A 43,256-nucleotide genomic window follows, 5' to 3' on the forward strand; every position below is an offset into this window, starting at 1 on the left:
CCATAGCCCATGGCCTGGTCCTGCAGGTCGCACTCGCCGCCCTGGTCGCAGATCGGGCAGTCCAGCGGGTGGTTGATGAGCAGGAACTCCATCACCCCTTCGCGGGCCTTCTTCACCATCGGCGTGTCGGTGAAGATTTCCTGTCCCTCGGCGGCCGGCAGGGCGCACGAAGCCTGCGGCTTCGGCGGTCCGGGCTTCACCTCGACCAGGCACATCCGGCAGTTGCCGGCGATCGAGAGCCGCTCATGATAGCAGAAGCGCGGAATCTCCTGTCCGGCGCGCTCGGCGACCTGAAGCACGGTCATCCCGGGCTCGAACTCGACTTCTACGCCGTTGACCTTGGCGACGGGCATCAGCGGGCCTCTTGTTTGGCGGCATCGGCCGCCGTCGGTACATTGACGGTCACGGACCGGCCATCGCGGAACAGATCCGCACCGGCTTCGCCCATCCGGCATTCGAAACTCAACACACCACCATCCACGGGCGCCGCCCAGGACACGGTCGCGCGCGCTGGACCCTGCGCTTCATAAGTGACGGATGTCCCCGTCTGGCCGAACTGCTCGGTCACGCGATCAAGACAGGCCTGCTCAAGAACCGCCGCCGGCCGGACCAGGGGCCCGGGCATGGGCTCAGCCGGCGCAGAGGCCGCCGCCTCCGGCCCCGACACCGGACCCTCGGCAGACCCGGACGCGGCGGGTGCCCCGCAGGCCCCCAGCGTCAGGATCATGAACAGGGCAGGATAAACACGCATCCCCTACTCCGCCGCGATCGCATGGCCGGCGAAATTCGCGCGGCGGCTGCGGTAGGAGGCGATACGTTCCTCGATTTCATGACGGAAATGCCGGATCAGCCCCTGTACCGGCCAGGCGGCGGCGTCGCCGAGCGCGCAGATGGTGTGGCCCTCGATCTGGGTCGAGACTTCCAGCAGCAGGTCGATCTCGGACGGGTCCGCTTCACCGACCGCCATCCGCTCCAGCACCCGCCACATCCAGCCCGTGCCCTCGCGGCACGGCGTGCACTGGCCGCAGCTCTCATGCTTGTAGAAATAGCTGATGCGGGCGATGGCGCGGACCAGATCGGTCGACTGGTCCATGACGATCACCGCCGCCGTGCCGAGGCCCGAGCGCATTTCGCGCAGGCTGTCGAAATCCATCAGCGCGACTTCGGACATTTCGCGCGTGATCAGCGGCACCGAGGAACCGCCGGGGATGACGGCCTTCAGATTGTCCCAGCCGCCGCGCACGCCACCGCAATGGTCTTCCAGCAGCTGACGCAGCGGGATCGACATCGCCTCTTCGACATTGCACGGCCGGTTCACATGGCCGCTGATCGACATGATCTTGGTGCCGGTGTTGTTCGGTCGGCCGAAGCCCGCGAACCACTCGGCCCCGCGACGCAGGATGGTGCCCACCACCGCGATCGACTCGACATTGTTCACCGTGGTCGGGCAGCCATACAGGCCGGCCCCTGCCGGGAACGGCGGCTTCAGGCGCGGCTGGCCCTTCTTGCCTTCCAGCGACTCCAGCAGGGCCGTCTCCTCGCCGCAGATGTAGGCCCCTGCACCGTGGTGGATGTAGACGTCGAAATCCCAGCCATGGACGTTGTTCTTGCCGATCAGCTTGGCCTCATAGGCCTGCTTGACCGCCGCCTCCATGCGCTCGCGTTCCAGCACATATTCGCCGCGCAGATAGATGTAGCAAGCGTGCGCCTGCATCGCGAAGCTGGCGATCAGACAGCCTTCGATCAGCAGGTGCGGATCGTGGCGCATGATCTCCCGGTCCTTGCAGGTCCCGGGTTCGGATTCATCGGCGTTGACGACCAGATAGTGCGGCCGGTCCTTCACCTCTTTCGGCATGAAGGACCACTTCAGACCGGTCGAGAAGCCCGCACCGCCGCGTCCGCGCAGGCCCGAGTTCTTGACGTTGGTGATGATCCAGTCGCGCCCGAGGTCGAGCATGTCCTTGGTCGCGTTCCACGCGCCGCGCTTCTTCGCCCCCTCCAGCGTCCAGTCCTGGAAACCGTAGAGGTTGGTGAAGATGCGGTCCTTGTCTTCGAGGATGCCGACCATGGTTCAGTTCGTCTCCCGCATGCGTTGGCGGTGATAGCGGGTGCGCAGGAAGATGGCGGCCAGCATCAGGGCCCAGCCGAGCGCCAAGGCCGCATAGCCGACCCACTGCACCATCGGGCCGGCAGGTCCGGCAGAAGCGGCAGCCCACACGGCAATGGCCCCGAAGATGACCAGGCCGAAGCCGCCCAGACGCTGGTTGCGGCCGACAGCCCTCAGTTCGGCGCGGTACTGCGCGACCTTGGCGGCGTCTGACAGATCAGGGCGCGTCATGCGGTCACCGGATCCGAGTTCGGCAGCTTCTTGATCTTCTTGCCCGCCGAGCCGTCATAGATCTTGGGATCAGTCAGGGTCAGGGCCCCGCCTTCCGGCTCCGAACTGGTGCGGCCGACACGGCTGCCCGGCTTCGGCTTCTTGCCGGCGGCGAAGTCGTCGATGATCTTCGCCATGCTGTCGGCGGTCAGATCCTCGAAATAGTAGTCGTTGATCTGGGCCATGGGCGCATTGGCGCAGGCACCCAGACATTCAACTTCCTGCCAGGTGAAGCGGCCGTCAGCGCTCAGCGTGTCCTTGGGGCCGATCTTCTTCTTGCAGACGTCCATCAGCTCGCCCGCGCCGCGCAGCATGCAGGGCGTGGTGCCGCAGACCTGTATCAGGGCGGCCGAGCCGACCGGCTCCAGCATGAACATGGTGTAGAAGGTCGCGACCTCCAGCACCCGGATGTAGGGCATGCCCAGCAGCGCGGCGATGGCGCGGATGGCGGGCTCGGAGACCCAGCCTTCCTGCTTCTGCACCAGCCACAGGACCGGGATCACCGCCGACTGACCGCGGTCCGCGGGATATTTGGCGATCCACCAGTCGCATTTGGCCTTCGTCGCCTTGGAGAAGGCGAACGATGCCGGCTGTTCCTTGGCGAGACGACGAACGCTCATCGGTCCACTTCTCCGAAAACGATGTCGAGCGAGCCGAGGATGGCGCTCACATCGGCCAGCATGTGGCCGCGGTTCATCCAGTCCATGGCCTGCAGCGAGCGGAAGCCCGGGGCCGAGATCTTGACGCGCCAGGGTTTGTTGGTGCCGTCCGAGACCAGATAGATGCCGAACTCACCCTTGGGTGCCTCCACCGAGGCATAGACCTCGCCCTCGGGCGTGCGGAAGCCCTCGGTGTAGAGTTTGAAGTGGTGGATCAGGGCTTCCATCGACCGCTTCATCTCACCGCGCCGCGGCGGAACGATCTTGTTGTCCTCGACCATCACCGGCTCGCCGGGGCAGTTGCGCAGCAGGTGGATGCACTGCTCCATGATGCGCACCGACTGCTTCATCTCCTCGATGCGGCAGAGGTAGCGGTCCCAGCAGTCGCCGTTCTTGCCGACGGGAACGTCGAACTCGAGGTCGGCATAGCATTCATAGGGCTGTGACTTGCGCAGGTCCCAGGCGATGTCCGAGCCGCGCAGCATCACCCCGGTGAAGCCCCAGTCCAGCGCCTGCTGTTTCGACACCACCCCGATGTCCACGTTGCGCTGTTTGAAGATGCGGTTCTCGGTGACCAGCGACTCAATGTCTTTCAGCGCCGCCGGGAATTCGGCGCACCAGCGACCGATGTCGTCGATCAGGGCATTGGGCAGGTCCTGATGGACGCCGCCCGGACGGAAATAGTTGGCGTGCAGCCGGGCTCCCGAGGCGCGCTCGTAGAAGACCATCAGCTTCTCGCGCTCCTCGAAGCCCCAGAGCGGCGGCGTCAGGGCCCCGACGTCCATGGCCTGGGTGGTCACGTTCAGCAGATGGGAGAGAATGCGGCCGATCTCGGAATAGAGCACCCGGATCAGCTGGGCCCGGTAGGGCACGTCGACGCCGAGCAGCTTTTCGATAGCCAGGCAGAAGGCGTGCTCCTGGTTCATCGGCGCGACATAGTCGAGGCGATCCAGATAAGGCACGTTCTGGAGGTAGGTGCGGGCCTCCATCAGCTTTTCAGTGCCGCGGTGCAGCAGGCCGATGTGCGGATCGACGCGGGTGACCAGCTCACCGTCCAGCTCCAGCACCAGACGCAGCACGCCGTGCGCAGCCGGGTGCTGAGGGCCGAAATTGATCGTGAACTTTCGGTCGTCCAGCGCGCGGGCGTGGTCGGTCAGACCGTCATCAAAGATGTCGGTGGCACCGAGCGGAAGTGGGGTATTGTGACCGTCAGCCATCAGGCCTTGCTCCCCGCCTTTTCATCGCCCGGCAGGACGGTATCGGCATATTCCGCGCCCTCCCAGGGCGACAGGAAGTCGAAGTTCCGGAACTCCTGGGTCAGTTTGACGGGTTCATAGACAACCCGCTTCTGCTCTTCGTCATACCGGACCTCGACATAGCCGGTCATGGGGAAGTCCTTGCGCAGCGGATGCCCCTGGAAGCCATAGTCGGTCAGCAGCCGGCGCAGGTCGGGGTGACCCGAGAACAACACGCCGAACATGTCGAAGGCCTCGCGCTCGAACCAGTCAGCGCAGGGAAAGACGCCCACGGCACTGGGCACCGGCTGGACCTCATCCGTGGTCAGCTTGACCCGAACCCGCGCATTCCGGGTCAGGGACAGCAGGTGATAGACCACCTCGAACCGCTCCGCCCGGTCGGGGAAGTCGACGCCGCAGAGGTCCAGCAACTGCTGGAAACCGAACCGCTCCTTCAGCGCCGTCAGCACCTCAAGAATACTGTCCCGGCTGGTGATCAGTGTCAGTTCGCCGAACGCAACCTGCGCCTCGACGCCCAGTGCCCCGACCATCTCGGCACCGAGCGGCGTCAGGGCGGTTTCCATCTCCCGGATACGAGCCAGCGCGTTCATCGGTCGATCGTCCCGGTGCGGCGGATTTTCTTCTGCAACTGCAGCAGCCCGTAAAGCAGCGCCTCCGCCGTCGGCGGGCATCCCGGCACATAGACGTCGACCGGCACGATCCGGTCACAGCCGCGCACGACGCTGTAACTGTAGTGGTAGTACCCGCCGCCGTTGGCGCAGCTGCCCATCGACAGGACATAGCGGGGGTCCGGCATCTGGTCGTAGACCTTGCGCAGGGCCGGGGCCATCTTGTTGGTCAGGGTACCGGCCACGATCATCAGGTCCGACTGACGCGGGCTGGCGCGCGGGGCCATGCCGAACCGCTCCATGTCGAAGCGCGGCATAGAGGCCTGCATCATCTCCACGGCGCAGCAGGCCAGGCCGAAGGTCATCCACATCAGCGACCCGGTTCGGGCCCAGTTGATGACGTCATCCAGCGAGGTGGTGATGAAGCCCCGTTCACCCAGCTCGGCATTCACGGCCTCGAAGAATTTGTCGTGGATGGCTGGATCATAGCCCTCCACCGACGAACGGGCACCGGTGTTGAACATGGTCGTGCTCATGGGTGCGGCAAGGCGCGACGACGCGGCCCCGGCCTGCGAGCCGCCCGGATTGCCAACCCCGATCAGCGGGACATTGTTGGTCGTCACTCCCATTCGAGCGCGCCCTTCTTCCATTCGTAGATGAAGCCGACAGTGAGCACGCCGAGGAAGACCATCATCGACCAGAAGGCGAACACCATACCCGCCTGCGAGAGGTCAAACATCGACACTGCCCAGGGAAACAGGAAGGCCACTTCCAGGTCGAAGATGATGAACAGGATGGAGACCAGATAGAAGCGAACATCGAACTTCATGCGCGCGTCGTCGAAGGCGTTGAAGCCGCACTCATAGGCCGACAGCTTCTCGCTGTCCGGGTTCTTCGGGGCCAGAACCCAGGCGGCGAGCATGAAGCCGAGGCCGAGGACCGCCGCGATCCCGAGAAAAATCACGATCGGCAGATATTCGAGCAGGAATGCATTCATCCGGAAGGGACCTTGTCCGCCGTCAGAGGGAGGAGCGGATTCGGCGCTTTCTAGCCTTGGAACCGCGCCCGTTCAAACCCATGTGATGAAAGGTTTTTGTTGAGAATGGTTCGCAGACTTTGGGACAGGATGTCGCAGGCCTGCTGCCTTGCCTCGCGCGCTCCGCTCCCGCCCTACTGTCCACTGATCTGATCACCGCCCGGGAGCGAAGCATGTCCATCGGAAGCCGGGTGCTGAACGGCATCGAACGCATCGGCAACAAGCTGCCGGATCCCGTCTTCCTGTTTCTCTGGTTCATACTGGCTCTTGTCATCCTGAGCCTGGTCGGCGCAGGCCTTGGCTGGCAAAGCGTCAATCCGGTGACGGGTGATCTGCTCCAGGCAAGAAGCCTTTTGGCACCAGAGAATCTGGAAAAACTGTTCATCGAGATGCCGAAGACCCTGGCGGCATTTCCGCCCCTGGGGATCGTGTTGACCGTCGTCTATGGCGCAGCGATCGCTGAGCGGGCAGGACTGTTCACAACGGCGTTCCGGGGCATGCTGCTGAATGCGCCGCGCTTCATTCTGACACCGGTCGTGGCCGTGACCGGCATGGTGTCGCACCATGCCTCGGATGCGTCATACGTCGTGGTGATTCCCCTGGCAGCCGTGATCTTCGCGGCGGCAGGCCGTCATCCTCTCGCCGGACTGGCAGCAGGCTTTGCGGCCGTGTCCGGCGGATTTGCGGGCAATCTGTTCCCGGGTGCATCCGATGCCCTGATCCTGGGCATTACAGAGCCGGCCGCGCGCCTGATTGACCCGAACTATAGCGTGACCATTGCCGGCAACTGGTTCTTTTCCATCGGCATGGTGGTCGTCTTCACCCCGATCATTTGGTTCCTGACCGACGCCGTGATCGAGCCGCGCCTGAAGAAGCGGTCGCCCATCGAGATCGAGGGACCGAAGGCCGACGAAAAAGTACCGCTGACGCCGGCAGAGAAGCGCGGCCTGGGCTTTGCCGGCTTGACCCTCCTCGGAATGGTCGCGCTCTGGACCTTGATCCTGCTGATCCCTGGCTCGCCCTTCATCGACACGGAAGCCGACGCCAACACGCGGTTGAACCCGCTCTACCAGTCCCTGGTCGCTTTCTTCGCCATCCTGTTCTTCCTCGCAGGTGCCGCCTATGGGGTCGGTGCCGGTACGGTAAAGAGCCATCGCGACCTGGTCGTCATGATGCGCGATGGCATCGCCCAGATGGCCCCCTATATCGTGCTGGCCTTCTTCGCAGCCCATTTCGTGGCCATGTTCAACTGGTCGGGCCTGGGGCCGATTCTGGCGGTCAGCGGAGCGGAGTATCTGAAGGGCGTGGCCCTGCCGACGCCGGCCCTGCTGGTCGCGGTCGTTCTGGTGTCCTGCTTTTTCGACCTGTTCATCGGCTCAGCCTCGGCCAAGTGGTCGGCGTTGGCACCCATCGTCGTGCCGATGTTCATGCTTCTGGGCATCAGCCCGGAGATGACGACCGCAGCCTACCGGATGGGCGATTCGGTGACCAACATCGCCACCCCGCTGATGAGCTACTTCCCCCTTATCCTGACCTTCGCCCAGCGATGGGACCCGCGCTTCGGTCTCGGGTCGTTGCTTTCGACCATGCTGCCCTATGCCGGTGTCTTCCTGATCGCGGGTCTGACTATGGTAGGAACCTGGGTCGCGCTGGACCTGCCGCTGGGACCCGGCGTCGGCGTCCATTATGAGCCGCCGCCGATCCAGACCGCCCCGGTGGCGACCCCGGCACCCTGAACTGACAAACTGTCATTCCCGCGCTTGACAGTGGAAGCCGCGCCCGCCTAAACGACGCCCCTCGCCGCGAAGCACTGCTTCGCGGCGGGAATACGCGGGTGTAGCTCAGTTGGTTAGAGTGCCGGCCTGTCACGCCGGAGGTCGCGGGTTCGAGCCCCGTCACTCGCGCCATTCCCTTTGAAATCGAAAACAGGGAATGGCGCGGCCCCGCCGGGGCAATGCGTCACAGCTCACCGCCCCGTCAGCACCGCATACTTCGTCACCAGCGCCTTTTCGCTTCCGTCCGGCACAGCCATGATCCGGGTCAAGGTGCAGGCCTGCAATGACGGCTCTTTCGGCAAGTCCGTCATGGCAGCGTTCAGCTGCGGTCCGGGTCCCATAAAGGGTTCAGCAAGCCGCCGCGGTTTTCCTCCGCCGCGTTCGGCGCAAGCACGCGACGGATGGCTATGTAGCCCCTTAGGGATTCCGGCCCGCGACCAGGACGTTCTGGACCCGGCGGCCCAGCGGATCGCGAGATTGCCAGGTCTCGCCGACCTCGGCCTCGACCATCCGGGTACAGAACCGCGGGATCAGCATATTGGGCCGCATGTTGCTCAGGCAGATCTGCTCGCCGGCGACGGACCACCGCGCCGCCAGCCGACGCCCATCCGAAAACTGGGCTGCATAGGAACCGTCGGGGTTAAACCAGTGCCGGACCCAGCCGCCGTCGGGGTAGCGCGAGACAACCGTATTGCCGAAAACGGAACTCATTTCGGTCCGGCCCGGACTCGCGACCAGCGATGCGACAATCAGTGTCGCGACGGCGAGCGTTCGCAGCATTCCAGCCCCCTCTTTGGCCCTTCCTTTGTGAAACTATTAACAAATGGTTAGGAAAAGCCAAGCCCCGACGCCGTCTATGCGAATAGTTGACTCTGACGTAGGGGCTTCTATACGCGGGGCACGTTCGGGACAGGACTGGCGAATCCGCGCCGCCCGCTCGCCCAGAGACAGGGCGGTTCCGCGACATCGCACGACGGCCCGATGCGCGGGACGTCCTTCACCCGTCCCAAGGACCCATGACCGAATTTTCCCAGCTCGGCCTCTCGGCCACGACTCTCAAGGCCGTCGCTGACACCGGCTATACAACCGCCACCCCTATCCAGGCCTCAGCTATCCCGGTCGCCCTTGCCGGACGCGACGTTCTCGGTATCGCCCAGACCGGTACGGGCAAGACCGCCGCCTTCACCCTGCCGATGATCGACCGGCTCGCGTCGGGCCGCGCCAAGGCGCGCATGCCGCGCGCCCTCGTCCTCGCCCCGACCCGGGAATTGGCGGACCAGGTTGCCTCGTCCTTCGAGAAATACGCCAAGGGTACCAAGCTCAGCTGGGCCCTGCTGATCGGTGGTGTATCGATGGGCGACCAGGTGGCCCTGCTGAACAAGGGCGTCGACGTCCTGATCGCGACTCCCGGCAGGCTTCTGGATCTGTTCGAACGCGGCAAGGTGATGCTCAACGGCGTCGAGATCATGGTCATCGACGAAGCCGACCGCATGCTCGACATGGGCTTCATCCCCGATATTGAGCGCATCTTCAAACTGACGCCGCCACGCCGCCAGACCCTGTTCTTCTCAGCGACGATGCCGCCCGAAATCACCCGGCTGACGACCCAGTTCCTCAAGGACCCGACGCGGCTGGAAGCCTCGCGCCCGGCCCAGACCGCCGACACCATCACCCAGTATCTGGTCCGCATCCCGACCAGCGACCCCAAGGCAAAGCGCGCCGCCCTGCGGGCCCTGATCGGCCGCGCCGATGTGCGCAACGGCATCGTGTTCTGCAACCGCAAGACCGAGGTCGACGTCGTCGCCAAGTCGCTGAAGCAGCACGGTTTCGATGCTGCGCCAATCCACGGCGACCTCGATCAATCGCTGCGTATGAAGACCCTGGCGGCCTTTCGCTCGGGCGAGCTGAAGCTGCTGGTGGCCTCCGACGTCGCCGCGCGGGGCCTGGATATTCCGGATGTCAGCCACGTCTTCAACTACGATGTGTCCCACCACGCCGACGACTATGTGCACCGGATCGGCCGTACGGGTCGTGCGGGCAAGCTGGGCCAGACCTTCATGATCGTGACTCCGGCGGACGACCGGTCGCTGGACAAGGTCCTGAAGCTGATCAAGATGGACCCGGAAGAACTGGTTCTCGACGGCGCAGACTTTTCGCCCGGGAAGCCGCAGCCGCATCGGGATGCGGAACGGCCCGAGCGTGCAAAGGCCGGCGGGCGGGGCAGAGGTTCCCGGGCAGCGCTTCAGGACCCGGCCGGGCCGTCGGAAAGCCTCGGCCCGGTTCCGACCGGCGACCCGATCATGAAGCCAGCGGCAATGGAGGCGTCCACGGCGGACGCGCCGGCATCGGAACCGGCCAAACCGCGCCGGACCCGCAGTCGCCGCGGCTCGCGGTCCACCCCAGACGGGGCAACCGGGAGCGTCGAAATCCAGACCGCCGCACCCGTCGCTGAAGTGGCCCCGACACGGGCGGCTCCCTCCCCGGATCGGCCGGTGCAGGAGACTCACCTGCGGCAGTCAGACCGTCGAGGCGACCGCGCGAGCGCTGAGCCCAAACAGTCAAACGGACGGCCATTCGGAGAGGGCGACATCCCTGCCTTCCTGCGCCGACCAGCTTCCAGCAAAAGCTGAAAACACTCCCAATTCAGCGGTCATCGAACCAGATTTAACCAGTCGTTACGGAACCGCGGATAGGCTGTTTTTCTAGGTCGGTCGCGTCGGGCGGTCAGGCGAGGACTCGGTATGGCGGACAAGCTGGAAACCACGCTTCGGGGACCGGAAGCCTACGGTCTGGCCCGCCGGGTCATCGAAGCGATGGAGTCGGCGAGCGTCTGGCCTACGCCACTGAATTTCGAGATCTGGGTCCATTATCTGGGCACCCCGGAAAGTCCACTGGGCCGGGAGATCAATCGCATTCTGGCTGCCTCGGAACCCTTCACCGAGGCTACAGCCGAGATTCTCGCGGCTGAGTATCTGCCGCGCGGGCGATTGAGCGAAGAGATACGCGATGCCGGCCAGGTGCTGGATCGAGAGCTGTCCAGCGTCTCCGACGCCATCTCAAAGGCCCACAAATCGCAGGCCACCTTCGGACAGACCCTGGACCAGGCCGCGACAAGCATCGCGACCGCAAGCGGTGATGCCGGCCTCAAGGCCATCGTCTCAGGTCTGTCGTCGGCGACCCGCGAGGTCCGACGCGAGAGCGAAACGCTGGAGAACCGCCTCGAGGCGTCGACCCGCGAGATCGCCCGTTTGCGTGATCACCTTGAACAGTTCCGCCGCGACGCGATGACCGACGCCCTGACAAATCTGGCCAATCGCAAGGCGTTTGACGAACAACTGGATGCCGCCTGTAGCCAGGCCGAAGCCGAGCATGGGGCCCTGACCCTGGCCGTGCTCGATATCGATCACTTCAAGCGATTCAACGATACCTGGGGGCACCAGACCGGCGATCAGGTGCTGCGCTATGTCGCCAGCGTAATGGGTCGGATGGCCAAGGCCCCCCGTGTTGCGGCCCGGTTTGGCGGCGAGGAATTCGCCATAATTTTCCCCGGAGAGAGCCCCGGCGAGGTCCATCAAGTGCTCGAAGCCATCTGCAAGGAAATCGCATCCCGGTCGCTCCGGCGCCGGTCGACAGATGACGAGCTGGGTGCCGTGACCCTGTCCGCCGGCTTCGCGCACCGACGCCCGGGCGAGACAGCCTCCTCACTTCTGGAGCGGGCGGACACCGCCCTCTACGCTTCCAAACATGCCGGCCGGAATCGTGTCACGAGCGCCGACGCTATGGACCAGGCCGCCTGACGCCTTCCGCTTCTGTCGTTTCACGTCATAGTGGACTGATGCGCAGCCTCGCCTTCAACGTCGCCTACTGGCTTTTGTCGATCCTCTACGCTTCCGCTGCGGCCTTTGCCGCCCTTGCCCCCGGACGCGAGGCAACCAGTTGGATCATCCGCCGATATGTGAAGCGTATGGTGCAGGCCATGCGCCTGCTGGCCGGGATCCGCCTTGAGATCCGGGGTCGCGAACGTCTGCCGGCCGGTGCCTTCATCATCGCCTCGAAACACCAGAGCTGGGGCGACGGCTTTGCGACCTACGACCAGTTCGACGACCTCGCCTTCGTCACCGGCGACCATCTGGAAAAATTTCCGCTACTCGGCACGGTCCTGCGCAAGCTGGGAGCCATCGTCGTCAACAACTGCGGGGGCCGCGAAGCGCGCGAGGCGCTGAAGCATCGCTCGGCCGACGCCCATGCCGCCGGCAGGAAGATACTGATCTATCCCGAGGGCAATCTGGCCAAGGTGGGAGAGAAGTTCCGCTATCGCTCCGGCGTCTGGCACATGTATCGCGACTTCGACATGCCGGTCGTACCCCTGGCCACCAACCTCGGCCTGTTCTGGCCACAGGAAGAGTTCCGCAAGAACCCCGGCACGGCAACGCTGGAGTTCCTCGATCCGATTCCGACAGGGCTGGGCAAGGAAGAGTTCCTCGCAAGGCTGGAGGCCTCGGTAGAGGGCAAGACCGCCGAACTCGTGGCCGAGGCCACCGGTCAGCCAGTCATCGCGGCGGTGCGGGTGCTCGCACCCGATGAGGCGGCAAGGGCCGCCAAGCTGGCGACAGCGGTCTAGGCCGCCGGGATCACGGCCCCATCGTATTTCTGGGCGATAAAGTCCTTGACCGCCTGGCTGCGCAGCATGGCCGCCAGGGCGACGATGCGGGGGTCCGCCCGGTTTTCCGGCCGCGCCACCAGATAGTTCACATAGGGGCTGTCTGACCCTTCCAGCGTCAGCGCATCCGTGCGCGGCTTCAGACCGGCGTCGAGAGCATAGTTGGTGTTGATCACCGCCATATCGACCTGATCCAGCACCCGCGGCAGGGTCGCGGACTCAAGCTCGCGGAAACGCAGGTTCTTCGGATTTTCCACAATATCGCGCAGGGTCTGCAGCGGATTGACCGGGTCCTTGAGCCGGATCAGCCCGGCCTTCTGCAGCAGGATCAGCGACCGACCGATCGAGGAGGCGTCGTTGGGAACGGCGACCTCGGCACGGTCCGGAAGTTCGGCGAGCGTCCGGAAACGGCGCGAATACGCCCCCAGCGGCTCGACATGGACACCCGCCACAGTGACGAGGTCCGAACCGCGCGAGGCGTTGAACTCATCGAGATAGGGCTTTGTCTGGAAATAGTTGGCGTCCAGCCGCCCCTCGGCCAACTGGGTGTTGGGCTGGACGTAGTCGTTGAACACCTTGATCTCGATCTGGATGCCCTCGGCCGCCAGCAGCGGCTTGATGTGTTCCAGAATTTCAGCGTGCGGGACGGCCGTCGCACCGACGATCAGCGGCGCGTCGGCATCGACCTTCGTCGCAGCACCCCGCCCGCAGGCGGCGAGCACCAGCGAAGCGGCAGCGAGGGTCAGGAGCGAACGGCGGATCATGGGCGAGCCTTTCGGGGAAGCGATCAGCGATGGGAAACGGCGGCGACCAGCCGGTCACCGAGCATCTGGAGAAGCTGCACCAGCAGGAGCAGGAGAACGACGGTCACGACCATGACATCGGTCTGGAACCGCTGATAGCCGAAGCGGATGGCAAGGTCGCCCAGTCCGCCTGCGCCGACGACGCCGGCCATGGCGGTGTAGCTGACCAGGGCGATGGCCGTGACGGTGGCCCCGGCGAGGATGCCGGGCATGGCCTCGGGCAGCAGGGCGCGGGTGACGATCTGGAAGGTCGAGCCGCCCATGGCCTGGGTCGCCTCGACCACACCCTTGTCGACCTCGCGAAGAGCCGTCTCGACCAGCCGCGCATAGAAGGGCGCGGCCCCGACGACCAGCGGCGGAATGGCTCCAGCCACGCCCAGGGAGGTCCCGACCAGCAGCACCGTCACCGGCAGCATGACGATCAGCAGGATGATGAAGGGCACCGACCGCAGGATGTTGACGATCAGCGAAAGCAGCGCGTTCACCACGGGATTGGCAGCCAGCCTTCCCTTGCCGGACAGGTACAACAGCACCCCCAGAGGGATGCCGAACACCACGGTAAGGACCATTGATCCGCCGAGCATCAGCAGGGTGTCGCGCGATGCCCGCGCGATCTCCGGCCAGTCGATATTGACGAAGAAGGCCTCCATCACGCTGCCTCCACCGTCACGCCGCGGGCCGTCAGCTGTGCCACCGCCGCCTCGGCGTCGCCGCCCGTGAAGGCCACCACCAGCTGGCCATAGGGCTCACCCCGGATGCGGCTGATACGACCCGACAGGATCGAATAGTCCACACCCACCGAGCGCGCGACACGGCTCAGTTCGGGCTCATAGGTCGAGCCGCCCCGGAAGGTCAGTCTGGCCAGCCGTCCACCCGGCGGCACGTCGGCGGCCTCGAAACCCTCCTCACCCTCGGCCAGCATGGCGCGGGTCGCGGCGTGCTGCGGATGCAGGAAGACATCGGCAGTCGCCCCCTCCTCCACCACCCGGCCGTCCTTGAGCACCGCCACCCGGTCGCAGACGCGGCGCACCACCTCCATCTGATGGGTGATCAGGACGATGGTCAGTTTCAGATCGCGGTTCAGCTGGTCGAGCAGCGACAGGATTTCGTCCGTCGTCTCGGGATCCAGGGCGCTGGTCGCCTCGTCGCACAGCAGGACGCCGGGTTCGCAGGCGAGAGCCCGGGCGATGCCGACCCGCTGCTTCTGCCCGCCGGACAGCTGCGCAGGATGCTTTTTCGCATGGTCCGAGAGGCCCAGCTGCGCCAGCAGATCCGCCACACGCCGGTCGATCTGCGGCTCTGCCCGGCCCTCCAGTCGCAGCGGAAAAGCCACATTCTCTGCGACAGTTTTTGCGTTCAACAGATTGAAATGCTGGAAGATCATGCCGATTCGTCGCCGCGCAGCGCGCAACGCCGCCGGCGTCAGGGTTGTCATCTCGCGCCCGTCGACGGTCACTCGTCCCGCGTCCGGCCGTTCCAGCAGATTGATCGTCCGGATCAACGTTGATTTTCCGGCACCCGACCGCCCGACCACACCGAACACCTGGCCCGCCTCGACGGTCAGATCGACCGAGTCCAGCGCCACGCGCTCGCCTGCCGCGCTCCGGAAGCGTTTGGTGACCCCTTCCAGCCGGATCATCAGTCGGCGTCCAATGCCTTTGCGGGAATGATGGTGACGCTCTCACCACAGCCGCAGGCGTCGGTCTGGTTCGGGTTCCGGAACACGAATTTCGAGGCCAGCTTCGTGACCTCATAGTCGAGCTCCGATCCGATCAGGAACAGGATCGACTTGGGATCGACAACCACGGTCGCACCCTTGTCGACCACCACCTCGTCCAGCGGCCCGAGTTCGTCAGCGAAGGCGAAGGTGTATTCCTGTCCCGCACAGCCCGCATTCTTCAGCCCGACGCGCAACGCCTTGTGTCCACCGGCTTCGGTAAGGGCGCGCACCCGTTCTGCTGCCGCCTCGGTCAGGGTGACGACAGCGGGCCGAGGGCGGCGGGCACGGGGTGTGGTCTGAAGCTCGGTCATCGGACGGTCCATCAGAACATGTTCAGGGCCAACTTGGCCTCGTCGCTCATTTTCGAGGGGTCCCACGGCGGATCAAAGGTCAGTTCCGCGCGCGCCGACTTCACGCCCTCGACCTTCTTCACCGCCTCCTCGACCCAGATCGGCATCTCGCCGGCCACGGGGCAGCCCGGCGCTGTCAGCGTCATCTCGACCACCACATCGCGGTCGTCGGACAGGTCGACCTTGTAGATCAGGCCCAGCTCATAGATGTCGACCGGAATTTCCGGGTCGAACACCGACTTCAGGGCCTCAATGATGTCGTCTGTCATCCGGTCTATCTCGGCCTGGGCCAGGGCGCTCTTCTGGGGCGCGTCCCAGGCTTCGGCAAAGGCAGCGCTGTCGGTCTTGGGGGTCGTCGGATCGCTCATGCGAAGAACTCACGGGCCTTGATCAGGGCGTCGGCGAAGGCGTCGGCGTCCTCGAGGGTGTTGTAGAGGGCGAAGCTCGCGCGGGCGCTCGAGGTGATGCCGAACCGGCGCGACAGCGGCTCGGCGCAGTGCAGGCCGGCACGCACGGCGACGCCGTAGCGGTCCATCACCTGGGCAATGTCATGGGCATGGGCTCCTTCGACGGTAAAGGTGAAGATGGCCCCCTTCCCCTTCGCCGTTCCGATCTCGGTCAGCCAGTTCCGGCCGTCCAGTCGCTCGCGCACCCGATCCATCAGCGCCTGTTCGTGGGCCCGCACCGCATTCGGGTCGAACTTCTGCATCCAGGAGATCGCTGCCCCGAGGCCGATGGCCTCCAGGATCGGCGGCGTGCCGGCCTCGAACCGGTGCGGCAGGCCCGCATAGGAGACCGCATCCTCGGTCACCGTGGCGATCATCTCGCCCCCGCCCTGATATGGCGGCAGGGCCTCCAGCGCGGCGCGCTTGCCGTACAGCCCGCCAATGCCGGTAGGACCGAACAGCTTGTGCCCGGTGAAGACATAGAAGTCGGCGTCCAGCGCCTGGACATCCGGGCTGCAGTGCACCGCCCCCTGACAGCCGTCGACCAGAACCAGCGCCCCGGCCGCGTGGGCCAGGTCGGCGATGGCGCGGACATCGTTCACCGTGCCCAGAACATTCGACATATGGGTCACCGCCACCAGCCGCGTCCTCGGCCCGATCAGCGCCGCCAGCGCCGCCATGTCCAGCGACCCGTCATCCAGCACCGGGGCCCATTTCAGCACCGCCCCGAAACGCTCACGCAGCATGTGCCAGGGCACGATATTGGCGTGATGCTCCATCTGGGTCACGACGATCTCGTCGCCCGGCTGGATCGACTGACCCAGCCCCGCCGCGACCAGATTGATCGCCTCGGTCCCGCCCTTGGTCCAGACGATCTGATCCGGGCTTTCGGCATTCAGGAACCGCGCCATGGTCTCGCGCGCCGCCTCGAACGCCTCGGTCGTCTCATTGGCCAGCGTATGCAGCCCGCGATGCACATTGGCATAGGAGTGTTCCATCGCCGCCGTCAGGGCGTCGATCACCGCCCGCGGCTTCTGCGCCGAGGCAGCCGAGTCCAGATAGACCAGCGGCTTGCCGTTCACCGCCCGCGACAGGATCGGAAAGTGGGCGCGGGCGGCATAGGGGTCAAAGAGGGTCACAGGCGAGCCGTCAGCCATTCCCGCACCACCTCTCTCGCGCCCTCATGCTCGATCCGGTCGACCACCTCGATCAGGAAGGCCTGCGTCAGCAGGGCCCGCGCCTCGTCGACGGGGATGCCGCGCTGCTGCATGTAGAACAGGGCGCTCTCGTCCAGATTCCCGACCGTATTGCCGTGCGCGCACTGCACGTCGTCCGCATAGATCTCCAGCTCCGGCTTGGCGTCGATCTCGGCGCGTTCGCCGAGGATCAGGGCATGATGCCCCATCCGCGCATCAGTGCCGTCCGCCCCGCGCTCGACGATGATCTTGCCCTGGAAGACGCCGCGCGCCGTGTCGCGGACGACGCCCTTGGTGAGTTGGGAGGTGAGGCCGTTCAGGCCGCCGTGGGACACCACGCTGGTCAGGTCCGAATGTCGCGCGCCGTCGAGCAGATACAGGCCGTCGATCCGCACCTCGGCACCTTCGCCGGGATGAGCCAGTCGTGTCTCGTGCCTTTGCAGTTTCGCGCCGGTGGTCAGCACGGTCTGGGCAAAGTGGGCACCCTCGCCCAGCGATACTTCGGCCGTCGCGATCGACACCGCGTCTTCGGCATCGTCCTCGATGACGACCCGGGACAGCCGCGCGCCCTCGCCGAGGCTGATATCCAGCGCGACATTGGACACATAGCCCGCCGCCCGGCCTTCATAGCTCTCCAGCAGGAGCAGCGACGACCCTGCCCTGACCTCCACCGACACCTTCGTCTGATGCCCTGTCCCGTCTGCCGTCGAGACGAACCGGAGGCGCGCGACATGGTCACCCGGCCCCTCGGCGATCAGGCCGGAACGGCCGTTGCCGTGGCCGTTGACCACTGCCAGTTCATCCCCGCCCAGGGCCGCAAACGGCCCGCCCGGCGCGACATCGGCATGGGGCGACACCGGCGGTGTCTCGCGCAGAGCGCGGCTCAGGTCGGAGTATCTCCACGCCTCGACGCGGCGGGTCGGGAAGGAGGATGGGTCGCGGAGGTCTATAGCCAGACTCATGCCCTTCTCCCCTTGCGGGAGAAGGTGGCAGCCGAAGGCTGACGGATGAGGGGTCGCACGGACCCGTCCGATATGCCCTCGACGTGCGCACCTGTACCGCTGATGCGACCCCTCATCCGACCCGCTGCGCGGGCCACCTTCTCCCGCAAGGGGAGAAGGGTAATCACGCCGCGGCCGGCAGGTATTTGTCATACCCTTCCGCCTCCAGTTGCAGCGCCAGTTCCGGTCCACCCGACGCGACGATCCGCCCGGCGGCCAGCACGTGCACCCGGTCCGGTTTGATGTAGTCCAGCAGCCGCTGATAGTGGGTGATCACCAGCATGGCACGGTCGGGACTGCGCAGGGCGTTGACGCCTTCCGACACGATCCGCAGGGCGTCGATGTCGAGGCCGGAATCCGTCTCGTCGAGGATCAGCAGCGACGGTTCCAGCAGGGCCATCTGCAGGATCTCCATCCGCTTCTTCTCGCCGCCCGAGAAGCCGACGTTGAGCGGCCGCTTGAGCATGTCGAAATCCATCTTCAGCGCCGCCGACGCCGCCTTGACCAGCTTCAGGAAGGCGGGGGCCGAGACCTCCTCCTCGCCCCGCGCGCGCTTCTGAGCGTTCAGCGCCGTACGCACGAAGGTCAGGGCCGGGACGCCGGGAATCTCGATCGGATACTGGAACGACAGGAAGACGCCCTTCGCCGCGCGCTCGGCGGGCTCCAGACCCAGCAGGTCCTCGCCCTTCCACGATACGGACCCTTCGGTCGCCTCATAGCCGGGCCGCCCGGCCACGGCATAGCCCAGCGTCGACTTGCCGGCCCCGTTCGGCCCCATGATGGCGTGCACCTCGCCCGCCGGAACGTCGAGCGTCAGCCCCTTGAGGATCGGCTTGTCGCCGACGGAGACGTGGAGGTTGGAGATGGAGAGCATTGAATTCACAGGTCTGACCGCGTCGAAACGAAGCCGTTGTAGATGAGGATGAAGACGACGAGAGCGCCGAGAACGATCTGACCAGCCAGCCACTGGCCCGAACTCAGAAGGATCAGTCCAAGGCCGCCGAGAACGAGGAAACCCACCAGCCCGGCAAGCGCATAACGCCGAGCCTTCGGACCACTGGGATAGAAGTGGCCAAACCGGTTCTTCCGGAAGAAGCGTTCGTGGAAACTGCTCACCCCACGCTCCCTTCCAGACTGATCGCCACCAGCTTCTGCGCCTCGACGGCGAACTCCATCGGCAGCTTCTGCATCACGTCGCGGACGAAGCCGTTGACAAGCAGGGCCACCGCCTCCTCCTGCGACAGGCCGCGCTGCTGGGCGTAGAACAGCTGGTCGTCGGACAGGCGCGTCGTCGTCGCCTCATGCTCCAGCTGGGCCGAGCCGTTGCGGGCCTCGATATAGGGCACGGTGTGGGAGCCGCAGTCCTTGCCGATGAGCAGGCTGTCGCACTGGGTGAAGTTGCGCACGCCCGTCGCCTTCGGGTGCACAGACACCAGGCCGCGATAGGTCGAGTCCGACTTCCCAGCCGACACCGCCTTGGCGATGATCCGGCTCTTCGAATTCTTGCCCAGATGGATCATCTTGGTGCCGGTGTCGGCCTGCTGATGTCCGTTGGTGATAGCGATCGAATAGAATTCGCCCGAGCTCTCCTCACCGCGCAGGACGCAGGACGGATATTTCCAGGTCACGGCCGAGCCGGTCTCGACCTGGGTCCACGACACCTTCGACCGGTCGCCCCGGCAGTCCGCCCGCTTGGTGACGAAATTGTAGATGCCGCCCTTGCCCTCGGCGTCGCCGGGGTACCAGTTCTGGACCGTCGAATATTTGATCTCGGCGTCGTCCAGGGCGACCAGTTCGACCACCGCCGCATGCAGCTGGTTCTCGTCGCGCATCGGGGCCGTGCAGCCCTCCAGATAGGAGCAGTAGCTGCCCTTGTCGGCGATGATCAGCGTCCGCTCGAACTGGCCCGTCTGGCTCGCATTGATGCGGAAATAGGTCGACAGCTCCATCGGGCATTTCACGCCCGGGGGGATGTAGACGAACGATCCGTCCGAAAAGACCGCGCTGTTCAGGGCCGCGAAATAGTTGTCCGAGACCGGCACCACCGACCCCAGATATTTGCGCACCAGCTCAGGATGTTCGCGCAAGGCCTCGGAAATCGGCATGAAAATCACGCCAACCTTTGCCAGCTCGGCCTTGAAGGTGGTGACCACGCTGACGCTGTCGAACACCGCGTCCACGGCATAGCGCGCCGCGCCCTCGACGCCCGCCAGCACCTCCTGCTCCTTCAGCGGGATGCCCAGCTTCTTGTAGATCTCGAGGATTTCCGGATCGACCTCGTCCAGCGACTTCGGCCCGTCCTTCTTCTTCGGCGCGGCGTAGTAGAACAGGTCCTGATAGTCGACCGGCGTGTATTTCACCGACGCCCAGGTCGGCTCCTCCATCGCCAGCCAGCGCTCATAGGCGGCCAGGCGCCATTCCAGCATCCACTCCGGCTCGCCCTTCTTCTCCGAGATGAAGCGGACGATGTCGGCGTTCAGCCCGCGCGGGGCGTATTCCGTCTCGATGTCCGAGGTGAAGCCGTGCTCGTACTTCTCCAGCGCGGCGACGGCGTCGATGGTCTTCTGGACGGCGGCCATCAGGCGTCGGCTTTCTGGCGTTCGGCGGTGCGGGCGCGATGTTTCGCATAGGCCTCGACCCAGGCGGCGGCGAACCGCTCCCAGTCGTCCCGGGTCGTGCCCCAGCCGCCCGAGACGCGCACGCCGCCGGTGGCCAGATGGTCCAGCCCCATGGCCACGATGGTCTTGGAGGGCTTGGTCTTGCCCGAGGAACAGGCGCTGCCGGCCGAGACCATGACGCCCTGCAGGTCCAGCGTGATCAGCTGCTGCGGGCTTTCCCAGCCCTCGACGGCCATGAACAGGGTGTTGGGCAGGCGCTCGGCGGCCCCGCCGATGATGATCGCCCCGGCGGCCTTGACGGTGTCAGCGGCCGCGTCGCGCCAGGCCGCATGGGCCATGGCCTCGGACAGATCGCGCGCCGCGCAATCGGCCGAGACGCCGAAGCCGGCGATGCCGGGCACATTCTCGGTGCCGGCGCGCAGCCCCCGCTCCTGCCCTGCGCCATGCAGGGTCCGGATGATCGGCGCACCGTCTTTCGAGATCAACGCGCCCACGCCCTGCGGTCCACCCAGCTTGTGGGCCGACAGGGTCAGGGTGTCGGCGCCCAGTGCCCGCATGTCGACCGGGATCTTGCCGGCCGTCTGGATGGCGTCGACGTGCAGCCAGCCGCCGGCGGCCTGCACCATCCGCGCCGCCTCGGCGATCGGCTGGATCACGCCGCTCTCATTGTTGGCATGATGGATGGCGACCAGCGCCCGGCCGCCCGGCCGCGCCAGCGCCTCGGCCAGCCAGGCCAGATCGACGACCCCGTTCACATCGACCGGCAGGATCTCGACCGGCACGCCGCTGGCGTTCGCCGCCTCGGCCACGCACGGATGCTCGGTGGCGCTGACAATCAGCCGCTCGCAGCCCGCCGCGATGGCGCTGGCCACGGCCTGGGCATTCGATTCCGTGCCGCCGCTGGAGAATACCACCGCGGTCGGATCAGCCCCGACCAGATCGGCCACCCGCGCCCGCGCCGTCTCGACCCTTGCCCGCGCCCGTCGGCCGGCCGCATGAACCGCATTGGGGTTGCCGCCGTCCGCGAGGGCCTCGGCCATCACAGCCTGCACCTCGGGGCGCACCAGCCCGGAGGCGTTGTAGTCCAGATACACGCCGCTCACGCCGCCACTCCCACTTCGGCCTCGGTCGCCCGGCGCCGCGCGCCGGTGCGGTTCATCACCACATCTTCCAGGGACACCCCGGCCAGATAGCGATGGATCTCGTCGCCGAGGTCCTCCCACAGATTGTGGGTGATGCAGCGCTCGCCGGCCATCATACAGCCCTTGGGCGAGGAATGGCCGATGCAGCGGGTGGCGCGGATCGGCTCATCGACGGCCAGCACGATCTCGGCCACCACCGTCTCTCGCGCACCCTTGGCCAACCGGTAACCGCCGCCAGGCCCGCGCACGCTCTGCACCAGACCGCTCTTCCGCAGCCGCGCGAACAGCTGTTCCAGATAGCTCAGCGAAATCTCCTGACGCGCGGCAATTTCGGCCAACGAAACGGCCCGGGCACCACCCTCGCCCTGCCCGTTGCGGGCCAGATCAGCCATCGCCATTACGGCGTATCGTCCCTTGGTCGACAGGCGCATCGTCCACCTTCAAAAATCGCGCGCTTTTCGGGGGTCCTGTGCTAGAACCCGCGCCTTCGCAAAGGCGTCGGCGCGCACGGGGGACTTAGAAAGTCCTACCCCTGCAGTCAAGTATTACGCAGTTGCGAAATGACAGTTGAACACGGAATTCGACGCATATGCCTGAAGTCATCCTGCCCGGCGCCTCTGGCCGTATCGAAGGCCGCTATTCGCCCGGCAAACGCCCGAACGCGCCGATCGCCCTGATCCTGCATCCGCACCCCAAGGCGAACGGGCATATGAACAACCCGGTCACCGTGACCCTGTACCAGCTGTTCCAGAAGCGCGGCTTCGCGACGCTGCGCTACAACAGCCGCGGCGTCGGCAAGTCGCAGGGCGAGTTCGACTCCGGCATCGGCGAACTGGCCGACGCGGCCACCGCCCTCGACTGGCTCCAGTCCAACAATCCCGGGGCCTCCCAGACCTGGGTCGCCGGCTATCAGTTCGGGGCCTATATCGGTATGCAGCTGCTGATGCGCCGCCCGGAGACCGACGGCTTCATCTCGGTGTCGCCCCCATCGAACATGTACGACTTCAGCTTCCTGGCCCCCTGCCCGGCCTCGGGCCTGTTCCTGCACGGCACCAATGACACCGTCGTCCCGCCGGTCGAGGTCGAGCGCGTGGTCAACAAGCTGCGCACCCAGAAGGGCATCATCATCGACTATGAGCTGGAAGAGGGCGCGACCCATTTCTGGCAGGACCACATCGGTGCCGTGGACACCCGCGTCGGGGCCTATCTGGACAAGCGGCTGACGGAAAAGCCGGCGTAAGGCTCCCCCTGTTCCGCTCATCCCCGCGAAAGCGGGGACCCAGTTCTTGGGGTGATAAAGCGGGGCGTAGGATCCGCCTACCTTCAGTCCTGAAACACCGGCGTCACGCTGGACAGGACTAGGTCCCCGCTTTCGCGGGGATGAGCGGGATTATGGGCTCAATACAGCAGGTATGGCTTCCGCAGCTCCACCCACGCCGCCTCGTCAGGCCCCGCCAGCGCCTCCAGATCGGCCGGCGTCGCCGCCGGATCATCGACCCATTCGCGCAGCCCCGGCCCGCCGTTGATCACATCTATGGCCAGCTTGTCGAAGACGTATTCGTACGGAAAATCCCGCCACAGGGCGTAGTCCGGATACAGCCGCCGGATCGCCTTGAACCCCAGCGCCTGCAGCCGCCAGGGCAGGAACGCGGCATGCTCATAGGCCGGGTCGTCGACATGGATCTGCACGCCGTTGCACAGCTGGTGCAAGTGTTTGTGGAAGGTCGGCTCGAACCAGCAGTCGCGCAGCACGCAGCCCTTCAGCCACTGCGGCGCGAAGGCCTGCATCTCCGCGATCACCGCCCGGGCGTCGATGTCCGGCGCCCCGAACAGCTCCAGCGGCCGCGTCGTGCCCCGGCCCTCGGACAGGGTCGTCCCCTCCAGCATCACCGTCCCGGCATAGGCCCGCGCCATCCACAGGTTGGCGGCGTTGGGGCTGGGGTTGATCCAGCTGCGCTCGCCGATAGGCCAGCCGAAGCCCGGCCCCTGATCCGGTGCCCAGCCCTGCATCTCGATGACCCGGTATTCCACATCCAGCTTGAAGTGGTCGATGAACCAGCGGCCCATCTCACCCAGGGTCATGCCGTGCCGCATCGGCATCGGCCCGGCCCCGACGAAACTCTCCCAGCCCGGCAGCAGGGTCGTGCCCTCCACGGGCCGCCCGGCGGGGTTGGGCCGGTCCAGCACCCAGACCGCCTTGCCGTGCTTCGCCGACTCTTCCAGCACATAGAGCAGCGTCGTCACGAAGGTGTAGATCCGGCAGCCCAGGTCCTGCATGTCGACCAGCAGGACGTCGAACGTCCCCATCGCCTGGCCGGTGGGCCGCCGCACCTCGCCATAGAGGCTGAAGACCGGAATGCCGTGCCGCGGATCGGTGAAGTCCGGGCTCTCCATCATATTGTCCTGCAGGTCGCCGCGCATGCCATGCTGCGGTCCGAACGCCGCCGTGACGTTCAGGTCGGGACAGGCCTTCAGGGCGTCGAGCGAATGCGTCAGGTCCGCCGTCACCGAGGCCGGATGGCCCAGCAGGGCGACGCGCCTTCCCTTCAGCGCGTCCCGCAGCTCGGGCTCGGACAGCAGGCGGTCGATGCCGAATTTCATGGCTTCCCCAGCACAGGCGACTTCAGGGCGAACGATTCAGGATGGTGGAAGTCCGGCTTATCCGATGGATGATTGAGCGCCCACCAGGATTTCGCTCCGCCGACGGTTTCGATCACCGCTGAAAGCCCGATGGCGTCCAGATGCGGCCACTCGTTCCAGAAGAGGATGGCCGTGAGCTCGAATCCTCCTTCGCTCTTCTCAAAGGTGATCCGGGGTTCGCCCACATTGAGATCGGCCATGTCGGCCCGGTAGCCGGAGAAACCGTAGGCGGCCCATGCCATCGAGGGCGACAGGTTAAACTCGGCGTAGCTCCGGTCCTGGCGTCGGCCGAAGACCTCGCAACAGGTGTGTTTCCAGAGCTCGTCGCGGCGCCCGCCGCCCGCTGCGGGAAGGACAATGCCGTCGCTGAACCCTGACGCACGAAACACCACATGGATCCACGAGCGTCCTTCCCAATCGACCTCGACGTCGATCCGCCCCGCGAGCGGCTCAGTCGTGTCGGGGTATGGAACAAGGGCCCGCTCGAATTGCATATCCTCTCGATAGCGCGGGTCGCTTCCGGGTCAAACGTCGAAACTCTCTCGCCCGTCTGAGCCTTGACCGCTGCGCCGCCCAGGTCCTATCCAAACCACATGATCGCCGCCCGCGCCCTTTCCGGCCTGTATTACCGCCCCTCGATCTGACGAGCGGCCAGCGAACACACGCGCCGCCCACACCGGCGCGCAAACTCCCATGACGCCCGCCGGCATCCCTGCTAACGGAGCCGCCATGAGCGACCAGATTTTCAAGTCCGACTTCCTGCAAACCCTCCAGGCGCGCGGCTACATCCATCAGATCACCCACCCGGCGGAGCTGGATGCCGCGGCGGCGACGGGCGTTGTGACGGGCTACATCGGCTTCGACGCCACGGCGCCGTCGCTGCATGTCGGCAGCCTGATCCAGATCATGATGCTGCGCCGGCTCCAGCAGGCCGGTGGCAAGCCTATCGTCCTGATGGGCGGCGGCACGACCAAGGTCGGCGATCCGACCGGCAAGGACGCCTCGCGGCCCCAGCTGACCGACGAAACCATCCAGGCCAACATCGCCTCCATCAAGACGGTGTTCGAGAAATTCCTGACCTTCGGCGACGGCCCGACCGATGCGGTCATGGTCGACAATGACGCCTGGCTGTCGACCTACGGCTATGTCGAATTCCTGCGAGAGTACGGCACGCATTTCACCATCAACCGGATGCTGGCCTTCGACTCGGTCAAGCTGCGGCTGGAACGCGAACAGCCGATGACCTTCCTCGAGTTCAACTACATGCTGATGCAATCGGTGGACTTCCTCGAGCTGAACCGCGCCCGCGGCTGCACCCTGCAGATGGGCGGGTCGGACCAGTGGGGCAACATCGTCTCGGGCGTCGACCTGGTACGCCGCGTGGACCAGAAGGCCGCCTTCGGCCTGACAACGCCGCTGCTGACGACAGCCTCGGGCGGCAAGATGGGCAAGACAGCCCAGGGCGCAGTGTGGCTGAACGCCGAACAGCTCAGCCCGTACGACTACTGGCAGTTCTGGCGCAACGCCGACGACGCCGACGTGGGCAGATTCCTGCGATTGTTCACCGACCTGCCGCTCGACGAGATCGCCCGACTGGAGGCGCTGGAAGGGGCCGGCATAAACGACGCCAAGAAGACCCTGGCCGACGCCGCCACGACCATGCTGCACGGCGCTGACGCAGCCGCCACGGCCCGCGCCGCTGCAGAGGGGGCCTTCGAGCGCGGCACCCTGTCCGCCGACCTGCCCACCGTCGAACTGCCGCATGACGAAGTGATCGGCGCCATGATCGCCGCCGTGACCACAAGGGCCGGGCTGACCGCCTCCAACGGCGAGGCCCGCCGGCTCGCCCAGGGCGGCGGCCTGCGCCTGAACGATGCAGCCATCGCCGACGGTGCCCGGCTGATCGAGGCGTCCGACGTCAATGCCGACGGTGTGCTGAAACTGGCCGCCGGCAAGAAGAAGATCGTCCTGGTCAAACCCATCCAGTCCTAGAGAGACCTGAAATGCCTGATGTTACTGAGGGTTCGAAGGCCCCCGCCTTCGACATGGCGACCGCCGATGGCGGACGGGTCTCGCTGGATGCCCTGAAAGGCCGCAAGGTCGTGCTCTATTTCTACCCCAAGGCCGATACGCCGGGCTGTACGACCGAAAGCCAGGACTTCTCGGCCCTGATTGCGGACTTCGAGCAGATCGGCACGACCGTCATCGGTGTGTCCCGTGATCCGGTGAAGAAGCTCGACCGCTTCAAGGCCAAACACGATCTCAAGGTCGTCCTCGCCTCTGATGAACCGGAGGACGTGACGGAGGCCTTCGGCGTCTGGGTCGAGAAAACGCTTTACGGTCGCGCCTATATGGGCATCGAGCGAGCCACATTCCTGATCGACGGTACGGGCGTCGTTCGGCGGGTCTGGCGCAAGGTGTCAGTCAAGAACCACGCGGCGGAAGTCTTGGCGGCCACAAGATCGCTCTGATCACGGGACGATCCGGCCCCCGGCAACGGGTTAACTGTCGTTACGTAGATTCGCGAACTCGCCTGTCAAGCGAGTCTGGGAGGCGAATACCCACGTTATTCGCGCTTGGGCAGTTCAGGATGGTTAACAAGTTGTGAACAGACTTGTCCCGGGACTGCAGCATGGCGCATAACCCTTCGTCCTACGTTCTGGGGGCGTTGCGTAATGACCGTGCAAGAGCCGTCTGTCCGGCCGTCTCTGATCGGAACCTGGTTTCCGACCCGATATCTGTATCTGCGCGATGGCGACTCCGTCCGCGCCTGGGCACTCACGCCCGGCAAGCAGGCGGTGGGGGCCTTGGCCGCTGTCCTGCTGGGTGGCTGGACCCTCCTGGCCTCCGGCAGCATGATCTTCGACATGGTGGCGCAGAGCAGGGCGGACCGCACCGTCGCCAGCGCTCGCGCCGCCTCGGAACGGATGAACGCCGACCTGCAGGCCCGGCTGGACAGCGCCGTGGTGCGCATGACCGCCACGACCGGCTCGCTCGACGAAATGGCCCAGATGGTCGAACGCCGCCATGCGGCCCTGACCCAGGTGATGGGCATGTTCCGCGGCGTCGAGGGTGCCGAACAGGCCCTGCGGCCTGCGCCGGCCCTCAATCCCGACCGCTCGTCGCCAGTCCAGCGCATGATCGCCGTGCGGATGGATCAGGAGCGACTGATCGCCCGGGCCGAAACCGAGGCCCAGACCCGCGCTGAACGACTGCGTCTGGCTTTCCGACTGGCTGGACTGAACCCGGCGGCCTACACGCCTCATGATACGGCCCTTGGTGGACCACTGGTTGAGGCCCGCGACCCACGGGCCCTGGCGGCTGTGCTGGACGTGGATGAAGCCTTCGCCGTGCGCATTCGCCACGCCGCTGACAACCTCTCCGACATGCGGTCCCTGGCCAGCGCCGCCGAGGGTATGCCCTTCCACCGCCCGACCCAGGCCCGCACGACTTCGGGCTTCGGTGTTCGCTTCGACCCGTTCAACGGCCGCCCTGCCCTGCATCAGGGTCAGGACTTCGCCGCGCCGCTCAACACGCCGATCTACGCCCCGGCTCCGGGAACCGTGTCTTTTGTCGGAGTTCGTTCAGGGTATGGCAACACCGTTGAGATAGACCATGGTCGCGGTTTCAAGACGCGCTACGCCCACCTGAATGCCACTGCTGTCCGAGCCGGGCAGCGGATCAAACTCGGTCAGCCTGTCGGCGCCATGGGAACCACCGGACGCTCCACGGGCGTGCATCTGCATTATGAAGTGTGGATGAACGGCCGACCTCAAAACCCCGCCCGCTTCATGAGAGCCGGAGACCAACTTGTTCAACAAGACTAAATCCCCCGCCCCGTCGCCCCAGCCCCGCGCTGACAACGGTTCTTCGATCCCGCCGCTCCCCGACCTGCCGTCACCGGGCGGTTCGCCGTCTGCCCCGGTGCGTGCCGCAGCGTCCCCGGCACCCGGCGCGCGCGGTCTGTCGACCCTGTCATCGGATCTCCAGTTCGACGGCAGTATCTCGGGCGGCGGCGATCTTCAGATTGACGGCGCGGTCAAGGGCGACGTCCGTGTCGGCCGGCTGATCGTCGGTGAGACCGGTGCGGTCGAGGGCAATGTCTCGGCCGACTATGTCGAGGTCCGCGGCCGCGTCGTCGGCGGCATCTCGGGCAAACAGGTCAAGCTGATCGCTACGGCCTATGTCGACGGCGACATCACCGCTGAACAGATGTCGATCGATATCGGTGCCTATTTCCAGGGCCGCGTCCTGCAGGGCCGCCGTGAAGCTCCGGCTCCCGCACCGGCCCCGCGCCCGGTTGCGCAAGAGCCCGCGCCGCAGATCATCGACATGAAGGGTCCTTCGGCCTGATCCATCAGGTCTGAAAGACAAAAGGCCCCGGATCGCTCCGGGGCCTTTTTTCTAGTCGACGGTCGATCCGCGCGTCTCGCCGACCCGCGCAGCCAGCGCGGCCCCCATGAACAGGTCCAGATCGCCGTCCAGCACGCCCTGGGTGTCCGAGGTCTCGACGTTGGTCCGCAGGTCCTTGACCATCTGATAGGGCTGCAGGACGTAGGACCGGATCTGGTGACCCCAGCCGATATCGGTCTTGGCGTCGGCTACGGCCTGGGCCGCGGCCTCACGCCGTTGCAGTTCCAGTTCATAAAGGCGCGCCCGCAGCATCTTCCACGCCTGTTCGCGGTTCTGGTGCTGCGACCGGCCCGCCTGACAGGCCACCACGGTATTGGTCGGAATGTGCGTCAGGCGGACAGCCGAATCCGTCTTGTTGATGTGCTGACCGCCCGAGCCCGAGGCGCGGTAGGTGTCAGTACGCACGTCCGACGGATTGATGTCGATCTCGATGGCATCATCCACCACCGGCGACACCCCGATCGAGGCGAAGGAGGTGTGCCGCTTGGCTGCCGCGTCATAGGGGCTGATGCGAACCAGCCGGTGCACGCCCGATTCCGACTTCAACCATCCATAGGCGTTCGGCCCGGTGATCAGGATAGTGGCCGACTTGATGCCGGCCTGATCGCCCGATTCCTCGGCCTCCAGCTCGACCTCATAGCCGTGCGCCCGGGCCCAGCGGCTGTACATGCGCAGCAGCATACCGGCCCAGTCGCAGGACTCGGTCCCGCCGGCACCGGAGTTCACCTCAAGATAGGCGTCATTACCGTCAGCCTCGCCCGACAGCAGCGCCTCCAGCTCGGCTCGCCCGGCGCGCTCCTTGATGGCCTTCAGCGAGCTGCGCGCCTCCTCCAGCGTCGCCTCGTCGCCTTCCTCGTCGGCCATGTCGGCGAGCATGACACCCTCCTCCAGACCGGTTTCCATCGCGCGGACGGTGTCAATCTGGGCGGCCAGCCGCGACCGGTCGCGTGAGACGGCCTGGGCCGCCTCGGGATCGTTCCAGAGCGTCGGGTCCTCGACCCGGGCGTTCAGCTCATCGAGTTTTCGAAGCGCGACATCCCAGTCAAAGACGCCTCCTGAGCAGAGCGATGCTCTGCTCGATGTCGGCCTTCATGGCCTCAACATCCGGTCTCATCGCGAACTCCTGCGATACAAAAGTGAGGCGCGGACATAGGACGCGCCGGGGTGGGTGGCTAGTGGCTCGCGGTCGTGATTGCCGCTTTACCGTCGCCGGAAGAGCGACGCTGTCTGCGCGGCCCGGCAGGCGTCGACCAGCCTATCAATAAAGTCCGCTCAAGTCCTCTGCGGGCTCCTTGCGGGGGACCTGCGGTGTGGCCGGCGGAGCAGCGGGGGCGGTGGTGAGTCCCTGCCCCTCGGCCTCTTCCTCCTCACGACGAACGATCTCGTCGTAGTTCTGAGGCCCGATCGGGATTTCCTCTGTAGGAATTTCCTCGATCCGGCGCTCGGTGCCGGGGCGGAAAGCCTCCTCGATACCGTTGACCGTGCGGAAGACCGCGTTCCGCGGCCGGACGAACGGCCGGGCCGGACGTTCGCGCAGGGCCACCTGCATGAACTCGGTAAAGACCGGCACCGGGCCGGTCGCGCCGGTCTCGCCCGATCCCAACGGCCGGTTGTCGTCAAAGCCGATGAACACCCCGACCACGATGTCGGACGAGAAGCCGACGAACCAGGCCGAGCGGTATTCATTGGTAGTGCCCGTCTTGCCGCCGACCCACCGACCGAGCCCGCGCGCGCTGGCCCCCGTCCCGCGCTGGATGACACCCTCCAGCATCGAACTGATCTGATAGGCCGTGATCGGATCGATCACCTGTGTCCCCCGCCCCTCGAGCCGGGGCGACTCCTGCCCGCTGAAGACCCGGCCGCAGTCACGGCAGCGACGCCGGTCCGCACGGAAGATGGTCTCGCCGTCGCGGTCCTGGACCATCTCGATCAGATAGGGATCGACCCTGCGGCCACCGTTGACGAAGGCGGCATAGGCAGCCGTAAGGCGATAGGGGGTGGTCTCGCCCGCACCGAGTGACACCGACAGGTTCGGCTGCAGATTGTCGGCCACGCCCATCCGCCGGGCCAGATCCACAACATTGCGCATGCCCACGTCCTCCGCCAGCCTTACGGTCATGACGTTGCGCGACAGCTCCAGCCCGCGCCGCAGGCTCTGCGGTCCGTAGAATTCGCGGCTGTAGTTCTCGGGGCTCCACCGCGTACCGTTGGGCCCGCCGGCGAAGCTGATCGGGGCGTCCAGAACGATCGAGGCCGGCGTGTAGTCGCCCTCCAGAGCCGTTGCATAGACGAATGGCTTGAAGGCCGAGCCCGGCTGGCGGTTCGCCTGTGTCGCGCGATTGAAGCTGGACAAGGCATAGGAATAGCCCCCGACCATGGCCAGCACCCGCCCGGACTGGGGCTCGATCGCCACGAGGGCACCATTGACGTTGGGCACCTGTTTCAGGGCGTATTGCCCGTTGCGCGCCTCGACAAAGATCAGGTCGCCCCGCCGCAGCGGCCGGTTGGCATTGGCCCAGGCCGCATCGGCGGTAATCAGGGAGCCCGAGCGGTTGTCGCGCGCGGTGCGGATACGGACCGTATTGCCTGAGACGGATTCCACGGCTGCGGCTTCCCAGGCCCGGCGCTCGGGGGGGCGCTGGCCCCGAACGGCGGTCTCGCGCCAGCCCTCGGCGAAATCGGTGCGGCCCCACGGCCCGCGCCAGCCGTGCCGCCGGTCATAGTTCTCCAGCCCCCTCATCAGGGCGTCACGGGCCGCCGACTGTAGCGTCGGGTCCAGCGTGGTTCGCAGATAATAGCCGCCACGGTTGACCTGTTCCTGACCGAAGCGGGCGATGGCCTGACGGCGGGCTTCCTCGACGAAGAAGTCGGCGTCGGCATACTGGGCCCGGCGCGGCGCATCCTGCGCGGCCAGCGGCCGGGCCAGCGCCGCTGCCAGCTGGCCGTCATCGATGAAGCCGTTCTGGTTCATTTCGCCCAGCACCCAGTTGCGGCGGCCCAGGGCGGCCTCAGGGTGGCGTTTGGGGTGGTAGTTGTTCGGCCCCTTGGGCAGGGCGGCGAGGAAGGCCGCCTCATCCGGGGTCAGCTGGCTCAGCGACTTGCCGAAATAGTTGTAGGCCGCCGCTGCGACACCATAGGAGCGGTAGCCGAGGAAAATCTCGTTGAGATACAGCTCCATGATCTGTTGTTTGGTCAGGGTCGCTTCCAGCCGGTTGGCGAGGATGGCTTCCTTGACCTTGCGGTTGATGCTGCTCTCATTGGTCAGCAGCACGTTCTTGGCCACCTGCTGGGTGATGGTCGAGCCGCCCTCAAGACGCCGGCCCGTGGCGGCGTTGAAGATGTTCTTGAACATGGCCCGGCCGAGGCCGCCCACATCAATGCCGCCGTGGTTGAAGAAATTGCGATCCTCAGCGGCGAGGAAGGCCTGGATCACCGGCAGGGGTATCTGCTCATACGGCACATAGATGCGCCGCTCGTCCGAGAATTCGCCGATCAGGGTGCCGTCGCCGGCATAGACGCGCGTCGCCGTCGCCGGCCGGTAGTCGGCCAGCTCGGATGCATCGGGCAGGTCATGAAACAGCCAGGCCGCATAGATGGCCAGGATCAGCCCGGCCAGGGCAATCGCCCCCAGCAGGGCCACGCCCGCCATCACGAACCAGCGTTCGGCAATCTTCACCTGATACTCCGAAAGACGGACTCGCCGGATTCGTTTAGCCCGCGTCGGAGGCCCCGGCTAGAGCCGTGACGCGACGGTTCAGCTCCTGTCGCGCGGCGGCCACGACATCGGCGTCCATATCGCCCTGCCCGGATCCTCCCTGGCCGACCATCCAGCGCAGATAGTCATCCGGCGGCTCGGCCCACGGCCGTCCGCGATGTTTGCCGAACGGAATCCGGTCCAGCCGCCGCGGTTCATTGGTCCAGGCCAGCATCTGCTCGACCGTGGCGACCTTCAGCATGTCGATCAGCAGATGCGCCGTCACCCAGGCGTCCGGCCCCGCCCGATGCGCCGGATCGGCCAGCGCCGTATCCAGCCGCAGGCCGCGCCAGTACCGCAGCACCTGATTGGAATGCCCCGGCGCCTCGGGCCAGACGTTCTTCGCCGCCCGCACAGTGCAGATCCACGGCAGGCCGCCATGGGCCGTATCGGCGATAAACCCCCGCTCGAACCGCGCCGAATGCGCCACCATCACATCGGCGGGCGTCGGCAGAAACATCTCGCGCAGCCGGTACTCATCACAGTGCGGATCGTCGTCGCAGAAATGCTCTGGCGTCAGGTGGTGCACCGCCATGGCGTGAAACGAGATCTCGCCCCGCGGCCGGAACAGCTTCGTCACGGGCGGCAGCGCGACCCAGCCCCCCGCGCCATCGGGCACGACATCGACGATCCCGACCTCAAGGATCTCGGCGGACCGGTCTCCACCGGAGGTTTCCAGATCAACGACACGCAGGCGCATCGAAATCAGATAGCGCTTTCAGCCCCGGCGCGCACCCGGTTCCGCCCGTAAACGATCAGGGCTGGCCCTGCGCTCCGCCCACCGAGGCCATCTGCAGCGTGCCCGAGGGTTCGCGGAAATAGCGGTCGATGCCTTCGGCCACCGCCCGCATCAGGCGGCGGCGCGCGCGGCTGTCATTCAGCAGTCGCTCGTCCTCGGGATTGGTGATGAAGCCCATCTCCAGCAGGACAGCGGGCACATCGGGGGCCAGCAAGACGGCCAGGCCGGCGTCGCGGTGGCTGCGGCGCAGCATGGGATGGTCGGCACCCTCCAGCTCGCCCAGCAGGGTGCGGGCCAGCTGGGCCGACCGGTTCTGGGTGGCGCGCTGGGTCATGTCCAGCAGGATGCGGTCAACCGAGGGGTCGCGCCCCGGCAGGTTCAGGCTTCGGTGCCAGTTTTCGCCGCGCGTGAACTCGCGCACGGCCCGGCCCGCGCCCTGTTCGGACAGGGTGTAGACGCTGGCGCCTCGCGTGGCCGGGTCGGCGCCGGCGTCGGCATGCAGGCTGATGAACAGGTCTGCATCGGCCTGACGGGCGATGGCGACGCGGCGGTAGAGGGCGACATAGGTGTCGCTGTCCCGCGTCAGGCGGACCCGGTAACGGCCGGTGCCTTCGAGCTCACGCTTCAGATCGAGCGCTGCGGCAAGGGTGATGGCGCTCTCACGACTTTCCGCCCCGGTGGCACCCGGATCCCGGCCACCGTGACCGGCGTCAATGAAAATGAGCGGACGGGTGTTCGGGCGGTCGGCACGACGGGATGAGGTTGACGGAGCCCGGGGCGGACGTGCCGTCGGAGCGCGCCCGACCGCCTTGAGGTCGATCACATAGCGGAAATGGCCAATGCCGTCGCCGGGCGGCAGCAGAAAGCGGCGTTCGATCTCGGCACTGGTCGCAAGGTCGAGCTCCACCCGCGAAGTCGCGCCTGCGCCGGTCACCCGCCAGCCGCGGACCAGACCCGTGCCTCTGCCGTTCAGACCGCGACCGGGCGAGACTCCAGCCAGCGACAACACCACCCGGCCGTTATCACCGGGCTGGATCACCTGTCCGCGCGATGTCCGGTCGAGGTCCAGGACGATCCGGGTGTGTTCGGAATCGCCGCCGAGGCGGACGCGCAGCACCTCGCCGACGGCTCCGGAAGCCAGACCGCGACCGGCTGTCAGCAGGACAAAGCAGATGACGACGAAGGCCATCGCCGTCATCGCCCATTCGCGAACGCGCCACTGCGCCAGATTGATACGTGACCGGCCGTACATTTTGACGGAGACCCACCTTTTTGGTTGAGCCCATGATGCGGCAACGTCGTCGCCAATCGGTTAAGGCGCATTCGGCTTTTAATTCGCGATGGGCAGGCCTATGCTTGGTCTGCTCGCGAACGATCGCGTCCCCTGAACCTTCAGGCTTGGGCGCGCCCTCTTCGCGGCATGACTTTCACTGATCCGAGAGCCGGCCGGTTACCCCCGCCGATTCGACGACCGGGTCCGGGACGCCCTTCGACGGCGCGTCCGGATCCAGGACCATATTGAACCCCCATGGGCCTTTTCGCCTGCGCTCCCTTCCGGTTTGAAACAACCGACATCTGCCGCGGCCTTCGCCGCGGCGACGGGATGACGCCTGCGCCTGCCCGCAATCCCATTCGGCGAGCCGCCTTGCCCCTTCGCGGGGATGGCCGTGCGCGCCAGAGAGAACTGTTCCATGTCAAAAACCATGTTGATCGATGCGGCGCATCCCGAGGAGACCCGGGTCGCCATCGTCGAGGGCCGTCAGGTCGAGGAATTCGACTTTGAATCCCGTGCGAAGCGCCAGCTTCGCGGCAATATCTATCTTGCCAAGGTCGTTCGCGTAGAGCCCAGCCTGCAGGCGGCTTTCGTGGAGTACGGCGGTAACCGCCACGGCTTCCTCGCCTTCAGCGAAATCCACCCCGATTATTACCAGATCCCGGTCGCCGACCGCGAAGCCATCATGGCCGAAGCGCATTCGGACGACGACGATCACGAAGAGCATGCTCGCGAGGGTGACGACGAATCCGAAGGCGGCATGGCCGAGGAAGAGCGGCTCAAGCGCCGCCTGATGCGCCGCTACAAGATCCAGGACGTCATCAAGCGTCGCCAGGTCATGCTGGTCCAGGTCGTCAAGGACGAGCGCGGCGGCAAGGGTGCGGCCCTGACCACCTGGCTGTCGCTGGCCGGCCGCTACTGTGTGCTCATGCCCAATACCGGCAAGGGCGGCGGCATCTCGCGCAAGATCACCCAGGCCACCGACCGCAAACGTCTGAAAGCCGCCGCAGCGGCCCTGCATGTGCCCCAGGGCATGGGGCTGATCATCCGCACCGCCGGTGCCAAACGCACCAAGGCCGAGATCAAGCGCGACTACGAATATCTGCTGCGCCTGTGGGAAACGATCCGCGAAACCACGCTGAAGTCGAACGCGCCCTCGGTCATCTATGAGGAGGAAAACCTCGTTCGTCGCGCTGTCCGCGACATGTTCGACAAGGATTTCGACGGCATTCAGGTCGAGGGCGTAGAGGGCTTCAGGGAGGCCCGTGACTTCATGCGCGTGCTTATGCCTGCGCAGTCGAAAAAGGTGCATCTCTACCAGGGGGCCCGGCCGCTGTTCGCGACCAACGGTATCGAAGAGATGCTGACCCAGATCCATCAGCCGGTCGTGCCCCTGCACTCCGGCGGCTATCTGGTCATCAACCAGACCGAGGCACTGGTCGCTATCGACGTGAACTCGGGTCGCTCCACCAAGGAACGCAACGTCGAGGCCACTGCCACCAAGACCAATATGGAGGCCGCCGTTGAGGCCGCCCGCCAGCTGCGTCTGCGCGACCTCGCCGGCCTGATCGTCATCGACTTCATCGACATGGATGAGTCGAAGAACAACCGCGCCGTCGAAAAGGCCCTGAAGGACGCGCTGGCCAAGGACCGTGCCCGCATCCAGATGGGCCGCATCTCGGGCTTCGGCCTGATGGAAATCAGCCGCCAGCGCCGCCGCCTCGGCGTCATCGAGGGGGCTACCGAGGTTTGCCCTCACTGCCAGGGTGCCGGGCGGGTCCGGTCCGCCGAGAGCGCTGCCCTGATGACCCTTCGGGCGGTTGACATCGAGGCCGGCAAGAACGGCGCGGGCTCGATCAATCTGCGCCTCTGCACCGCCGTGGCCCTCTACATCCTGAACCACAAGCGCGACTATCTGCAGCGCATGCTGGTCCAGCGCGGCCTGAACGTCGTCATTCTGATCGACGACAGTCTCGGCCAGGGCGAACATGCCGTCGAGCGAACTGAAACCAACGAGGATTTCGTCCCGCCCGAACGCCCCGAAGCCTTCGTTGATCTGGACGACGATTTCGACGACAGCGACTTCGCTGATGAAGACGACGATGGTGAAGAGTTCATCGCCGACGATGACGCCGACGAGGATCGGGAAGACGCAGATGACGACGGGCCGCGCGAGCGGACCGAACGTGTCGAAGGCGAAGGTGGTCGCGGACGTGGCCGTCGTCGCCGGGGCGGACGTCGCGACAGTGCCGAAAACTCAACGGCCGAGGCCGGTGCAGGGCTTGCCGCGCCTGCCCTTATGGCCGGAGACGATGATGACGACAGCGAAAGCGGCCGCCGCCGTCGCCGGGGCCGCCGCGGCGGACGTCGGGTGCGTGAGGAAGGCGGCGAACGGGACGGGTTCACCTGGGTTCGCGGTCGGACTCCTTCGCTGGACGACCCCTACGTCTGGTTCGACCCGATCAATCCGGAGCGGACCGAGACAGTCGGAAGCGGTCCGGTCGCTGCGCGCCCTGCAGCCGACGTCGATGAGCGTCCCGAGAACGAAGGCGGCGGGGAACGCGGTCCCCGCTCGCGCCGTCGCCGGGGGCGCGGTCGCGGTCGCGACCGTGGCGCGGATCAGGGGCTGACCCAGGAGGCCAAGGTCGAGGCCCGCGCCACCAATGAAGGCATGCCGACGGACAGCTCGCCCGACACGCCGATGGCCGTGGTTGTCGAGGAAACCATCGAGGTTGCCCCCGTCACCCTCGCCGCGGAACCCAAGCGTCGTCGCGTGCGCCGCAAGGTCGCGACGGGAGACACAGCCGCAGAACCAAGCGCGGACGTCATGCCCGACGAAGCCGAACCGATCGCCGAACCGGCTGTTCTGGACGTCACGCCGGAAGAAGCCGCGGCCGCACTCGAGGCACTGCCGGAGCCGATAGCCGCTGCTGTTTCCAAGCCAAAACCGGCCCCGCAGCCTGAGGTTGATGTCGCGGCCCTGATCGCCGAGGACCCGAACCAGATTGTGGCTCCGCCCGAGAAGCCCAAGCGCGGATGGTGGCGCCGCTGAAAGGCCGTGATTAGGTTGTGAGGATCGGTGCGGGGGGTGTTTTGGGTATGAGGAGTTCGTTTTGAACTGGTTATCCCGCAGCGTCTTCCGCACGACCGGTGCCATTGCCGCCGTCATGGTCGGGCTGGCGACGGGCTCGCCTGCCTCGGCCCAGAACGCGATCCGGGATACCGAGATCGAGGGCATCATTCACGAATGGTCCGCCCCGGTATTCACCGCCATGGGACTGGAACCGTCCGAGGTCGAGATCCTGCTCATCAACGATAACGACCTGAACGCCTTCGCGACCCGCGGCCGGATCATGGGCGTAAACACCGGCCTGATCCTCAGAACCCGTTCGCCCAATGAACTGCTCGGCGTGATTGCGCACGAGGCCGGCCACATCAAGAATCGCCATACCCTGCGTGACGGAGCCCAGGGTGCCGCCATGCAGCCCATGCTCATGACCATGGCGCTGGGTGCCCTGGCCCTCGCGGCAGGGTCACCCCAGGCCGGCGCCGTCCTTCTCGGCAACAGCCAGTATTTCGGCACCCTCAGCGCCCTGCGCTACATGACCCATCAGGAAGGCGAGGCCGACAATACGGGGGCCCGGGCCCTGGAGAATGCCGGCGAGTCGGGCCGCGGCTTGGTGAATTTCTTCGAGAATTTCCGCTCGCAGGAGGTGTTCTCCGACGCCCGCCGCTTCCCCTATTTCCGCAGCCATCCGCTGTCATCTGACCGGATCGAGAATCTGCGCCGCTTTGTCTCCGAACAGTCCAACTACCATCGTACAGACAGTCCGGAACGGATCGCCCAGCACGCACTGATTCTCGCCAAGATCCACGCCTTCATGGACGATCCGATCCAGACCCTTCGCGACTATCCAGAGAGCGATGTGTCCCTGCCCGGCCGCTATGCCCGTTCGATCGCCTGGTATCGCGACGGCCAGACCGAGAAGGCGCTGAACGCGGTTGACGCTCTTCTGACCGAACAGCCGGACAATCCGTACTTCTGGGAGTTGCGGGGTCAGATCCTGTTCGAAGAGGGCCGGCCCGCTGAGGCCATCGGCGCGCACCGGCGGTCGGTCGAGCTGCGGCCGGACGCCCCCCTGCTGCGCATCAATCTGGCCCATGCCCTGATCGAAACCCATGATCCGGCGAATCTGGATCCCGCCATCGCCGAATTGAAGCGGGCCACGGCGCTGGAGAATGACAACACCATGGGGTGGCGGTTGTTGAGCCAGGCCTATGCCAGCCAGGGCAAGGAGGGTGAGGCGCGTCTCGCATCGGCCGAGATGTATTTCGCCGCCGGAGCCGAGGTTCAGGCCACGCAGTTCGCCCTGCGCGCCCGCGATATGCTGGACCCCGGGACGGCGGAATGGACCCGGGCCATGGACATTGTCTTCGCCTCGGGCGCAACACAGCAGGACATCGACGACGTCGACCGCCGCAACAGCCGCCGCGACCGCGGCGGCGTCATTCCCGCCAGTTGACCTCGAGAGACTGAATGAACGACGCGCCTGATCCGAGCCCCGTCGCACCTGCCCGGGCCTTGTCGCCGAAATGGCTCAGCCTGACGGCCCTTTCGGTTTCGATCATCGCCTTGTTGCTCGCAGCCCTGCCCTACGCAAACGGGACCGGCGATTTCGGCGCAAGGGTTCGCAGCTATCTGCTGGCCCATCCGGAAGTGCTTGACGAGGTGGTTCGGGCGCGCGACGCGCGTGCCGCGACCGACCGCATGAGCGCGACGAATGCCGCCGCCAGCGCCAATCCGACCAGCCTGGCCGCCGGCCCCGGCGAACCCGCCTTCGGCCCATCGGATGCCAGGGTAACAGTGGTGCAGTTCTTCGACTACCGCTGTCCCTACTGCAAGAATGTGGCACCCGCTTACGTCTCGCTGATGCGCGCGCATCCGGATGTGCGGTTCATTTTCAAGGAATGGCCGATCCTTGATCAGGGAACCAGTGTGACGTCGCAGTACGCGGCGCGGGGTGCGCTCGCGGCCCATGCCCAGGGGCGCTATCTGGAGGTCCATAATGCCCTGATGGCTGAAGCGGCGCTGAGCCCCCAGGCGATCGACCGAATTCTGGCTGCCAACGGGGTCGATATGGCCCGGGCAAATCCCGCGCTACAGTCTCCTGCCATCTCCCGGATCCTTGCGGATGTGCATACGGGAGCCGCCACGCTCGGACTGGAAGGCACGCCGACCTTCTTCATCAATGGCCGCCTGACCGCCGGCAACAACCCGGCCGAGCTTGACCGCGCCATCCGGGCCGCCAAGGCCGGCTAGCCCCCGGATCGTCAGCCGATCGCGCCGACGCAGCCCTCGTCGCCGCCGACCGGAAGTCTCGCATCCGTGAGGGAGAGGGTCCATCCGTGGTGGGTGGCCAGGCCCCGCCGGCGGATGCCAGCGCCGTCACCGGCGTCTCCGCCGGCATCGACGATGACCCGCCGTCCGGTGGGCAGGGCTGCCGGGTCGATACGACCGACGGCCAGTGCCGTCGGGGTCTCGCCGCCGAAGCCGTCGAACACGCTCAGCATCGACCATTCACGGCGCAGGCCCGTCCACCAGGCGTCGTCCCCGTTGACGGCGAGAACCGCAACCCCGTGCCCTTCGGCAGCCCAGGCCAGGGCGGTCTGGGGATCGCGGACGGCGCGCATGTCAGCCGCGGCGCCGAACCGCAGGCGCGCGCCGTCGAAGGCCCGGGTCGGCTCGACCGGCGACCAGACCTGGACCTTGATGCGGCCCTGACGGGCCAGACCCCAGCCGACGATCTGCCGCCAGAGGGATTCGACGGCCTCACGATTGTCGGGGCGGGCGCGGGCGAGCATGCGCGTCAGGACCGTCTGTTCCCGGTCTGGCCGCAGTTTCACATGCGGGCCGACGGGGGCATCCTTGGCCTGGCCGACGCGGGCGGCGATGGCGAGGCGGCGTTCGAACAGGGCCAGAAGTTCGTCGTCGATCTCATCGATCTCGTGCCGCAGGGCAGCGAGCGCCAGATGTTCGGGCGAGAGATCCGGGGCGGCGGGCCAGACTTGCTGGAGGCCGGGCTTGATACTGGAGTGGGGCACGGGAAGAGACTTTCGGTTTCGAGATACGGCAATGGGGATTTTGCGAGCCGCCGCCCCGTCCCGGGGCGGTCGCCGGCGAGGCCGTCAGGACGAAGTCCCGGACGCCTCAGCCGGCGTATCGAAAGCCGTAGAAATACAGGTCCGCCGCCGCACAAACGCGGGCGAAGGCAGGCGCAGCGAGGGCTTGCGAGCGGACCATGGGTTCAGAAAACGCACGGATCATGCCGCGTCAAGCCGTTCTGGGGCTCAACAGGACAAAACGCGTGCGATTGTTTTCCGAATCCTGGATGTCGTTGCGCAAAATCGACAAGTCATAGACTTCGGCCGCTCCGACCGGGGCCACGGCGGCCCGGGTGACATCCCCCGCCTCGGCCACCGCACGGGCCGCGCCGGCCGTGTCAAAGGCCTCGACCGGCGTGAGCCCGAGCGCGGCCAGCGAGGCCGGACACTGCCGCAGGGCGATCGGATGGCTCTCGGCCGTCCTGACGGTTCGCAAGCTCGCGCCGGCCGGCGCCATCAGGGCCAGACGAATAGGCCGCCAGACCTCCGAAACAATGTTCAGATCCGCGGCCTCGACCAGGGTCGCCGCCGGCTCGACCCGGCCAATGGCGCTATTCTCGACCGGGATCAGGGCGCAGCCGACCTCGCCGGACTTCAAGGCCGCGAGAGCAGCCTCAAAGGAGTCATAGGCGACAGCCTCATCCCAGGGGCGCAGCGCCATACAGGCCTCGTGACTGAAGGCACCGGGTGCCCCCTGATAGGCACACCGCCCGCCACCCAGAGCCGTTTCGGCGTCCTCACCTGCGGGTTTTCCGACGTCCATCACCTCACGCCGCCTCCGCCCGGGCGCGTCGTCCGGCTTTCAGTCGCTCGGCGACCAGGAAGGCCAGTTCGAGCGCCTGATCCGCATTCAGGCGCGGGTCGCAATGGGTGTGGTAACGGCTGGACAGGTCATCCTCGGTCAGGGCCTGCGCCCCGCCCAGACACTCGGTCACATTCTGGCCGGTCATCTCCAGATGGACCCCGCCGGGATGGACGCCCTCGGCCTCGGCCACATCGATGAACCCCCTCACCTCGCCGAGAATCCGCTCGAAGGGGCGGGTCTTGTAGCCGTTGCCGGCCTTCAGCGTATTGCCGTGCATGGGGTCGATCGACCAGACCACCCGTCTGCCCTCGGCCTTCACCGCCTTCATCAGGCGCGGCAGTCGCTCGCCGACCTTGTCCACGCCGAAGCGACCGATCAGGGTCAGCCGGCCGGGTGTGTTGTCGGGATTGAGCACATCGATCAGACCCAGCAGGTCCTCGGGCTCCATGGTCGGACCGCATTTCAGGCCGATCGGGTTTCTGATGCCGCGCGCGAATTCGACATGGGCCCCATCCAGCTGGCGCGTGCGCTCGCCGATCCAGACCATGTGGGCCGAGGTGTCGAACCATTCACCCGTCGCGCCGTCGAGGCGTGTCAGGGCACTCTCGAGGTTCAGCAGCAGGGCCTCGTGGCTGGTGAAGACCTCGACCCGGCTCAGGTCCGGATGGCTCTCGGGCGTGACCCCGACGGCCTCCATGAAGGCCAGGGCCTCGGTGATCTTGTCCGCCAGCTCACGGTATTTGTGGCCATAGGCGCTGTCGGCCGCGAACCCCATGGTCCAGCGATGGATGTTGTAGAGGTCGGCATAGCCGCCGCCGGCGAAGGCCCGGAGCAGGTTCAGCGTCGAGGCCGACTGGTTGTAGGCGCGCAGCAGGCGCTGCGGGTCAGGGACGCGTTCCTCGGCCGTGAAGGGCATGCCGTTGATGATGTCGCCGCGATAACTGGGCAGTTCGACGCCGTCGATCTGCTCGATCGCGGATGAGCGCGGCTTGGCGAACTGACCGGCGATACGACCGACCTTCACCACCGGCTTGCGACCGGCGAAGGTCAGAACCACCGCCATCTGCAGGATCAGGCGGAAGGTGTCGCGGATGTTGTCGGTCGAGAACTCCTTGAAGCTCTCGGCGCAGTCCCCGCCTTGAAGCAGGAAGGCGTTCCCCGCCTCGACCTCGGCCAATTTGGCCGTCAGCCGTCGAGCCTCTCCGGCAAACACGAGCGGCGGCAGGGCCCGCAGTTCGTCTTCGACCCGGGCCAGGGCGGCCATGTCCGGATAGTCCGTCGGCATCTGCACGACGGGCTTTTGTCTCCAGCTGTCGGGGGTCCAGCGCATACTCATGGAGCCAAGATAGGCCGCCAGGGGTTCCGGGACAATGAACAGAGGTGCCGCATCTGGCAGGGGGGGGTGGCTGGTGGCTGGTGGCTAGTGGTTAGTGGTTGGCCGGCGCCGGGAGCGAGGCGGCCGCCTGCGCCGCCCTTCCGCGGACAGATGAGCAGCAATCACTAACCACTGGCCACTAGCCACTAGCCACCTTCCATCCATGCGTCTTCGCTCTCCGGCATCACTGCCGGAAAGGTTCGGGGAGGGTGCGGGGCGGCCGGGCCTCGCCCGGAGCTGTTGTAGAGTTACCGTTTCGACGAAGCAGACCTGCCCCGCGCAGCCGTTTTCCACGCGCCTTCCGGGTAGTGGCCCTGAGTTCGGACCTGACCGGATCGCGCCGCAGCCATTACTGACTGCGAGGCGCGGCGGACATGACTTTCGTCAGCGGTCCGCACAGGAAGCGCGCGGCGAGCAGGCGGAGGCCATCCATCGACCTCCGCAAGGA

General features: G+C 66.1%; 43 protein-coding genes and 1 tRNA gene. 13 read left to right on the forward strand and 31 right to left on the reverse strand.

Annotated features, from left to right (window positions below; translation table 11 throughout):
* The 9 genes from Q0053_RS11780 to Q0053_RS11820 all read right to left on the reverse strand — a co-directional run.
* On the reverse strand, nucleotides 1-353 hold a 353-nt coding region (locus tag Q0053_RS11780), incomplete at its 3' end, for a 2Fe-2S iron-sulfur cluster-binding protein (RefSeq protein ID WP_298100373.1).
* Entirely contained in the window at nucleotides 353-751 is a 399-nt protein-coding gene (locus Q0053_RS11785) for a hypothetical protein (RefSeq protein ID WP_298100375.1), read from the reverse strand. The genes Q0053_RS11780 and Q0053_RS11785, both read right to left, overlap by 1 nt.
* A 3-nt stretch (nucleotides 752-754) precedes the next feature.
* Nucleotides 755-2,068, reverse strand: a complete 1,314-nt coding sequence (gene nuoF, locus Q0053_RS11790) for an NADH-quinone oxidoreductase subunit NuoF (protein ID WP_298100377.1) — start codon at nucleotides 2,066-2,068, stop codon at nucleotides 755-757.
* Between the two features lie 3 nt (nucleotides 2,069-2,071).
* Complete coding sequence (locus Q0053_RS11795) at nucleotides 2,072-2,338, reverse strand: hypothetical protein (RefSeq protein ID WP_298100379.1); 267 nt, start codon at nucleotides 2,336-2,338, stop codon at nucleotides 2,072-2,074.
* The gene (gene nuoE, locus Q0053_RS11800) at nucleotides 2,335-2,997 is read right to left on the reverse strand and encodes an NADH-quinone oxidoreductase subunit NuoE (RefSeq protein WP_298100381.1); all 663 of its coding nucleotides are present in this window, start codon (nucleotides 2,995-2,997) and stop codon (nucleotides 2,335-2,337) included. Before nuoE ends, Q0053_RS11795 begins: the two co-directional genes overlap by 4 nt.
* Nucleotides 2,994-4,253: an NADH-quinone oxidoreductase subunit D gene (locus tag Q0053_RS11805; RefSeq protein ID WP_298100383.1), complete on the reverse strand. Its 1,260-nt coding sequence runs from the start codon at nucleotides 4,251-4,253 to the stop codon at nucleotides 2,994-2,996. Before Q0053_RS11805 ends, nuoE begins: the two co-directional genes overlap by 4 nt.
* Nucleotides 4,253-4,855, reverse strand: coding sequence for an NADH-quinone oxidoreductase subunit C (locus Q0053_RS11810; RefSeq protein ID WP_298100451.1), 603 nt, complete (start codon nucleotides 4,853-4,855; stop codon nucleotides 4,253-4,255). Before Q0053_RS11810 ends, Q0053_RS11805 begins: the two co-directional genes overlap by 1 nt.
* A gap of 23 nt (nucleotides 4,856-4,878) precedes the next feature.
* A complete protein-coding gene (locus Q0053_RS11815) occupies nucleotides 4,879-5,436 on the reverse strand; it encodes an NADH-quinone oxidoreductase subunit B family protein (protein ID WP_298100453.1) in 558 nt (185 codons plus the stop codon).
* A gap of 83 nt (nucleotides 5,437-5,519) precedes the next feature.
* The gene (locus Q0053_RS11820; protein ID WP_298100386.1) at nucleotides 5,520-5,897 is read right to left on the reverse strand and encodes an NADH-quinone oxidoreductase subunit A; all 378 of its coding nucleotides are present in this window, start codon (nucleotides 5,895-5,897) and stop codon (nucleotides 5,520-5,522) included.
* Between the two features lie 212 nt (nucleotides 5,898-6,109).
* Between Q0053_RS11820 and Q0053_RS11825 the strand changes: the two genes are divergently transcribed.
* Both Q0053_RS11825 and Q0053_RS11830 read left to right on the forward strand, forming a co-directional pair.
* Nucleotides 6,110-7,672 (forward strand): AbgT family transporter, encoded by a 1,563-nt coding sequence (locus tag Q0053_RS11825; RefSeq protein WP_298100388.1) that lies wholly within the window; start codon nucleotides 6,110-6,112, stop codon nucleotides 7,670-7,672.
* A 94-nt stretch (nucleotides 7,673-7,766) separates the two neighbouring features.
* Nucleotides 7,767-7,843 (forward strand) — tRNA-Asp (locus Q0053_RS11830).
* Nucleotides 7,844-8,128: 285 nt separating this feature from the next.
* On the opposite strand, the gene Q0053_RS11835 is transcribed toward Q0053_RS11830, so the two are convergent.
* On the reverse strand, nucleotides 8,129-8,491 hold the full coding sequence (locus Q0053_RS11835) for a hypothetical protein (protein ID WP_298100390.1): 363 nt from the start codon (nucleotides 8,489-8,491) through the stop codon (nucleotides 8,129-8,131).
* Nucleotides 8,492-8,727: 236 nt separating this feature from the next.
* On the opposite strand from Q0053_RS11835, the gene Q0053_RS11840 reads away from it, so the two are divergent.
* The 3 genes from Q0053_RS11840 (at nucleotide 8,728) to Q0053_RS11850 (ending at nucleotide 12,332) form a co-directional block, all read left to right on the forward strand.
* Nucleotides 8,728-10,341, forward strand: coding sequence for a DEAD/DEAH box helicase (locus Q0053_RS11840; RefSeq protein WP_298100391.1), 1,614 nt, complete (start codon nucleotides 8,728-8,730; stop codon nucleotides 10,339-10,341).
* A 111-nt stretch (nucleotides 10,342-10,452) separates the two neighbouring features.
* Nucleotides 10,453-11,508, forward strand: a complete 1,056-nt coding sequence (locus Q0053_RS11845) for a GGDEF domain-containing protein (RefSeq protein WP_298100393.1) — start codon at nucleotides 10,453-10,455, stop codon at nucleotides 11,506-11,508.
* A 38-nt stretch (nucleotides 11,509-11,546) separates the two neighbouring features.
* Complete coding sequence (locus Q0053_RS11850; protein WP_298100394.1) at nucleotides 11,547-12,332, forward strand: 1-acyl-sn-glycerol-3-phosphate acyltransferase; 786 nt, start codon at nucleotides 11,547-11,549, stop codon at nucleotides 12,330-12,332.
* Here the strand turns inward: Q0053_RS11850 and Q0053_RS11855 are convergent.
* The 12 genes from Q0053_RS11855 to Q0053_RS11910 all read right to left on the reverse strand — a co-directional run bounded on the left by Q0053_RS11855 (nucleotide 12,329) and on the right by Q0053_RS11910 (nucleotide 22,078).
* Nucleotides 12,329-13,135, reverse strand: a complete 807-nt coding sequence (locus tag Q0053_RS11855; protein WP_298100396.1) for a MetQ/NlpA family ABC transporter substrate-binding protein — start codon at nucleotides 13,133-13,135, stop codon at nucleotides 12,329-12,331. The two genes, Q0053_RS11850 and Q0053_RS11855, sit on opposite strands and share 4 nt — an antisense overlap.
* A 23-nt stretch (nucleotides 13,136-13,158) precedes the next feature.
* Complete coding sequence (locus Q0053_RS11860) at nucleotides 13,159-13,824, reverse strand: methionine ABC transporter permease (protein WP_298100397.1); 666 nt, start codon at nucleotides 13,822-13,824, stop codon at nucleotides 13,159-13,161.
* Nucleotides 13,824-14,813: a methionine ABC transporter ATP-binding protein gene (locus Q0053_RS11865; RefSeq protein ID WP_298100399.1), complete on the reverse strand. Its 990-nt coding sequence runs from the start codon at nucleotides 14,811-14,813 to the stop codon at nucleotides 13,824-13,826. Before Q0053_RS11865 ends, Q0053_RS11860 begins: the two co-directional genes overlap by 1 nt.
* Entirely contained in the window at nucleotides 14,813-15,205 is a 393-nt protein-coding gene (locus Q0053_RS11870; protein ID WP_298100401.1) for an iron-sulfur cluster assembly accessory protein, read from the reverse strand. The genes Q0053_RS11865 and Q0053_RS11870 overlap by 1 nt, the downstream gene beginning before the upstream one ends.
* A gap of 11 nt (nucleotides 15,206-15,216) precedes the next feature.
* A complete protein-coding gene (locus Q0053_RS11875; RefSeq protein ID WP_298100403.1) occupies nucleotides 15,217-15,612 on the reverse strand; it encodes an SUF system Fe-S cluster assembly protein in 396 nt (131 codons plus the stop codon).
* Nucleotides 15,609-16,847: an aminotransferase class V-fold PLP-dependent enzyme gene (locus Q0053_RS11880; RefSeq protein ID WP_298100405.1), complete on the reverse strand. Its 1,239-nt coding sequence runs from the start codon at nucleotides 16,845-16,847 to the stop codon at nucleotides 15,609-15,611. Before Q0053_RS11880 ends, Q0053_RS11875 begins: the two co-directional genes overlap by 4 nt.
* Nucleotides 16,826-17,848, reverse strand: a complete 1,023-nt coding sequence (sufD, locus tag Q0053_RS11885; protein ID WP_298100407.1) for a Fe-S cluster assembly protein SufD — start codon at nucleotides 17,846-17,848, stop codon at nucleotides 16,826-16,828. The genes Q0053_RS11880 and sufD overlap by 22 nt, the downstream gene beginning before the upstream one ends.
* Nucleotides 17,849-18,011: 163 nt before the next feature.
* A complete protein-coding gene (gene sufC, locus Q0053_RS11890; protein WP_298100409.1) occupies nucleotides 18,012-18,761 on the reverse strand; it encodes a Fe-S cluster assembly ATPase SufC in 750 nt (249 codons plus the stop codon).
* 5 nt (nucleotides 18,762-18,766) lie between these two features.
* Nucleotides 18,767-19,003 carry a hypothetical protein gene (locus tag Q0053_RS11895; protein ID WP_298100411.1) on the reverse strand — a complete coding sequence of 79 codons (237 nt, stop codon included), beginning with the start codon at nucleotides 19,001-19,003 and terminating at the stop codon, nucleotides 18,767-18,769.
* A complete protein-coding gene (sufB, locus tag Q0053_RS11900; protein ID WP_298100413.1) occupies nucleotides 19,000-20,466 on the reverse strand; it encodes a Fe-S cluster assembly protein SufB in 1,467 nt (488 codons plus the stop codon). The genes Q0053_RS11895 and sufB overlap by 4 nt, the downstream gene beginning before the upstream one ends.
* On the reverse strand, nucleotides 20,466-21,608 hold the full coding sequence (locus tag Q0053_RS11905) for a cysteine desulfurase family protein (RefSeq protein WP_298100415.1): 1,143 nt from the start codon (nucleotides 21,606-21,608) through the stop codon (nucleotides 20,466-20,468). Before Q0053_RS11905 ends, sufB begins: the two co-directional genes overlap by 1 nt.
* Complete coding sequence (locus Q0053_RS11910; RefSeq protein WP_298100417.1) at nucleotides 21,605-22,078, reverse strand: Rrf2 family transcriptional regulator; 474 nt, start codon at nucleotides 22,076-22,078, stop codon at nucleotides 21,605-21,607. The genes Q0053_RS11905 and Q0053_RS11910 overlap by 4 nt, the downstream gene beginning before the upstream one ends.
* A 158-nt stretch (nucleotides 22,079-22,236) precedes the next feature.
* Between Q0053_RS11910 and Q0053_RS11915 the strand changes: the two genes are divergently transcribed.
* Nucleotides 22,237-22,887 (forward strand): alpha/beta hydrolase, encoded by a 651-nt coding sequence (locus Q0053_RS11915; RefSeq protein WP_298100421.1) that lies wholly within the window; start codon nucleotides 22,237-22,239, stop codon nucleotides 22,885-22,887.
* A 158-nt stretch (nucleotides 22,888-23,045) separates the two neighbouring features.
* On the opposite strand, the gene Q0053_RS11920 is transcribed toward Q0053_RS11915, so the two are convergent.
* A complete protein-coding gene (locus Q0053_RS11920) occupies nucleotides 23,046-24,248 on the reverse strand; it encodes a DUF1343 domain-containing protein (protein WP_298100423.1) in 1,203 nt (400 codons plus the stop codon).
* On the reverse strand, nucleotides 24,245-24,781 hold the full coding sequence (locus Q0053_RS11925) for a DOMON-like domain-containing protein (protein ID WP_298100426.1): 537 nt from the start codon (nucleotides 24,779-24,781) through the stop codon (nucleotides 24,245-24,247). Before Q0053_RS11925 ends, Q0053_RS11920 begins: the two co-directional genes overlap by 4 nt.
* 235 nt (nucleotides 24,782-25,016) lie before the next feature.
* Here Q0053_RS11925 and tyrS point away from each other — a divergent pair, with 235 nt between their 5' ends.
* From tyrS to Q0053_RS11945, 4 genes are all read left to right on the forward strand, one after another.
* Nucleotides 25,017-26,279, forward strand: coding sequence for a tyrosine--tRNA ligase (gene tyrS / locus Q0053_RS11930; RefSeq protein WP_298100428.1), 1,263 nt, complete (start codon nucleotides 25,017-25,019; stop codon nucleotides 26,277-26,279).
* Between the two features lie 11 nt (nucleotides 26,280-26,290).
* Nucleotides 26,291-26,758 (forward strand): thioredoxin-dependent thiol peroxidase, encoded by a 468-nt coding sequence (gene bcp, locus Q0053_RS11935; protein ID WP_298100429.1) that lies wholly within the window; start codon nucleotides 26,291-26,293, stop codon nucleotides 26,756-26,758.
* A 204-nt stretch (nucleotides 26,759-26,962) separates the two neighbouring features.
* Entirely contained in the window at nucleotides 26,963-28,114 is a 1,152-nt protein-coding gene (locus tag Q0053_RS11940; RefSeq protein WP_298100431.1) for a M23 family metallopeptidase, read from the forward strand.
* Complete coding sequence (locus Q0053_RS11945; RefSeq protein WP_298100433.1) at nucleotides 28,098-28,640, forward strand: polymer-forming cytoskeletal protein; 543 nt, start codon at nucleotides 28,098-28,100, stop codon at nucleotides 28,638-28,640. Before Q0053_RS11940 ends, Q0053_RS11945 begins: the two co-directional genes overlap by 17 nt.
* 51 nt (nucleotides 28,641-28,691) lie before the next feature.
* On the opposite strand, the gene prfB is transcribed toward Q0053_RS11945, so the two are convergent.
* The 4 genes from prfB to Q0053_RS11965 form a co-directional block, all read right to left on the reverse strand.
* Nucleotides 28,692-29,814 (reverse strand): peptide chain release factor 2 gene (gene prfB / locus Q0053_RS11950; RefSeq protein ID WP_298100435.1). Its coding sequence is split into 2 segments (ribosomal slippage): nucleotides 28,692-29,744 and nucleotides 29,746-29,814, totalling 1,122 coding nucleotides; the frame shifts between segments, so codons are not numbered across the junction.
* Between the two features lie 144 nt (nucleotides 29,815-29,958).
* Complete coding sequence (locus Q0053_RS11955; RefSeq protein ID WP_298100455.1) at nucleotides 29,959-32,349, reverse strand: penicillin-binding protein 1A; 2,391 nt, start codon at nucleotides 32,347-32,349, stop codon at nucleotides 29,959-29,961.
* Between the two features lie 61 nt (nucleotides 32,350-32,410).
* On the reverse strand, nucleotides 32,411-33,154 hold the full coding sequence (locus tag Q0053_RS11960) for a DUF3820 family protein (protein ID WP_298100437.1): 744 nt from the start codon (nucleotides 33,152-33,154) through the stop codon (nucleotides 32,411-32,413).
* Nucleotides 33,155-33,209: 55 nt separating this feature from the next.
* Entirely contained in the window at nucleotides 33,210-34,445 is a 1,236-nt protein-coding gene (locus Q0053_RS11965; protein ID WP_298100439.1) for an N-acetylmuramoyl-L-alanine amidase, read from the reverse strand.
* A gap of 439 nt (nucleotides 34,446-34,884) precedes the next feature.
* Between Q0053_RS11965 and Q0053_RS11970 the strand changes: the two genes are divergently transcribed.
* From Q0053_RS11970 to Q0053_RS11980, 3 genes are all read left to right on the forward strand, one after another.
* Nucleotides 34,885-37,518, forward strand: coding sequence for an Rne/Rng family ribonuclease (locus tag Q0053_RS11970; protein WP_298100441.1), 2,634 nt, complete (start codon nucleotides 34,885-34,887; stop codon nucleotides 37,516-37,518).
* Nucleotides 37,519-37,633: 115 nt separating this feature from the next.
* Nucleotides 37,634-38,989, forward strand: a complete 1,356-nt coding sequence (locus Q0053_RS11975) for a M48 family metalloprotease (RefSeq protein ID WP_298100457.1) — start codon at nucleotides 37,634-37,636, stop codon at nucleotides 38,987-38,989.
* A 14-nt stretch (nucleotides 38,990-39,003) separates the two neighbouring features.
* Nucleotides 39,004-39,786 (forward strand): thioredoxin domain-containing protein, encoded by a 783-nt coding sequence (locus Q0053_RS11980; RefSeq protein WP_298100443.1) that lies wholly within the window; start codon nucleotides 39,004-39,006, stop codon nucleotides 39,784-39,786.
* Between the two features lie 11 nt (nucleotides 39,787-39,797).
* Here Q0053_RS11980 and Q0053_RS11985 read toward each other — a convergent pair whose 3' ends face one another.
* The 3 genes from Q0053_RS11985 to Q0053_RS11995 all read right to left on the reverse strand — a co-directional run bounded on the left by Q0053_RS11985 (nucleotide 39,798) and on the right by Q0053_RS11995 (nucleotide 42,769).
* On the reverse strand, nucleotides 39,798-40,568 hold the full coding sequence (locus tag Q0053_RS11985) for a chorismate mutase (protein ID WP_298100445.1): 771 nt from the start codon (nucleotides 40,566-40,568) through the stop codon (nucleotides 39,798-39,800).
* A gap of 229 nt (nucleotides 40,569-40,797) precedes the next feature.
* Nucleotides 40,798-41,391, reverse strand: a complete 594-nt coding sequence (locus tag Q0053_RS11990) for a prephenate dehydratase domain-containing protein (RefSeq protein WP_298100447.1) — start codon at nucleotides 41,389-41,391, stop codon at nucleotides 40,798-40,800.
* Nucleotides 41,392-41,395: 4 nt separating this feature from the next.
* Entirely contained in the window at nucleotides 41,396-42,769 is a 1,374-nt protein-coding gene (locus tag Q0053_RS11995) for a class II 3-deoxy-7-phosphoheptulonate synthase (protein WP_298100449.1), read from the reverse strand.
* Between the last annotated feature and the right edge of the window lie 487 nt (nucleotides 42,770-43,256).

It is taken from the genome of Brevundimonas sp. (genome assembly GCF_027487935.1).
In the GTDB taxonomy this organism is placed as follows: Bacteria; Pseudomonadota; Alphaproteobacteria; order Caulobacterales; family Caulobacteraceae; genus Brevundimonas.

What these genes read in the sequence shown, in the direction of transcription:
- Q0053_RS11785 (WP_298100375.1), bottom strand. Translation starts at nt 751, where the DNA reads ATGCGTGTTTATCCTGCCCTGTTCATGATCCTGACGCTGGGGGCCTGC.
- nuoF (WP_298100377.1), bottom strand. Translation starts at nt 2,068, where the DNA reads ATGGTCGGCATCCTCGAAGACAAGGACCGCATCTTCACCAACCTCTAC.
- Q0053_RS11795 (WP_298100379.1), bottom strand. Translation starts at nt 2,338, where the DNA reads ATGACGCGCCCTGATCTGTCAGACGCCGCCAAGGTCGCGCAGTACCGC.
- nuoE (WP_298100381.1), bottom strand. Translation starts at nt 2,997, where the DNA reads ATGAGCGTTCGTCGTCTCGCCAAGGAACAGCCGGCATCGTTCGCCTTC.
- Q0053_RS11805 (WP_298100383.1), bottom strand. Translation starts at nt 4,253, where the DNA reads ATGGCTGACGGTCACAATACCCCACTTCCGCTCGGTGCCACCGACATC.
- Q0053_RS11810 (WP_298100451.1), bottom strand. Translation starts at nt 4,855, where the DNA reads ATGGAAACCGCCCTGACGCCGCTCGGTGCCGAGATGGTCGGGGCACTG.
- Q0053_RS11815 (WP_298100453.1), bottom strand. Translation starts at nt 5,436, where the DNA reads ATGAGCACGACCATGTTCAACACCGGTGCCCGTTCGTCGGTGGAGGGC.
- Q0053_RS11820 (WP_298100386.1), bottom strand. Translation starts at nt 5,897, where the DNA reads ATGAATGCATTCCTGCTCGAATATCTGCCGATCGTGATTTTTCTCGGG.
- Q0053_RS11825 (WP_298100388.1), top strand. Translation starts at nt 6,110, where the DNA reads ATGTCCATCGGAAGCCGGGTGCTGAACGGCATCGAACGCATCGGCAAC.
- Q0053_RS11835 (WP_298100390.1), bottom strand. Translation starts at nt 8,491, where the DNA reads ATGCTGCGAACGCTCGCCGTCGCGACACTGATTGTCGCATCGCTGGTC.
- Q0053_RS11840 (WP_298100391.1), top strand. Translation starts at nt 8,728, where the DNA reads ATGACCGAATTTTCCCAGCTCGGCCTCTCGGCCACGACTCTCAAGGCC.
- Q0053_RS11845 (WP_298100393.1), top strand. Translation starts at nt 10,453, where the DNA reads ATGGCGGACAAGCTGGAAACCACGCTTCGGGGACCGGAAGCCTACGGT.
- Q0053_RS11850 (WP_298100394.1), top strand. Translation starts at nt 11,547, where the DNA reads ATGCGCAGCCTCGCCTTCAACGTCGCCTACTGGCTTTTGTCGATCCTC.
- Q0053_RS11855 (WP_298100396.1), bottom strand. Translation starts at nt 13,135, where the DNA reads ATGATCCGCCGTTCGCTCCTGACCCTCGCTGCCGCTTCGCTGGTGCTC.
- Q0053_RS11860 (WP_298100397.1), bottom strand. Translation starts at nt 13,824, where the DNA reads ATGGAGGCCTTCTTCGTCAATATCGACTGGCCGGAGATCGCGCGGGCA.
- Q0053_RS11865 (WP_298100399.1), bottom strand. Translation starts at nt 14,813, where the DNA reads ATGATCCGGCTGGAAGGGGTCACCAAACGCTTCCGGAGCGCGGCAGGC.
- Q0053_RS11870 (WP_298100401.1), bottom strand. Translation starts at nt 15,205, where the DNA reads ATGACCGAGCTTCAGACCACACCCCGTGCCCGCCGCCCTCGGCCCGCT.
- Q0053_RS11875 (WP_298100403.1), bottom strand. Translation starts at nt 15,612, where the DNA reads ATGAGCGATCCGACGACCCCCAAGACCGACAGCGCTGCCTTTGCCGAA.
- Q0053_RS11880 (WP_298100405.1), bottom strand. Translation starts at nt 16,847, where the DNA reads ATGGCTGACGGCTCGCCTGTGACCCTCTTTGACCCCTATGCCGCCCGC.
- sufD (WP_298100407.1), bottom strand. Translation starts at nt 17,848, where the DNA reads ATGAGTCTGGCTATAGACCTCCGCGACCCATCCTCCTTCCCGACCCGC.
- sufC (WP_298100409.1), bottom strand. Translation starts at nt 18,761, where the DNA reads ATGCTCTCCATCTCCAACCTCCACGTCTCCGTCGGCGACAAGCCGATC.
- sufB (WP_298100413.1), bottom strand. Translation starts at nt 20,466, where the DNA reads ATGGCCGCCGTCCAGAAGACCATCGACGCCGTCGCCGCGCTGGAGAAG.
- Q0053_RS11910 (WP_298100417.1), bottom strand. Translation starts at nt 22,078, where the DNA reads ATGCGCCTGTCGACCAAGGGACGATACGCCGTAATGGCGATGGCTGAT.
- Q0053_RS11915 (WP_298100421.1), top strand. Translation starts at nt 22,237, where the DNA reads ATGCCTGAAGTCATCCTGCCCGGCGCCTCTGGCCGTATCGAAGGCCGC.
- Q0053_RS11920 (WP_298100423.1), bottom strand. Translation starts at nt 24,248, where the DNA reads ATGAAATTCGGCATCGACCGCCTGCTGTCCGAGCCCGAGCTGCGGGAC.
- Q0053_RS11925 (WP_298100426.1), bottom strand. Translation starts at nt 24,781, where the DNA reads ATGCAATTCGAGCGGGCCCTTGTTCCATACCCCGACACGACTGAGCCG.
- tyrS (WP_298100428.1), top strand. Translation starts at nt 25,017, where the DNA reads ATGAGCGACCAGATTTTCAAGTCCGACTTCCTGCAAACCCTCCAGGCG.
- bcp (WP_298100429.1), top strand. Translation starts at nt 26,291, where the DNA reads ATGCCTGATGTTACTGAGGGTTCGAAGGCCCCCGCCTTCGACATGGCG.
- Q0053_RS11940 (WP_298100431.1), top strand. Translation starts at nt 26,963, where the DNA reads ATGACCGTGCAAGAGCCGTCTGTCCGGCCGTCTCTGATCGGAACCTGG.
- Q0053_RS11955 (WP_298100455.1), bottom strand. Translation starts at nt 32,349, where the DNA reads ATGGCGGGCGTGGCCCTGCTGGGGGCGATTGCCCTGGCCGGGCTGATC.
- Q0053_RS11960 (WP_298100437.1), bottom strand. Translation starts at nt 33,154, where the DNA reads ATGCGCCTGCGTGTCGTTGATCTGGAAACCTCCGGTGGAGACCGGTCC.
- Q0053_RS11965 (WP_298100439.1), bottom strand. Translation starts at nt 34,445, where the DNA reads ATGTACGGCCGGTCACGTATCAATCTGGCGCAGTGGCGCGTTCGCGAA.
- Q0053_RS11970 (WP_298100441.1), top strand. Translation starts at nt 34,885, where the DNA reads ATGTCAAAAACCATGTTGATCGATGCGGCGCATCCCGAGGAGACCCGG.
- Q0053_RS11975 (WP_298100457.1), top strand. Translation starts at nt 37,634, where the DNA reads ATGGTCGGGCTGGCGACGGGCTCGCCTGCCTCGGCCCAGAACGCGATC.
- Q0053_RS11980 (WP_298100443.1), top strand. Translation starts at nt 39,004, where the DNA reads ATGAACGACGCGCCTGATCCGAGCCCCGTCGCACCTGCCCGGGCCTTG.
- Q0053_RS11990 (WP_298100447.1), bottom strand. Translation starts at nt 41,391, where the DNA reads ATGGACGTCGGAAAACCCGCAGGTGAGGACGCCGAAACGGCTCTGGGT.
- Q0053_RS11995 (WP_298100449.1), bottom strand. Translation starts at nt 42,769, where the DNA reads ATGAGTATGCGCTGGACCCCCGACAGCTGGAGACAAAAGCCCGTCGTG.